General features: G+C 64.7%; 42 protein-coding genes and 1 tRNA gene. 18 read left to right on the top strand and 25 right to left on the bottom strand.

The genetic code is table 11. The annotated features are described in order from the left end of the window. Positions 1-387 precede the first annotated feature (387 nt). The 5 genes from RFM68_RS13700 to RFM68_RS13680 all read left to right on the top strand — a co-directional run bounded on the left by RFM68_RS13700 (position 388) and on the right by RFM68_RS13680 (position 5,709). Positions 388-1,824, top strand: coding sequence for a pyridoxal-phosphate dependent enzyme (locus tag RFM68_RS13700; RefSeq protein WP_320233504.1), 1,437 nt, complete (start codon positions 388-390; stop codon positions 1,822-1,824). After that, positions 1,821-2,990 carry a trans-sulfuration enzyme family protein gene (locus tag RFM68_RS13695; protein ID WP_320233503.1) on the top strand — a complete coding sequence of 390 codons (1,170 nt, stop codon included), beginning with the start codon at positions 1,821-1,823 and terminating at the stop codon, positions 2,988-2,990. The genes RFM68_RS13700 and RFM68_RS13695 overlap by 4 nt, the downstream gene beginning before the upstream one ends. A 291-nt stretch (positions 2,991-3,281) precedes the next feature. After that, a complete protein-coding gene (locus RFM68_RS13690) occupies positions 3,282-4,523 on the top strand; it encodes a D-amino acid dehydrogenase (RefSeq protein WP_320233502.1) in 1,242 nt (413 codons plus the stop codon). A 55-nt stretch (positions 4,524-4,578) separates the two neighbouring features. Continuing rightward, positions 4,579-5,400, top strand: coding sequence for a maleate cis-trans isomerase family protein (locus RFM68_RS13685; protein WP_320233501.1), 822 nt, complete (start codon positions 4,579-4,581; stop codon positions 5,398-5,400). 138 nt (positions 5,401-5,538) lie between these two features. Continuing rightward, on the top strand, positions 5,539-5,709 hold the full coding sequence (locus RFM68_RS13680) for a hypothetical protein (RefSeq protein WP_320233500.1): 171 nt from the start codon (positions 5,539-5,541) through the stop codon (positions 5,707-5,709). 170 nt (positions 5,710-5,879) lie between these two features. Here RFM68_RS13680 and RFM68_RS13675 read toward each other — a convergent pair whose 3' ends face one another. The 11 genes from RFM68_RS13675 to RFM68_RS13625 form a co-directional block, all read right to left on the bottom strand. Continuing rightward, entirely contained in the window at positions 5,880-6,185 is a 306-nt protein-coding gene (locus tag RFM68_RS13675; RefSeq protein ID WP_320233499.1) for a UBP-type zinc finger domain-containing protein, read from the bottom strand. Beyond that, positions 6,185-7,870 (bottom strand): FAD-dependent oxidoreductase, encoded by a 1,686-nt coding sequence (locus RFM68_RS13670; protein ID WP_320233498.1) that lies wholly within the window; start codon positions 7,868-7,870, stop codon positions 6,185-6,187. Before RFM68_RS13670 ends, RFM68_RS13675 begins: the two co-directional genes overlap by 1 nt. A 408-nt stretch (positions 7,871-8,278) precedes the next feature. After that, positions 8,279-8,363 (bottom strand) — tRNA-Leu (locus RFM68_RS13665). Positions 8,364-8,690: 327 nt separating this feature from the next. Next, positions 8,691-9,311 carry a 2,3-bisphosphoglycerate-dependent phosphoglycerate mutase gene (locus RFM68_RS13660; protein ID WP_320233497.1) on the bottom strand — a complete coding sequence of 207 codons (621 nt, stop codon included), beginning with the start codon at positions 9,309-9,311 and terminating at the stop codon, positions 8,691-8,693. A 46-nt stretch (positions 9,312-9,357) separates the two neighbouring features. Beyond that, positions 9,358-10,179, bottom strand: a complete 822-nt coding sequence (gene dapB / locus RFM68_RS13655; protein WP_320233496.1) for a 4-hydroxy-tetrahydrodipicolinate reductase — start codon at positions 10,177-10,179, stop codon at positions 9,358-9,360. Continuing rightward, positions 10,176-12,047 (bottom strand): ABC transporter ATP-binding protein, encoded by a 1,872-nt coding sequence (locus RFM68_RS13650; RefSeq protein ID WP_320233495.1) that lies wholly within the window; start codon positions 12,045-12,047, stop codon positions 10,176-10,178. The genes dapB and RFM68_RS13650 overlap by 4 nt, the downstream gene beginning before the upstream one ends. Positions 12,048-12,455: 408 nt before the next feature. Continuing rightward, positions 12,456-13,475, bottom strand: a complete 1,020-nt coding sequence (locus RFM68_RS13645) for a glucokinase (protein WP_320233494.1) — start codon at positions 13,473-13,475, stop codon at positions 12,456-12,458. Positions 13,476-14,061: 586 nt separating this feature from the next. Further along, positions 14,062-15,138 (bottom strand): penicillin-insensitive murein endopeptidase, encoded by a 1,077-nt coding sequence (gene mepA, locus RFM68_RS13640; RefSeq protein ID WP_320233493.1) that lies wholly within the window; start codon positions 15,136-15,138, stop codon positions 14,062-14,064. Between the two features lie 74 nt (positions 15,139-15,212). Further along, positions 15,213-16,097: an SDR family oxidoreductase gene (locus RFM68_RS13635; RefSeq protein ID WP_320233492.1), complete on the bottom strand. Its 885-nt coding sequence runs from the start codon at positions 16,095-16,097 to the stop codon at positions 15,213-15,215. A gap of 239 nt (positions 16,098-16,336) precedes the next feature. Next, positions 16,337-17,473 carry a tRNA epoxyqueuosine(34) reductase QueG gene (gene queG, locus RFM68_RS13630; protein ID WP_320233491.1) on the bottom strand — a complete coding sequence of 379 codons (1,137 nt, stop codon included), beginning with the start codon at positions 17,471-17,473 and terminating at the stop codon, positions 16,337-16,339. Further along, on the bottom strand, positions 17,454-18,146 hold the full coding sequence (locus tag RFM68_RS13625; RefSeq protein ID WP_320233490.1) for a glutathione S-transferase family protein: 693 nt from the start codon (positions 18,144-18,146) through the stop codon (positions 17,454-17,456). Before RFM68_RS13625 ends, queG begins: the two co-directional genes overlap by 20 nt. 213 nt (positions 18,147-18,359) lie before the next feature. Between RFM68_RS13625 and RFM68_RS13620 the strand changes: the two genes are divergently transcribed. Beyond that, a complete protein-coding gene (locus tag RFM68_RS13620; protein ID WP_320233489.1) occupies positions 18,360-19,166 on the top strand; it encodes an undecaprenyl-diphosphate phosphatase in 807 nt (268 codons plus the stop codon). Between the two features lie 144 nt (positions 19,167-19,310). Here RFM68_RS13620 and RFM68_RS13615 read toward each other — a convergent pair whose 3' ends face one another. Next, a complete protein-coding gene (locus RFM68_RS13615; protein ID WP_430694854.1) occupies positions 19,311-19,691 on the bottom strand; it encodes a YraN family protein in 381 nt (126 codons plus the stop codon). Then, entirely contained in the window at positions 19,681-20,577 is an 897-nt protein-coding gene (rsmI, locus tag RFM68_RS13610; protein WP_320233488.1) for a 16S rRNA (cytidine(1402)-2'-O)-methyltransferase, read from the bottom strand. Before rsmI ends, RFM68_RS13615 begins: the two co-directional genes overlap by 11 nt. A gap of 157 nt (positions 20,578-20,734) precedes the next feature. Between rsmI and RFM68_RS13605 the strand changes: the two genes are divergently transcribed. Next, a complete protein-coding gene (locus RFM68_RS13605; protein ID WP_320233487.1) occupies positions 20,735-20,923 on the top strand; it encodes a hypothetical protein in 189 nt (62 codons plus the stop codon). Between the two features lie 295 nt (positions 20,924-21,218). On the opposite strand, the gene RFM68_RS13600 is transcribed toward RFM68_RS13605, so the two are convergent. The 6 genes from RFM68_RS13600 to rph form a co-directional block, all read right to left on the bottom strand. Next, complete coding sequence (locus RFM68_RS13600; RefSeq protein ID WP_320233486.1) at positions 21,219-21,542, bottom strand: low molecular weight protein tyrosine phosphatase family protein; 324 nt, start codon at positions 21,540-21,542, stop codon at positions 21,219-21,221. 36 nt (positions 21,543-21,578) lie between these two features. Further along, a complete protein-coding gene (locus RFM68_RS13595; protein ID WP_320233485.1) occupies positions 21,579-21,899 on the bottom strand; it encodes a hypothetical protein in 321 nt (106 codons plus the stop codon). A gap of 94 nt (positions 21,900-21,993) precedes the next feature. Then, positions 21,994-23,166: a radical SAM family heme chaperone HemW gene (hemW, locus tag RFM68_RS13590; RefSeq protein WP_320233484.1), complete on the bottom strand. Its 1,173-nt coding sequence runs from the start codon at positions 23,164-23,166 to the stop codon at positions 21,994-21,996. Continuing rightward, a complete protein-coding gene (gene rdgB, locus RFM68_RS13585) occupies positions 23,163-23,840 on the bottom strand; it encodes an RdgB/HAM1 family non-canonical purine NTP pyrophosphatase (protein ID WP_320233483.1) in 678 nt (225 codons plus the stop codon). Before rdgB ends, hemW begins: the two co-directional genes overlap by 4 nt. After that, complete coding sequence (locus RFM68_RS13580) at positions 23,840-24,250, bottom strand: VOC family protein (RefSeq protein WP_320233482.1); 411 nt, start codon at positions 24,248-24,250, stop codon at positions 23,840-23,842. The genes rdgB and RFM68_RS13580 overlap by 1 nt, the downstream gene beginning before the upstream one ends. Before the next feature lie 229 nt (positions 24,251-24,479). Beyond that, the gene (gene rph, locus RFM68_RS13575) at positions 24,480-25,196 is read right to left on the bottom strand and encodes a ribonuclease PH (protein ID WP_320233481.1); all 717 of its coding nucleotides are present in this window, start codon (positions 25,194-25,196) and stop codon (positions 24,480-24,482) included. Between the two features lie 177 nt (positions 25,197-25,373). On the opposite strand from rph, the gene hrcA reads away from it, so the two are divergent. The 6 genes from hrcA to RFM68_RS13545 all read left to right on the top strand — a co-directional run bounded on the left by hrcA (position 25,374) and on the right by RFM68_RS13545 (position 31,690). Beyond that, positions 25,374-26,456 carry a heat-inducible transcriptional repressor HrcA gene (hrcA, locus tag RFM68_RS13570; RefSeq protein WP_320233480.1) on the top strand — a complete coding sequence of 361 codons (1,083 nt, stop codon included), beginning with the start codon at positions 25,374-25,376 and terminating at the stop codon, positions 26,454-26,456. A gap of 79 nt (positions 26,457-26,535) precedes the next feature. Beyond that, positions 26,536-26,751, top strand: coding sequence for a hypothetical protein (locus RFM68_RS13565; RefSeq protein ID WP_320233479.1), 216 nt, complete (start codon positions 26,536-26,538; stop codon positions 26,749-26,751). A gap of 343 nt (positions 26,752-27,094) precedes the next feature. Then, positions 27,095-28,432, top strand: coding sequence for a PQQ-dependent sugar dehydrogenase (locus RFM68_RS13560; protein WP_320233514.1), 1,338 nt, complete (start codon positions 27,095-27,097; stop codon positions 28,430-28,432). 398 nt (positions 28,433-28,830) lie between these two features. After that, positions 28,831-29,448: a LysE family translocator gene (locus RFM68_RS13555; RefSeq protein ID WP_320233513.1), complete on the top strand. Its 618-nt coding sequence runs from the start codon at positions 28,831-28,833 to the stop codon at positions 29,446-29,448. A 187-nt stretch (positions 29,449-29,635) separates the two neighbouring features. Further along, positions 29,636-30,616 (top strand): cysteine synthase A, encoded by a 981-nt coding sequence (gene cysK / locus RFM68_RS13550; RefSeq protein WP_320233478.1) that lies wholly within the window; start codon positions 29,636-29,638, stop codon positions 30,614-30,616. 450 nt (positions 30,617-31,066) lie between these two features. Next, complete coding sequence (locus RFM68_RS13545; protein ID WP_320233477.1) at positions 31,067-31,690, top strand: glutathione S-transferase family protein; 624 nt, start codon at positions 31,067-31,069, stop codon at positions 31,688-31,690. A gap of 290 nt (positions 31,691-31,980) precedes the next feature. Here the strand turns inward: RFM68_RS13545 and RFM68_RS13540 are convergent, their stop codons facing one another. The 4 genes from RFM68_RS13540 to RFM68_RS13525 form a co-directional block, all read right to left on the bottom strand. Beyond that, positions 31,981-33,228, bottom strand: a complete 1,248-nt coding sequence (locus RFM68_RS13540) for an RNA polymerase sigma factor (RefSeq protein WP_320233476.1) — start codon at positions 33,226-33,228, stop codon at positions 31,981-31,983. A 12-nt stretch (positions 33,229-33,240) separates the two neighbouring features. After that, positions 33,241-33,606, bottom strand: a complete 366-nt coding sequence (locus tag RFM68_RS13535) for a YciI family protein (RefSeq protein ID WP_320233475.1) — start codon at positions 33,604-33,606, stop codon at positions 33,241-33,243. 311 nt (positions 33,607-33,917) lie between these two features. Beyond that, positions 33,918-34,364 (bottom strand): thiol-disulfide oxidoreductase DCC family protein, encoded by a 447-nt coding sequence (locus tag RFM68_RS13530; RefSeq protein WP_320233474.1) that lies wholly within the window; start codon positions 34,362-34,364, stop codon positions 33,918-33,920. A 179-nt stretch (positions 34,365-34,543) separates the two neighbouring features. Then, a complete protein-coding gene (locus RFM68_RS13525) occupies positions 34,544-34,690 on the bottom strand; it encodes a hypothetical protein (RefSeq protein ID WP_108702809.1) in 147 nt (48 codons plus the stop codon). A 354-nt stretch (positions 34,691-35,044) separates the two neighbouring features. Between RFM68_RS13525 and ku the strand changes: the two genes are divergently transcribed. Next, entirely contained in the window at positions 35,045-35,905 is an 861-nt protein-coding gene (gene ku / locus RFM68_RS13520) for a non-homologous end joining protein Ku (RefSeq protein ID WP_320233473.1), read from the top strand. 14 nt (positions 35,906-35,919) lie between these two features. Beyond that, positions 35,920-38,427: a DNA ligase D gene (gene ligD / locus RFM68_RS13515; protein ID WP_320233472.1), complete on the top strand. Its 2,508-nt coding sequence runs from the start codon at positions 35,920-35,922 to the stop codon at positions 38,425-38,427. Between the two features lie 67 nt (positions 38,428-38,494). Here ligD and RFM68_RS13510 read toward each other — a convergent pair whose 3' ends face one another. Further along, entirely contained in the window at positions 38,495-39,169 is a 675-nt protein-coding gene (locus RFM68_RS13510; protein ID WP_320233471.1) for an ArsR/SmtB family transcription factor, read from the bottom strand. A 170-nt stretch (positions 39,170-39,339) separates the two neighbouring features. Between RFM68_RS13510 and RFM68_RS13505 the strand changes: the two genes are divergently transcribed. Beyond that, positions 39,340-39,708 (top strand): NIPSNAP family protein, encoded by a 369-nt coding sequence (locus RFM68_RS13505; protein ID WP_320233470.1) that lies wholly within the window; start codon positions 39,340-39,342, stop codon positions 39,706-39,708. Further along, positions 39,705-40,049, top strand: coding sequence for an antibiotic biosynthesis monooxygenase family protein (locus tag RFM68_RS13500; RefSeq protein ID WP_320233469.1), 345 nt, complete (start codon positions 39,705-39,707; stop codon positions 40,047-40,049). The genes RFM68_RS13505 and RFM68_RS13500 overlap by 4 nt, the downstream gene beginning before the upstream one ends. A gap of 166 nt (positions 40,050-40,215) precedes the next feature. Here the strand turns inward: RFM68_RS13500 and mbfA are convergent, their stop codons facing one another. After that, a complete protein-coding gene (gene mbfA, locus RFM68_RS13495) occupies positions 40,216-41,199 on the bottom strand; it encodes an iron exporter MbfA (RefSeq protein WP_320233468.1) in 984 nt (327 codons plus the stop codon). A gap of 179 nt (positions 41,200-41,378) precedes the next feature. Between mbfA and RFM68_RS13490 the strand changes: the two genes are divergently transcribed. Next, positions 41,379-41,702, top strand: a complete 324-nt coding sequence (locus RFM68_RS13490) for a hypothetical protein (protein ID WP_320233467.1) — start codon at positions 41,379-41,381, stop codon at positions 41,700-41,702. Positions 41,703-41,781: the final 79 nt, after the last annotated feature.

Here is a 41,781-nt window from a genome sequence, read left to right as displayed (position 1 = left end):
GGGATAGGTCGCAGCTTCACGCGACAGGACCCTGTCTGTCGCCTTTGACGACATCCCAGAGGCTGGCGCCACCATACCCACAAAGGGGGAGATGTCCGGCAGGACAGAGGGGGGCGCTGTCCCGCCGGCCTTCAACAATTGAGAGGCGGTGCAGCGCCCTCCGTGAAATTCCATTCCTCTACTCGCCGCCGGATTGGCACGATCTATCTTCTTTCAAGCAGCGAAGGGCTGGAAAAGACGGTACGCTGATCGCCTGTTAGAGCAATTCCAGGAAAAGTGTGTAACGGTTTTCCGTCCGGAATTGCGTAAAAACAAAGAGATAGAGCGTTTCACCGTTTCCGTGAAACGCTCTTAGGGTGGTCGGCCATGGTTCGTGGAGCAACTGACATGAGCGTACACGCAAAAGCAGCGCCGGAGGGCGCAGAGGGCGCCTTGTCCCGGCTGCGCCCGCCTTACGCCTCGGTGCTCGATCTGATCGGCCAGACGCCGATCGTCGAGCTGACCAAATTCGACACCGGCAAATGCCGGCTGTTCATCAAGCTCGAAAGCCAGAACCCCGGCGGCTCGATCAAGGACCGCATCGCGCTGTCGATGATCGCGGCGGCCGAGAAATCGGGCGCGCTGAAGCGCGGCGGCACCATCGTCGAGGCCACCGCCGGCAACACCGGTCTCGGCCTCGCCCAGGTCGGCATCCCGAAAGGCTACCGCATCATCCTCGTCGTGCCCGACAAGATGTCGCGCGAAAAAATCCAGCATCTGCGCGCCTTGGGCGCCGAGGTGCGCATGACCCGCTCCGACGTCGGCAAGGGCCATCCCGAATATTACCAGGACATGGCCGAGAAGATCGCCGCCGAGCTGCCCGGCACCTTCTATGCCAACCAGTTCGCCAATCCCGCCAACCCGCTGGCGCATGAGACGACGACCGGCCCGGAAATCTTTTCCCAGCTTGATGGTGATGTCGACGCGGTGGTGGTCGGCGTCGGCTCCGGCGGCACGCTGACCGGTCTCGGCCGCTATTTCGCGAAGCATTCGCCCAAGACCGAGATGGTGCTCGCCGATCCGGTCGGCTCGGTGCTGGCGCCGCTGATCAAGACCGGCAAGATGCAAGAGGCCGGCAGCTGGACCGTCGAAGGCATCGGCGAGGATTTCGTGCCGCCCAATGCCGACCTCTCGCTGGTCAGGAAGGCCTATTCCATTCCAGACAAACAGAGCATGCTGGCGGTGCGCGATCTCCTGTCGCGCGAAGGCATCCTCGCCGGCTCGTCCTCCGGCACGCTGCTGTCGGCAGCACTCCGCTATTGCCGCGAGCAGACGACGCCAAAACGCGTCGTCACCTTCGTCTGCGACAGCGGCAACAAGTATCTGTCGAAGGTCTTCGACGACATCTGGCTGGCCGAGCAGGGGCTTGACGACCACGAACAGCATGGCGATTTGCGCGACCTGGTGATGCGCTCGCCCCGCACCGGCGACATCGTCTATATCGGCCCGGACGAAAGCCTGCTCAACGCCTATGGCCGCATGCGCCGCTCCGACGTCTCGCAATTGCCGGTGCTGGACGAGGGCAGGCTGGTCGGCATCGTCGACGAGAGCGATATCCTGGCCAAGGTCGACGGACCCTATGACGGCCGCTGGGACCGCTTCAACGGTCCGGTGCGCTCGGCCATGACCTCGAACCTGCACACGCTGCAGGCCAGCCAGACGCTCGATGCACTGCTGCCTGTCTTCGACCGCAACGAGGTCGCCATCGTCTTCGATGGCGACGAATTCATCGGCCTGATAACCCGTATCGACCTGATCAACCATCTGAGGCGCCGCGCAAAATGACGTCCACCGGCAAGAACCGCCTGGCCTTTTCCACCCGCACCATCCATGGTGGCCAGAACCATGACCCGCTGACCGGCGCGGTGATGGTGCCGATCTACGCCACATCCACCTACGGCCAGCAGTCGCCCGGCGTGCACAAGGGCTTTGAGTACGCCCGCAGCCAGAACCCGACGCGTTTCGCCTTCGAGCGTGCCGTGGCCGACCTCGAAAGCGGAAGTGCCGCCTTCGCCTTCGCCTCCGGCCTGGCGGCGATCGGCACGGTGCTCGAGCTGTTCGATGCCGGCGCCCATATCGTCGCCACCGACGACATCTATGGCGGCTCCTTTCGGCTGATGGAGCGCGTGCGCAAGCGCTCCGCCGGCCTGCAGGTCAGCTTCGCGGACTTCACCGACCTTGCCGCGGTCGAGGCCGCCATCCGTCCGGACACGAAACTGCTCTGGGTCGAGACGCCGACCAACCCGCTGCTGCGCGTCGTCGACCTCGAAGGCATCGCGGCGCTGGCCAGGCGCAAGGGGCTGATCACCGTCGCCGACAACACCTTCTGCAGCCCCTACATCCAGCGGCCGCTGGAACTCGGCATCGACATCGTCGTTCACTCGACGACGAAGTACCTGAACGGCCATTCCGATATGGTCGGCGGCGTCGCGGTGGTCGGCGACAACAACGATCTCGCCGCTCAGTTGAAATTCCTGCAGAACGCCATCGGTGCCATCTCCGGCCCGTTCGACAGTTTTCTGGCGCTGCGCGGCATCAAGACCCTGGCGCTCAGAATGGAGCGCCACTCGGCCAACGGCCTCAAGATCGCGCAATGGCTGGAGGCGCGAAAAGATGTGCGCCGGGTCATCTATCCCGGCCTCGCCAGCCACCCGCAGCACGCCATCGCCGTCCAGCAGATGCACGCCTTCGGCGGCATGATCTCGGTCGACCTCGACCGCGACCTCGCCGGCACGAAGCGCTTCCTCGAACGTACGCAACTGTTCACCCTGGCCGAAAGCCTCGGCGGCGTCGAAAGCCTGATCGAGCATCCGGCTTTGATGACGCACGGCTCGATCCCGGCGGAGAAGCGCGGCGCCATCGGTATTTCGGATTCGCTGGTGCGGCTGTCCTGCGGCATCGAGGACGGCGATGATTTGATTGCGGATCTGGAACAGGCGCTGGCGACCTGACCCCCTTGGGTGGATCAGAAATCTCGGTCCTTCTGGCGATCCTTCGCGTCCCCCTCTGTCCTGCCGGACATCTCCCCCACGAGGGGGGAGATTGGCAGTTCCGGCGCCTTGCTCGTTCTGCAACGTTGGCGATTGGCGAAAGCCGGCGCGACATCTGATCTCCCCCCTTGAGGGGGAGATGGCCGGCAGGCCAGAGGGGGCGCTGTCCCGCCGGCATCTCCACATGCGCGCACTTGCAGACCGCAGCTTACACTCTACAGTGTCCCCCGGCTTGCGATCTCCGGAGGCGCCATGCGCGTGATCGTGTTGGGGGGCGGCGTTGTCGGCGTCACCACCGCCTATCAGCTGCAGAAGGACGGGCACGAGGTGATCATCCTCGAGCGGCAGCAACAGGTCGCCGCCGAGACCAGCTGGGGCAATGCCGGCATGATCGCGCCGGGGCATTCCTTCGTCTGGTCGTCGCCCAAGGCGCCGATGATCCTGTTGAAATCGCTGGTGCTGAAGGACCAGGCGCTGCGCTTCAGGCTATCGGCCGATCCCAGGCTCTACAGCTGGTCGTGGCTGTTCCTGATGGAATGCACGGCCGACAAGGCCCGGCGCAACACGCTGCTCAAGCATCGCCTTGCCGTCTATTCGCAATCCGTCCTGCAGGAGGTCGTTGCCGACGAGCGAATAGAGTACGACCGCAACGACCGCGGCATCCTCTATTTCTATCGCAGCCAGCAGGCCCTCGACAAAGGCGTCGAGCACATGCGGCTGCTCGAATCCGATGGCCAGCTGATCAAGGTGCTCGACCGCGACGCCATCGTCGCGCTCGATCCGTCGCTGACCTCCGCGAGGGAAAAAATCGCCGGCGGCATCCATTGCCCGACCGACGAGACCGGCGATCCGGCGAAGTTCACCCGGGCGCTTGCGGCAAAGGTGGTCGAGCGCGGCGGCGAGATCCGCACCGGCACCACCATCACCGGCATCGAGACTTCCGGCGACGGCGTCGCCCAGGTGACGACCGACAAGGGCAGCGTCAAGGGCGACGCCTATGTGCTGGCGCTTGGCTCATACAGCCCGCTGATCGCGAGGACGGTCGGCATCAGCCTGCCGATCTACCCGATCAAGGGCTATTCGCTGACCATTCCCATCGGCAACAGGCCGCGCCCGCCGACCATCGCCGCGATCGACGAGCACAATCTGGTCGCCGTGTCGCGCTTCGGCGACCGGTTGCGCGTCACCGCGACGGCGGAGTTCGCCGGCTACGACACCAGCCACAAACCGGCCGACTTCGCCTTCATGAAGGGCGTGACCCAGGAGCTCTATCCCGAAGGCGCCGACTACGACCGCGCCGAAATGTGGGCCGGCTTGCGGCCGATGACGCCCAACAACCTGCCCGCGTTCGGGCAGCGGCGCTTGCGCAACCTCTATCTCAACACCGGGCACGGCCATATCGGCTGGACCATGTCGCATGGCTCGGCCCGCATCACCGCCGACCTGATCGCCGGCCGCAAGCCAGCTATTTCCATGGACGGTCTTTTGAACTGAGAGCAGGATCCTGTTGAGCGGGCCGGTTCCCCGCTCCGATACGAAAGGCAATGCCATGTCCGCCAATCTCGCCGCCGCGCCGCTTCCCGCTTCCGGACCAGTCGATCCCAAGCCAGTCGATCTGGGCGTGCTGCCATCTGAGATTGACGGCGGCCTCGCCTCGCGCGCGGCGATCGGGCTGGCGATCCTCGCCACCGACCAGACGCTGGAGCATGAATTCCGCGCGCTGGTGCGCATTCCGGGCGTCGCCTTCTACGAGGCGCGGCTGTTCAACGACAACGACATCACGACCGATACGCTGCGCGCCATCGGCCCGCGCATCGCGCCCACCGTCGATCTCATCCTGCCCAGCATCCCGCTCGACGTCGTCGGCTTCGGCTGCACCTCGGCGACCATGACGCTCGGCGAGGATGCCGTGTTCGCCGAGATCAGGAAGGCGCGCCCGGGCGTCGCCTGCACCACCCCGGTCACCGGCGCTTTAGCCGCCTTCAAGGCGCTCGGCGCCAAGGGCATCGGGCTGCTGACGCCCTACGCGCCCGAGATCAACCAGGGCCTGGTCCGCTACTTCACCGGACGCGGCCTCGACATCGCGGCCGTCGCCACCTTCGACCGGCGCGACGACCGCGAGGCCGCGCGCATCTCGCTGGATTCGATCGAGGCGGCAGCCGAGACGATGGCGGCCGTGCCCGGGGTGGAGGCGATCTTCATCTCCTGCACCAGCCTGCGCGTCGCCGAGGCCGTGGCGGACCTGGAGCGGCGCATCGGCATTCCCGTCACCTCCTCCAATCACGCCATGGCCTGGCACTGCCTGCGTCTCGCCGGCATCGACGACGTCGTGCCGGCCGGCGGCCGGCTGTTTGCACTGCCGGCCAGCTGATCGGTGGAGGCGGACTTTCAGGCGATAGGAAGCGCATCACGCGATTAAAGCCGATCATCCACCCGTTAACGGAATCGGAAGGAGATGTTTAACGCTTCGCCTCTATGTCCCGCCCCTGGGAGGCACCACAGAGCGAGCATGATGAACGACGAAAAGCGAAACGAATGGCGCGCCATCTTCTACGTGCAGACGCGCGTCGCCATCCTGTTTGTTCCGGTTGTCGTCAGCCTGCTGATCATCGACGCGCTTGCCGGCAACGACCGTAATCCCAATGCCGTCGACCGCACCGTCACGGGCTCGGTGCGTTAAAGGCCTGCCACGGCGATCGAAAGTCGGCTGGAGCGTTTCACCGTTTTCACAGAAACGGCGAACCGCTCTATCTCTTTGTTTTGACGCAATTCCGGGCGGAAGGCTACGGCGAAGTCGCCGAGCCTAAACCGCTCACACTTTTCCTGGAATTGCTCTGGCGGACTTTCCCCTCAAACAAATTTCGGGATCGGCCCGTTCTGCGGCGTCGTGTCGTCGCCCAGGTCGATGAACACCTCGTCGACATAGCACCAGGCCCAACCCTCCGGCGGGTCGTAGCCTTCGATGATTGGATGCTGCGTGGCGTGAAAATGCTTGGTGGCGTGGCGATTGGGCGAGTCGTCGCAGCAGCCGACATGGCCGCAGCTGCGGCAGAGCCTGAGATGCACCCACCAGGATCCGCTCTTCAAGCATTCCTCGCAGCCGAGCGCGCTTGGCGTCACGTCCTTGATGCCCTCCGTATGCCTGCATTCATCCATCACGATCTCCCGGTGCTGCTCTCGGCGGTGTGTCCGCCATCCTGCGCAAGATAGGCATGCAGCGCCGCCACCACCTGAGCGCCTTCGCCGACGGCGGCCGCGACCCGCTTGGTCGAGCCGCAGCGCACGTCGCCGATGGCGAACACGCCGCCGCGGCTGGTTTCCATCAGCCCTCGTTCCGGCGCGGCATCCGGCCCGGTGCGCACGAAACCCTTCGCGTCGAGCGCGACGTTGCAATTGGCCAGCCAGTCGGTGTTCGGATCGGCGCCGATGAACAGGAAGAGGTGGCGGATGGCGCGCGTCGTCTCCTCGCCGGTTGCCAGGTTGCGCCAGCGCACCTGTTCGAGATTGCCTTTGTGGCCTTCCAGCGCCTCGATCTCTGTTCCGGTCAACGCTTCGATGTTCGGCTGCGCCGCGATGCGCTCGACGAGATAGCGCGACATGGTGGCGTCGAGACCGCGGCGCGCCAGCAGCGTCACCTTGCGCACCTGGCTGGCCAGATAGACGGCCGCCTGCCCGGCCGAATTGCCGGCGCCGACCAGCGCCACTTCCTGGTCGCTGCAAAGCCGCGCCTCGATCGGCGAGGCCCAGTAATGCACCGACGTTCCCTCGAACTGCGCCAGGTTGGCGATATCGAGGCGGCGGTAGCGCGCGCCGCTGGCGATCACCACCGCGCGTGAGCGCACCGTTTCGCCATCGCCGATGGCAAGCTGGTAATGCGCACCGTCGCCGGCGGCGCCGAGCAGCTTCGCCTCGTCGGGGATGACCATCTCGACGCCGAATTTCTGCGCCTGGTTGTAGGCGCGTGCCATCAGCGCCATGCCGGTGATGCCGGTCGGGAAGCCGAGATAGTTTTCGATGCGCGCCGAGGCGCCCGCCTGTCCGCCGAAGGCGCGGCAGTCGAGCACGATCGTCGACAGCCCTTCCGAGGCGGCATAGACCGCGGCTGCCAGCCCCGCCGGCCCGGCGCCGACAATCGCCACGTCGTAGACCTTGTCGGCATCGACCGGCCGCAGCAGTCCGGTGCAGCGGGCGAGCTCGGTTTCGCCCGGATTGTGCATCAGCTTGCCGTTCGGGCAGAGCACGATCGGCAGGTGGTGCGGGTCGACATGGAAACGCTCGATCAGCGTCTTGGCGCAAGGGTCGGTGTCCGAATCGAGCGCCCGGTGCGGCAGGCCGCTGCGCCGCAGGAAGCCCTGCAGCCGCAGCACGTCGCCATTGCCGGGAGGGCCTATTATGACCGGTCCACTAACGCCGCTTTCGAGCAGGCCGACGCGGCGCAGGATCAGCGCCCGCATGACCCGCTCGCCGAGGTTCGCCTCCTGCACCATCAGGTCACGCAGCCGCTGCGAGGGAATGACGATCGCCTCGACCGGCTCGACGGCCTCGGCATTGACCAGCGACGGCCGGTTCGAAAGCTGCGCCAGCTCGCCAACGAAACTGCCGGCGCCGTAGGTGATGATCGCTTCGCGCCGGCCGAGCCCGCCGGCCTGGGTGATGTCGACCTTGCCCGACAGGATGAGGATCAGCCCGGGCGAAACCGTGCCGGCCGTCACGATGCGATCGCCGGCGGCATAGGCTCTGCGTACGCCGAAGCGGCGCATGCGCTCGATATCCGCATCGGTCAGGATCGGGAACATCTGGTCGCGTCGGGTGGCGATGGTCGGGCTGACGGAAGGGGCCATGGCGGGACCGTAGCGTCCGGGGCGGCGGGTTTGAAGCGGTTTGTTGGGGGACTGGCCGGAAGGGGAGGTTCGCAAAGGCGCCCATCCGTTCGTCACCCTCGGGCGGAGCAAGGGGCGTAGCGACGCGGCGCAGACCCGAGGATCCATGCCGCGACCTCAGCCGTATAGTGCAACGAAGCGAATTCTGGATCGCCGCGACGCTTCGACGTCACGGAATGGATCCCAGGGTCTCCGCGACGGAGCTTCGCTCCTGCTTCGCCCTGGGATGACGAAGCTCAGAGGCTACGGCTAATTGCGAACGTCGTAAATCTGGGAAGTGCTATCCCGTTGGCAGTCGGGATGAATAGGCCGCCCCTTCGCTCTCAAAACTTCGGATGGCCTGCCATCCGAAGCTCGAAGAGCGAAGGATGGTGCCCAGAAGAGGACTCGAACCTCCACTCCTTGCGGAACACGGACCTGAACCGTGCGCGTCTACCAATTCCGCCATCTGGGCTGGTGCGGGCTCATGTAAGCGGGCAAACGATATGTGTCAACGCGGTTTTTTGAGCCGGCACCGCGGCCAGCCCCGTTTACAGCGGGGCATACACATACCGGAGGCTTTTGCCCTGCGAATACCCCCACCCTTAATCCCTCCCCACAAGGGGGGGAAACTCCGCTGGCGCTGATCTCGGCAAATTATTGAGGTCTCGACCATGACCATCAAGAAGGATAGGGCGCGGCAGCGTTCCCTCCCCCTTGTGGGGAGGGTTAGGGTGGGGGTCCTTCTTCGCAAGAATCCGGGGGCGGCGCTGGCTTCGACATTGGCGACCGAAGCGCCCCCTCAGCCCTCCAGCACGTCCTTCGACGCCACGGTGGAATCGGCGTTGAGCTTGTAGATGACCGGCACGCCGGTGCCGAGCTCGAGCTTGACGATCTCCTCGCCGCTCTTGCCGTCCAGCGCCATGATCAGCGCGCGCAGCGAATTGCCGTGCGCGGCGACAAGCACGGTTTGCCCGCGCAGCACATGCGGCTGCACGTCGTGCAGGTAGTAAGGCCATACGCGCGCGCCGGTGTCCTTCAGGCTTTCGCCGCCGGGCGGCGCGATGTCGTAGGAACGGCGCCAGATATGCACCTGCTCCTCGCCCCATTTCTTGCGCGCGTCGTCCTTGTTGAGGCCGGAAAGGTCGCCATAATCGCGCTCGTTGAGCGCCTGGTCGCGGATCGTCTCCAGATCGCTCTGGCCGACGACATCGAGAATGTGCTGGCAGGTCTTCTGGGCCCTGATCAGCGCCGAGGTGTAGGCGATATCGAATTTCATGCCGCGCGCCTTGAGCTTCTGGCCGGCGGTAAGCGCCTCGGCGGTGCCCTGCTCGGTCAGGTCGACGTCGCGCCAGCCGGTGAACAGGTTCTTGAGGTTCCATTCGCTCTGGCCGTGGCGCACGAGCACGAGAGTTCCCGACATGTCTGCTCCTCTGGGAATTGCGTAAGACAAAACGACAGGGACCGCCTCAGCTCAGGCCGAGCACGTCCCGCATGGAATAAAGCCCGGGCTTTTTCGCGCGGGCCCAAAGCGCGGCTTTTACAGCGCCGCGCGCGAAGATCGCCCGGTCCTCGGCATGGTGGGACAGCGTGATGCGCTCGCCGGTGCCGGCAAGGATCACGCTGTGGTCGCCGACGACGGAGCCGCCGCGCAGGGCGGCGAAGCCGATCGAGCCGGCCTTGCGCACCCCGGTATGGCCGTCGCGCACCCGCACGCTGTTGTCCTTGAGGTCGATGCCGCGTCCTTTCGCCGCCGCTTCGCCGAGAAGCAGCGCCGTGCCGGACGGCGCGTCGACCTTGTGCCGGTGATGCATCTCCAGGATCTCGATGTCGAAATCGTCGGCATCGAGCGCCTTCGCGGCCTGCTCGACCAGCACCGCCAGCAGATTGACGCCGAGGCTCATATTGCCGGATTTGACGATCGTGGCATGGCGCGCGGCGGCGGCGATCCTGGCATTGTCGTCGGCCGAGCAGCCGGTAGTGCCGATGACATGGACGATGCGCGCCTGCGCGGCATAGCCGGCGAATTCGACGCTTGCCGCGGGTGCGGTGAAATCGAGCACGCCGTCGGCCTTGGCGAAGGCCGGCAGCGGATCGTCGACGATCGGCACATTGATGATGCCGATCCCGGCGAGCTCGCCTGCATCCTTGCCGAGATGGGCCGAGTCCGGCCGCTCGACCGCGGCGGCGACGCGCGCGCCGGGCATGGTGTGGATGGCGCGGATCAGCGTCTGGCCCATGCGGCCGGCGGCGCCCACCACCACAAGGCCCATATCGCCGGATTCACTCATGCGCTTCTCCTGACGGTCTTCTTGGCGCGGCCGCGCGGCGCCGGAGTTTGGGCCGAAGTTTGGCTTGCCTTGACGTCGTCGACAAGCCCCAGCCCCTTCTTGCCCTGTATCCGGTGGAAGCGGGCATAGATGCTGTGCGGGTCGGCCATCAGCGTCGCATGCGTGCCGTCCTCGACCAGCCGTCCTTCTTCCAGCACGATGATGCGGTCGGCATTGACCACGGTCGACAGCCGGTGCGCGATCACGATGGTGGTGCGGCCTTCCATGACATGGGTGAGCGCTTCCTGCACGCGCGCTTCCGCTTCATTGTCGAGTGCCGAGGTCGCCTCGTCGAGCAGCAGGATCGGCGCCTGGCGCACGATGGCGCGCGCGATCGAGACGCGCTGGCGCTGGCCACCCGACAGCGTCGAGCCGCCTTCGCCGACCGGCGTGTCGTAACCTTGCGGCTGCTGGCGGATGAACTCGTCGGCGGCGGCCTGGCGAGCCGCCTGCTCGATCTCCGCGTCGGTGGCCGAGAGCCGGCCGTAGCGGATGTTGTCGCGGATCGAGCCCTCGAACAGATAGGGCGCCTGCGAGACATACGCGATCGATTGGCGGAGCGACCGCTTGGTCACCTTCGAGATGTCCTGGCCATCGACTTCGATCGAGCCCTTGTCGACATCGTAGAAGCGCTGCAGCAGCGCCACCATCGTCGACTTGCCGGCGCCCGAAGCGCCGACGATCGCCGTTACCTTGCCGGCGGCGGCGGTAAAGCTCAGGTCCCGCAGCACCGGCATGTCGGCGCTGTAGCCGAACGTCACATTGTCGAACCGCACCGCGCCGGTGGCGACCCTGGCTTCGACGGCGTCGGGAGCATCGCTCTGTTTCGGCTCGAGGTCGAGCAGCTCGTAGATCATGCGCGCATTGACCAGCGCGCGTTCCATCGTCACCTGCATGCGCGCCAGCCGCCGTGCCGGATCGTAGGCGAGGATCAGCGCGGTGATGAAGGAAAACACCGCGCCCGGCGGCTGGCCCAGCACGAGCGCCCGGTAGCCGGAATAAGCGATGACAGCGGTGACCGCGAGGCCGGCCAGCATGTCGGAAATCGGCGACAGCCGCTCCGAAACGCGGGCGATCTTGTTGCTGCGCTGCTCGGCGGTGTCGGCCATGATGCCGATGCGGCGCGCCAGCTCGTCCTCCATGGTGAAGGCCTTGACGATGGCGATGCCTTGCGTGGCCTCCTGCACGGACCCGCTCAGCCGGGAGTTGATCAGCACGGATTCCCGGTTGATCTTGCGCACCCGGCGGGTGATGTAGATGACGGCCCAGATCAGCGGCGGCCCGATCAGCAGCGAACTGAGCGACAAAACCGGATCCTGATAGACCATGAGGGCGACGAGGCCGATCAGGGTCACCGCGTCGCGGGTGATCGAAATCAGTGTCAGCGACAAGAGATCGCGGATGCCGCCGACATTCTCGTCCATCTGCGCCGCCAGGCGGCCGGAACGCGTGTCGTTGAAGAAATCGACGCCGAGCTTCATCAGATGTTCGAAGATGCGCTTCTGGTAGCGGGCCACCAGATTGTTGCCGATCGTGGCCAAGGCTATCGCCTGGCCGTAGCCGGCGAAGCCACGCACGAGAAACGCGCCCATGAAGCCGGCGCAGATCCAGTAGATTGCGTCGCCGCGCCGTTCGTAGAAGATCTCGTTGACCATCGGCGCCATGACCCAGGCCGAGAAGGCGGTCGCGCCCGAAACCAAGAGCGAGCAGACGATGACGACCGCATAGGACCAGCGATGGTCGTAGCCGTTTTCAGCGACGATACGGCGCAGCACCGCCGTGACCTCGGCCGGCCGGGCTTTTGGCTTGTTTGGATTTTGAAGTGTCAAATCGGAAGCGCTTCGTGGGTTCTCGTAAACGTCAGGGTGCTTTTCCGCACCCTCTTAGCGCCCCGGCTGCGGCTTGCCTATGGCGAAACTTCGTCGCGGATGACTCACAGCTCGGGGTTTCTGCCCAAAAGCGCACAGGTTGGAGATTAGCTGGAAACGCCCGTCGCTTCGTCATCCACGGGCGGAGCAAGGAGCGTAGCGACGCGGCGCAGACCCGAGGATCCATGCCGGGGGGCACGAGCGCGGCTGCGGCGCGGAATTCTGCTCCGCTGCAGCCCTCGATCAAGGTCACGGCATGGATTCCAGGGTCTGCGCGACGAAGCTTCGCTCCTGCTTCGCCCTGGAATGACGAAGCACGTCGACGGACCAAACCGCAGATGTTGGCCCCGCCCAGGTCGCCTCCTGGCCTTAGGCCCGCCAGTGCCGCCCCGCCGTCTGCACGCCGAACAGCGACGGCGTCCTGGCATAGGCGGCAAGCCCAAGCAGCGCCGCCAGCGGATGGGTGATGACATAGACCGGCATTTCGCGCATTAGCGCGCTGTGCGGCGCCTTGTCCTCGAAGGCGGCGCGGAAATTGCCGGCCTTCAGCGCCGGCACGATCTTTTGCGCGATGCCGCCGGTCAGGAAGACGCCGCCGCGGCTCATGAACACCAGCGCCAGGTCGCCGGCGGTGCGGCCGAGACAGGTGACGAACAGCGCCAGCGCCTCTTGTGCCACCGCGTCGGATTTGGAGAGCGCTGCCGCCGTGACCTCGGCCGGCGTGGTGAAGGGCGCCGGCCTGGCGTCGGTCTTGGCCACGGCGCGATAGACGTTGACCAGCCCGCGTCCGCACAGGATCTGCTCGCCCGAGATGCGGCCTTCGAGCTTGTCGATATGCGGAAACACTTCGAAGTCGCGCGGCGTGCGCGGGCCGATATCCATATGCCCGCCCTCGCCCGGCACCGGGATCCAGTGGTTGAGCGCGTAGATCAGCCCGGCGACGCCGAGCCCGGTTCCGGGACCGAGCACGACGCGGCCCGCATTGGGCTCTGGCGTGCCGCCGCCGATCTTTTCCATATGCTCTTCGCCGAGCGCCACCACAGCCAGCGCCTGCGCCTCGAAATCGTTGAGCACCACGACTTCGCTCAGGCCCAGATTGGCAAACATCTGCTTCGGCCTCACCACCCAGGGGCAATTGGTCAGCGGGATCTCGTCGCCATCGACCGGTCCGGCGATCGCCAGCACCGCCGAATTCGGCTGGATCGACGAACGATCGAGCACCGCCGCCTGGATCGCCTCGTCGATGGTCTTGAAATTGGCCGTCTGGACGATTTGCGGTTCCGTCGCTTCCGAATTGGCGTCGAGCACGATCGAGAAGCGCGCATTGGTGCCGCCAATGTCGCCGATCAGGACCGGAAACCGCAGCCCCTTCTCGTCTTCGCCTGCCATGCTCTTGATCGTCCTCGTTGCGGCGCAGCGGCGCCGTTTCAATCGATTGACTAGCGCATGACCCCGCAAAGGGGAAGCCCGCTTGCGCCTTAGAGCAATTCCAGGAAGTGTGGGCGGTCAGGCTCGGCGCCTTCGCCGTAACCTTCCGTCTGGAATTGCATCAAAGCAAAGAGATAGGGCGTTTCGCCGTTTCCGTGAACGGTGAAACGCACTAGTTTCCCGACACAAGGTTGCCGTTTGTCTTGGTACAAGATTTTCCGTTCATTTCCGTGAAATCAGCGCAAACGCCGGGATTTGATCGAGGCCGCCCCAACCTCGTCATTCTATGGCGGAGCAAGGAGCGAGGCGACGCGGCGCAGACCATAGAATCCATGCCGTGACTTGGAAGCGCCGCCACGGTGCAGAATTCTGCTCCGTTGCACGCCTTGGCGAAGGTAACGGCATGGATTCTAGGGTCTACGCGGTGCGCTTCGCTTCCCGCTCCGCCCTAGAATGACGATCGCGATGGGCGTTTCGGCCAATCTCCAACGCATGCCGCCTGCCAACGCAAACAGAGCCGACCGGTCAAAATCCCTGTGCAGCGCCACTAGTTTCCCGGCCTCCGCTTTGGCAGCGGGATACCGATCTTGGGTGTCGGCGCGAACGCGCTCGCCGCCGCCGGCAGCGCCGCGTCGCCGCTGGAAATCGTTTGCGCCGGCTCGGTTGGCTGCGGTTCGGCGACCGCGGCAGCGCCGCCGCCAGGATAGGTCACCGCCTCCAGCGAGGGCGCGTCCGGCGCGTCGAGCACCGCCTGGCATTCCTTCGGCAGGTTGGCCATCGTCATCAGGTCGCGCGCCTTGGGCGCATCGGGGTTTTTGTTCGGCCGCCATGGCTCCTCGGTGAACCACCAGGCAAGCGGCTTGCCGCAGCCGTCGTCGTCCGGCGTCGCCTCTTGGCGCTTGCAGAAGGGCGAGCCGGGCTGGCAGCCGATGCGCATATGGAAGTGATAGTCATGGCCCCAGAACGGCCGGACCTTGCGCAGCCAGGAGCGATCGCCGGTGACGGTGTCGCAAAGCTTCTTCTTGATGCCGGGATTGACCAGGATGCGCTCGACCTCCGGATAGCTCGCCGCGCGTTTCAGCAGCCGCGTATGTGCCGGTGTCCACAGCGCGTCCTTCGCCAGATGCGTCTTTTCGTCGACCATCAGCGTCGCGCTCATGGTCTCGCGCTGCGCCGTGGTCAGCGGCTGCTTCGGCATCGGCGTCAGCCAGATGTCGGCGTCCAGCCCGATCTGGTGCGAGGCATGGCCGGTCATCATCGGCCCGCCGCGCGGCTGCGCGATATCGCCGATCAAAAGGCCCGGCCAGCCGTCGGCGACCGCGTCGCGCGACAGTTTTTCGATCAGCGCGATCATCGCCGGATGTCCCCAGCGGCGATTGCGCGAGGGGCGCATCACTTCCCAGGTCGGGCCGTCCATCGGCAGCGCCACGCCGCCGGTGAAGCAGCCCTTGGAGTAGAAGCCGAAGGATTGCGCGGGTGCCAAGGCCGGCAGCTTTCGCGCGCCGAACAGGTCCTTCGCGCGGGGCTCGGCCGAAATCGCGCCGGCCGCCAATGCGGCCAGGGTCACCAGCGCCAGCGCGGCGGTCAGGAACGGTTTGCGGTCAGGCAGGGATCGCAAATTCATCAGGCTGGGTCCCCTCTCCAGTCGTCCGTCGGCGTTGGGACGCGAATCATACCATGTCGCGCGCCGCGCTTCGATCACGCGCCTCTCATCGGGCTGCGCGGCTCTCCGTCCCGCCAGTTGCCGTCGGCCCACATCCGCTCCAGCGCCACCCGGTAATCCGGAAACTGGAAGCGATAGCCGGCCGCCTTGATCGCCGCATTGGCGACGCGCTTGTTCTCGCCATAGAAAGAACGCGCCATGGGCGAAAGTTGGGCGGTCTCGAAAGGAATTTCCGGAGGCGGCTCGACGCCCATCAGCCCGGCGGCATAAGTGACGACATCCTGCGGCGGCGCCGGCTCGTCGTCGGTGACATTGAAGATGCCGCCCAGGTTTTTGTCGGCCAGAAGCCAGAGCGCGCCGGCGATGTCGTCGCAATGGATGCGATTGAACACCTGGCCAGGCTTGACCAGCCGCCGCGCCGTTCCGTCCTCGATATTGGCCAGCGCATTGCGGCCGGGGCCATAGATCCCGGAGAGACGCAGAATCGCCACCGGTTTTCCGATCTCCTGGCCAAGCTTCAGCCATTCCTGTTCGGCCGCCACCCGCATCACCGAGCGCTTCGACACCGGCCGGCACGCGCTGGTCTCGTCCACCCAGGCGCCGCCATGGTCGCCATAGACGCCGACGGTGGAGAGATAGCCGATCCATTCCAGCGCCGGCATGTTTGCCTTGAGCGCATCGCCGGCGACGTTGAGCACCGGATCGCCGGCCTCGTCGGGCGCGACCGAGATGATGAGATGCGTCGTCTTTTCAAGCGCACCGCTCAGGTCCGGCGACAGCGAGCCGTCGAATTGCAGGGGCTCGATGCCGGCTTGGCGCAATGCTTCGAATTTTTCAGCCGCGCGTGTTGTGCCGAAGATCGCCGTCGCCCCGGCCTCAGGGCTATCGCAAATGAGTTTCTTGCGAAGGGGGACCCCCACCCTACCCCTCCCCACAAGGGGGAGGGAACGCTGCCGCGCGGCCTTTCCGATCCGATTCGGTAGCTCTGCCAAGGTTGGCGCTGACGCGAGTTCCCCTCCCCCCTGTGGGGAGGGGTTAGGGGTGGGGGTATTCGTAGAGCGCAGACCGTGCCAGCCGGTATTAGCCCGACCAAATGCCCTGCCGGAATAGCCGGCGCCAAAGATGAAGAAGCGTTTTTCGCTCATGGATCGACCTCATCTTATAGTGGCGCCAGCCATTCTTCGCGGACCGTTGCATCGTCCTCGGTCTTCAGCCCGCTGGCGGCGCGCTCGCTGAATTCCGCGTGTGGCACCAGCCGCGCCAGCGCCCAGATAGCCACGCCCCGCACCAATGGCGAGACATCGCCTAGCAAGGTCCGTACAGAGCTGGCAAGCGCGGCATCGCCCGAGTTCCCGGCGGCGATCAGGACGTTGCGTAAAAAGCGGTCGCGGCCGATGCGCTTGACCGGCGAGCCCGAGAAGAAAGCGCGGAACGCTGCATCGTCGAGCTTCAGCAGCTCCGACAGAGGCGGCTCGCGAAGATCGTCACGCGCGGCAAGCTTGGCTTCTGAAGCCGCGCTCGCGAACTTGTTCCACGGACAGGCGGCGAGGCAATCGTCGCAGCCATAGATGCGGTTGCCGATCTTTTCGCGGAATTCGCGCGGGATCGGCCCCTTGTTCTCGATGGTGAGGTAGGAGATGCAACGTCGCGCGTCGAGTCGGTAGGGCGCCGGGAAAGCATCGGTAGGGCAAACGTCGAGGCAGGCGCGGCAGGACCCGCAATGGTCGATCTCGGCGTGATCGGGCTCCAGCTCGGCCGTGGTGAAGATCGTGCCGAGGAACAGCCATGAGCCATGCGCGCGGCTGACCAGGTTGGTGTGCTTGCCCTGCCAGCCTATCCCCGCCGCTTCCGCCAGCGGCTTTTCCATCACCGGTGCGGTATCGACGAACACTTTTACATCGCCGCCGGCGCGCGCGACGATCTTGCCGGCGATTTCCTTCAGCCGGCCCTTCATCAAATCATGATAGTCGCGGTTTTGCGCATAGACCGAGATCGCGCCGCGATCATGCTTCTCCAGTATCTGACGCGGATCGTGGTCCGGGCCGTAGTTCATGGCCAATACGATGATCGAGCGCACCTCCGGCCACAGCGTCGAGGGTTCGGCCCGCCGCTGAACCGTCTCGGCGATCCAGTCCATCGAGCCGTGGAAACCATCGGACACGAATTCGGCGAGCCGCGCCGGCGCCAGCGGGATCGCGCCCGGGCTTGTCACGGCGACCGCCTCGAAGCCGGCGCGCTTCGCCTCCGCGTCGATGAGCGCGCGCAGGGTCCGCGTTTTAGAAATCGAGGTCCGCATAATGCGATACCGGCGACAGGCCGCGCACCCGGTCGGAGAGCAGCGGCCTGAACGACGGCCGCGATTTGACGCGGGTATACCATTCGCGCGCCGCGCTATGCTCGCGCCAGTCGATCTCTCCGAGATAATCGAGCACCGAAAGTGTGGCCGCCGCCGCGAGGTCGGCATAGGTCACCTTGCTGCCGGCCAGCCAATGGCGCGTGCCGGCGAGCCAGTTGGTGTATTTCATGTGCTGGCGGATGTTGGCGCGCGCGGCGCGGATCGCCGCCGAGTCCGGCGAGCCGCCGCCGGCGGTTTCCGGCATCACCGGCTTCAGCACGCGCTCGCGCACCAGATGGCGGGTCACTTCGCTCTCGGCCTTGCTCAGATACCAGTCTGTCAGCCGGCGGATTTCGGCCCGCTGCATCGGGTCTTCGGCGAACAGCCGCTTGTCGCGCTTCAAGACGCCGCGCGTCTCGTCGAGATACTCGGCGATCACCATGGCGCCGACGATCGGCACGTCGCCCTCGGCAAGCAGGATCGGCAGCGTGCCGGCCGGGTTCAGCGCCAGGAACTCCTTGCGCCTTGTCCACGGCTTTTCCTCGATCAGCGCCAGTTCCTCGCCATACTCACCGAAGGCGAGGCGGACGAACCGGCAGGTGGCGAACATCGGATGGTGGAAAAGCGTCAGCATGGTTCCGCGATGATAGGGCGCACTGGCAATTGGCCGGCCGCGCCGGTAAGTCTTGGCCGCCCGATTCCAGGGGCTGTCATGGGTGTTGCGACCTATAGGGGGACTTCCGCCCCATGACAAGCAAACCCGTCCTTTGGAGCATGATGTCGTCCGAAAACCGCTTCACACTTTTCGGCATCATGCTCCAGCCTTCATTCCAGATCAGAGGTTGCCATGGAAAGCCAGACCATCGTCGAAGCGCTGCTGCTCGGGCTTTTGGAGGGCCTGACCGAGTTTATCCCGGTGTCCTCGACCGGCCACATCCTGCTTGCCGGCCATTTCCTCGGCTTCCATTCCACCGGCAAGGCTTTCGAGATCCTGATCCAGCTCGGCGCGATCCTGGCGATACTCAGCGTCTATTTCAGCCGCCTCTGGCAGATGCTGATCAAGCTGCCCAGCGATCCGCAGACCCGGCATTTCGTCATCGGCATCCTCATTGCCTTCCTGCCGGCGGCGGTCATCGGCGCGCTGGCGCATGATTTCATCAAGACCATCCTGTTCGAATCGCCGCGGCTGATCTGCATCATGCTGATCATCGGCGGCGTGGTGCTGCTGGTCGTCGACCGCATCAACTTGAAACCGGTCCATCACGATGTCGAGCAATTCCCGACCAGCCTTTACCTGAAGATCGGCCTGTTCCAGTGCCTGTCGCTGATCCCCGGCACCTCGCGCTCCGGCTCGACCATCGTCGGCGCGCTGCTTATGGGCGTCGACAAGCGCGCGGCAGCCGAATTCTCCTTCTTCCTCGCCATGCCCACCATGGTCGGCGCCTTCGCCTTCGACCTCTACAAGAACCGCAATGTGCTGACTTCGGCCGACCTGCCGATCATCGCCATCGGCTTCGTCGCCGCCTTCGTCACCGCGCTGATCGTGGTCCGCTTCCTGCTCGATTACGTCTCGCGCAACGGCTATTCGCTGTTCGGCTGGTGGCGCTTGGCGGTGGGCATCGTCGGGCTGGTGGCGCTGATGGTCTGGGGGTGAGCGCCCACCCTCCCCCTTGTGGGGAGGGTCGATCCGCAAAGCGGATCGGGGTGGGGGCGGCGCCGTACCCCCGCCCGGTTCGCCACCGACGCTTCGCGTCGCTTGCTCACCGACCCTGCCCACAAGGGGGAGGGTAAAAGCGGCCTAGTTCCGCCCATAAAACGCGTTCTCGACATGCACCGGCCAGCGCCAGGGCAGCACCGCCACCATGTCGAAACGCATCGAAAGCCTGCCATAGTCCGGCTGGCGCGACAGCCAGATATCCGCGGCGCCCTCGATGCGCCGCTCCGATTCATGGCCGATTGCTTCCATCGCCTCGATCAGCGTTCGCCGCGCCTTGACCTCGACGAACAGCACGAGGTCGCCGCGTCTCGCGATCAAATCGATCTCGCCGAGCTTGGTGCGATGGCGGCGGGCAAGTATGCGATAGCCTTTCAGCATCAGCGCCAACGCCGCCAGCCATTCGCCGCGATGGCCGCGCCGATAGGCTTTTCGGCGACGGCCGGCCGAACGCTCAGCCACCATCGCCTTCTCTTAATTCCAGCAGCCGTCGGTAGAGCGCCTGCTTCTGGCCGCCGGTCATCTTTGCCGCTTCGGCAGCTGCCTTGGATGCCGGCATTTCGGCCGCGAGCGACAAAAGCAGCCGGTCGATGTCGGCTGGCTGGTCCTTGGTTGCGTCCGCCGGGCCGACGCAAATGACGATCTCGCCCTTCGGCGTGTCGGCCGCCGCATAGTGGCCGGCGAGCTCCGCGAGCGTGCCGGTGCGCATCTCTTCGAATGTCTTGGTCAGTTCGCGCCCGATTGCGGCCTGGCGGGTGCCACCCAGCGCCTCGACCATGGCGGCAAGCGTCTCCGCCAGCCGCCGCGGCGATTCGAAGAAGATCAGCGTCGCCGGCACCTGCCTGAAGGTCTCCAGCTTTGTCAGCCTTTGCCCAGCTTTAACAGGCAGAAACCCGGCGAACAAAAAGGCATCGGACGGCAGGCCGGACGCCGTCAACGCGGCGAGTGCCGCCGAGGGCCCCGGGATCGGCACGACACGGATGCCTTGCTCCAGCGCCTCGCCGACCAGCCGGTAGCCGGGATCGGAGACCAGCGGCGTGCCGGCATCCGAAATCAGCGCCACGCTTTGGCCGGCCGCGAGTGCGGCGATCAGCTTCGGCCCGGCCTCGCTCGCATTGTGCTCGTGATAGGCCGTGGTGCGGCGGCGGATGCCGTAGCGTTCGAGCAGCACGCGCGACACGCGCGTATCCTCGCAGGCGACGATGTCGGCGGCGGCCAGCGTCTCCAGCGCGCGCAGCGTGATGTCGCCCAGATTGCCGATCGGCGTCGCCACCAGATAGAGCGCCGGCTGAAGCGGCCTTGCCGCGATCGCGGTTTGTCCGATCACATAGCTGCGTTTGTCGCCGGTCAAGGATGGCCCTCCATCCATCCTGTTTGGCATGGCTCACGCCTCGTTGCAAAACGTGAGGTCGATGTAAGGAAATCGCCATGCCTTTGCCATAGTGAGGAACGAAACCGGCAACGGCGAATTTAACCCCTGATTCCCCGGGAGGAGGCAGGACCGAACGATGCCCAATCGCTTCGACATTTTTATCAGCCGACTTGAAAGCAAAACCGCCCGCGAGGGCATTCCCTCACATCCGATCGCCGCCCAGCAAGGCGGCGGCCGCGACAAGGCCGACCAGAAGCAGGTCCGCGATGGCGAGTCCCACGGCGAAAAGCATCGCGGCAAGCACCGCCAGAAGCACGACGCCTAAGCAGTTTGCGACCTTCGCGAGCGGCGAAGACCGCTTTCGTCTCGTCATCCTAGGGCGGAGCAGGCGCGAAGCAGCCTGCGTAGTTGGGGCCGTCCACCGCGACTTCGTCATCCTAGGGCGAAGCAAGGAGCGAAGCGACGCGCGCAGACCCTAGGATCCATGCCGTTACATCGAAGCTTTGCCAGCGGTGCAAAATTCTGCCCCGCCGCGTCCTTCGGCGAAGGCCACGGCATGGATCCTCGGGTCAAGCCCGAGGATGACGAAGGCGCGGTGCTCGGCCGCTCAACTACGCCATTCAGCCCAGATGTTTAGAGACCTTCGCCTCCAGCAGCCTCACCAGTTCCGGGTCCATGAAGTCGTAGTCGTCCGGTATATCCAGGCAGATCACCCTGGCGCTTTTCAGGCTCGCGCGGAACTTCTTCTGCAGCTTGGCGCGATGCGCCTTTTCCATGACGAAGATGATGTCGGCCCAGGCCACCAGCTCATGCGTCAATGGATTGTCGGCGTCGCGATTGGTGCCGGCCGATTCGACCTCGATGTCGAGCCGTTTGGAAAACACCTGCTCGGCGGTCGGGCTGCGCAATCGGTTATGGCTGCAGACGAAGAGGACGTTCTTCAAGGCTAACGGATATCCCTATGGATGGGCCAACCAGCGTTACTCGTCCATAATCTCGCGTATTGATTTCGTGAGCGGTATGTATTGATCCAGAGTAAGTCCGTTCAAGTCAAATTCTATCGAGTCGTCTTTTGCAATTGCTCTTAAATTTATCCCAACGTAGGTCATGAAGTTGCGCACGACGTCAAACTCGCTCAGGCCCGGCGTTTTGTGTTTCTTCGATTTCTGGTTTCTGATGAACACGGTCACTGCTTCATAGAGGTCGGGATCCTCACGAGATTTCGAAATCTCGGTCAATCCAAACTCAAAAACGTCGTCCGTGTTTAAAGTTCGCAGCGTCTCATGGATCAGGAACTTCATTGCAGGTCCCATCGGATACATGGAAAAGCTATTCGGCTAGACAAGCCAAATACTAACATCATCGAGCAGGCCGATAAATCAGGTGACCGCTGTTTTAGCGCGCCAAATCCGCCACCACCGCGTCGAGCACGATCATGCCGGTGCTCGTGGCGCGGAGGCGGGCATTGCCGACCGGCGCGACCAGCCCTTCCTCTTGCAGCACCGAAAGCCGCGCGCTCGAAAGACCGCGCCCCGCCAGCGCCTCGTAGCGTTGAAGGTCGATGCCTTCGGCGAGCCGCAGCCCCATCAGCAGGAATTCGTCGGCCTCTTCCGTGCGCGTCAGGATCTCCCCGCCGGTGATGCCATGGCCCTTGGCCTCGACCAGATTGGCCCAGGTCTCCGGCATCCGTTCCGCTATCGTCACGGTGCGGCGGCCGTTCTCGACGAAGCGGCCATGCGCGCCCGGCCCGACGCCGACATATTCGCCATAGCGCCAATAGGTCAGATTGTGCCGGCTTTCCGCGCCCGGCCGCGCGTGGTTGGAAATCTCATAGGCCGGCAGCCCATGCGCCGCCGTCACCTCCTGCGTCAGCGCGTAGAGGTCGGCGGCATGATCGTTGTCGGGAAGGGTAAACTTGCGCGCCGCGTAAAGCGCGTGGAAGGGCGTCCCCTCCTCGATGGTGAGCTGGTAGAGCGAAAGGTGGTCGGCGGCATGGCCGATCGCCTGCTCCAGCTCGGCCCGCCAGGCCTCCGGCGTCTGGCCTGGCCGCGCATAGATCAGGTCGAAGGACAGCCGCGGAAAGATCTCGCGCGCAAGACCGATGGCATGCAGCGCCTCCTCGACATTGTGCAGCCGGCCGAGGAAGCGCAGGTCCCTGTCGTTCAGCGCCTGCACGCCAAGCGACACGCGGTTGACGCCGGCGGCGCGATAGCCGCGGAACCGGTCGGCCTCGACCGAGGACGGGTTGGCCTCCAGCGTCACCTCGATGCCGGCCGGCACAGTCCAGTTTTTCGCCACGGCCTCCAGCACCGCGCCCACCGTTTCCGGCTTCATCAGCGATGGCGTGCCGCCGCCGAGGAAGATGCTGGTCACCTCGCGCGGCCCGGTGCGGTCACGCATGGTCGCCAGTTCGGTTTCGAAGGCGCGCGCGAAACGCTCGTGGTCGACCGGCTGGTGGCGGACGTGGCTGTTGAAGTCGCAATAAGGGCACTTGGCCGCGCAGAACGGCCAGTGGATATAGACGCCGAAGCCGGGGCTGCGGTCGAGCGGTATGGTCACCAAGCTCATGCGGGTCCCGATCGCGCCAGATCCAATCGGGCCAAATCCAGGCGTGCCTGCGCGAATTTCTGGAAGGCGCGGGCGCGGTGCGAAAGCGCCGTCGCCTGGCCGGGTTTCCAGCCATGCTTTTCTTCCGCGCTCATCTCGCCAAAAGTCTTGTCGAAGCCATTGGGCAAAAACACCGGATCGTAACCGAAGCCGAGCGTGCCGCGCGGCGGCCACACCAGCGTGCCTTCCGCCTCGCCGCGGTAATACTCGGCTTCGCCGTCCGGAAAGGCCAGGCAGATGACGGCGACGAAGCGGCCGGTGCGCTCCGAGGGGCCGGTCGCGCCGGCTTCCTGCAGCGCCGTTTCCGTTTTCCGCATGGCCATGCCGAAATCCCTGCTGCCGTCCGGCGTCTCGGCCCAGTTGGCCGTGTAGACACCCGGCGCGCCGTCGAGCGCGTCGACGCAGAGGCCTGAATCGTCCGACAGCGCCGGCAGGCCGGTGGCTTTGGCCGCGGCAAACGCCTTGATGTAAGCGTTCTCCTCGAAGGTGGTGCCGGTTTCGTCCGGTTCCGGCAGGCCGTATTCCTTGGCCGACTTCGCCTCGAAGCCGAACGGCGCCATCAGGTCGGCGAATTCGCGCAGCTTGCCTTGATTGTGGCTGGCGACGACGATCTTCTTTCCGTTGAGGGAATGCATCAAAAACCCCAGATCCTTGGCTCGGCGAACTCGATCGAATTGCCCGAAGGGTCGCGGATATAGATCGAATGGCCACCCTGCGGCCACTCGAAATCGCTTTCGATGGCGATGTTTTTTGCCGCCAGATGCCTGCGCCAGCCGGCGATTTCATCGGCGCTTGCCGCAAAGCACAGATGACCCTCGCCAGCCGTGCCGTGCGGCGGCACCTTCAGCCTGGCGTCGCGTGCCGGCGGGATTCTCGTCGCCTCGGCGTTGAAGAGAAGCAAGACCCCGTCGCCGCAGCGGAAGAAGACGTGGCGGCCTTCGACCTTGCCCAAGGCTTCGAGGCCAATGATGTCGCGGTAGAATTGTTCTGCAGCTTGCAAGTCGGTGACGTAAAGCGCCGATTCCAGGATCGCGGAGGGTATCACGAGGCGCCCCCCTCTGGCCTGCCCATCCTTCGCAGCAGCTGCGCTGCAGCTTCGGAGGGTAAACCGGCCATCTCCCCCGCAAGGGGGGAGATCAGCAGCTGCGCCGACGGCGTCTCAAAGTTGGTGGTTGGCGAAACCCGAGGTGACGTCCAATCTCCCCCCTTGCGGGGGAGATGGCCGGCAGGCCAGAGGGGGGTGTGAAGGATCGCTGACCTCATCGCACTAAACGTCAGGCCACCGCCATCTGCTGCAAGCTCACCAGCCGCGAGATGCCCTTCTTCGCCAATCCCATCAGCTCCGAAAACTGCCCTTCCGAAAACGGCTCGCCCTCGGCGGTGCCCTGGATTTCGACGATGCCGCCCTTGCCGGTCATGACGAAATTGGCGTCGGTGCCGGCCGATGAATCCTCAATGTAATCGAGGTCGATGACCGGATGGCCGTCATGGATGCCGCAGGAGATCGCCGCGACATGGTCCTTCAGCACCTTGGCGACGCTCACCATCTGGCGGGCTTCCATCCAGCGCAGGCAATCGTAAAGCGCTACCCAGCCGCCGGTGATCGAGGCGGTGCGGGTGCCGCCATCGGCCTGGATGACGTCGCAGTCGACGGTGATCTGCTGTTCGCCGAGCGCCTGCAGGTCGACCACGGCGCGCAAGCTCCGGCCGATCAGCCGCTGAATCTCCAGCGTGCGGCCGCCCTGCTTGCCGGCGGAGGCTTCGCGCCGCATGCGCTCGCCGGTCGAGCGCGGCAGCATTCCGTATTCGGCCGTCACCCAGCCCTTGCCGGAATTGCGCATCCAGGCCGGCACCTTTTCCTCCAGGCTCGCCGTGCACAAGACATGCGTGTCGCCGAACTTCACCAGGCACGAGCCTTCGGCATGCTTGGAGACGCCGCGCTCGAAGGAGATGGCGCGCATTTCGTCGGCTTGGCGTTTGGAGGGGCGCATTCGGCCTGCTTTCTTCTCGTTTTTCGGAATCGTGGCCGGCTTTTAGACGCATGCGACGCAAGTCGCAAAGGAAAAGGGGTCGCAAAGGAAAAGGCGGCACCGTGACCGCGAACGCGGCACCGGGTTGCGCCGGTGTGGCTTAAGTCTATATCTTTTGACAGGAGGTTTCTCGCCGGAATGAACAAACCAGTCGATCCGACATCGCAGTCGCCGGTGCTCCAGTCACTCGACATGCGCTCGCGCGATATTTTCCGGCGGATTGTCGATTCTTACCTGCGTGACGGCGAACCGGTCGGCTCGCGCAGCCTGTCGCGCATCCTGCCCTCTTCGCTGTCGCCGGCCACCATCCGCAACGTGATGAGCGACCTCGAGCATCTGGGCCTGATCTATGCCCCGCACATTTCCGCCGGACGCCTGCCGACCCAGACCGGCCTGCGCTTCTTCGTCGATGCCTTCATGGAGCTCGGCGACCTTTCCGATGACGAGCGCCGCATCATCGAGGCGCAGGTGCGCGCCTCAGGCTCGGGCGCGACGCTGGAACACATGCTGACCGAGGCCAGCCAGATGCTGTCCGGCATGTCGCGCGGCGCCGGGCTCGTGCTCGCCTCCAAGAACGAGGTGGCGCTGAAGCACATCGAATTCATCCAGCTCGAGCCGACCAAGGCACTCGCGGTGATGGTGTCGCAGAATGGCGATGTCGAGAACCGCGTCGTCGACCTGCCCGCCGGCACCACCGTGTCGCAGCTGCATGAGGCCTCGAATTTCCTCAACGCCCATATTCGCGGCCGCACGCTGGCCGAGGCGCGCATCGAGATCGCCCGCATCAAGGACGAGACCAGGGCGGCGCTCGACACATTGTCGCAGGATCTGGTCGAGAAGGGCCTCGCGGTCTGGGCCGGCGCCGAAAGCGGCCTGCCGGCGCGTCTCATCGTGCGCGGCCGCGCCAACCTTCTGGAAAACGTCACCGCCCAGGCGGACATCGAATTGCTTCGCCACCTGTTCGAGGACCTGGAAACGCAGGACGGGCTGCTGCAGCTGCTCGACCTCGCTGAGGAAGGGCCGGGCGTGCGCATCTTCATCGGTTCGGAGAACAAACTGTTTTCGCTCTCCGGTTCGTCGCTGGTCGTCGCGCCCTATCGCGACAAGGACGCCCGCGTCATCGGCGCGCTCGGCGTCATCGGCCCGACGCGCCTGAACTACGCCCGCATCGTGCCGATGGTCGACTATACCGCTCAGCTGATTTCGCGCATGCTCCGTTAGGTGTATCGATATTCAGGTAATGCCGGCCTGACCTGAATTTCGACACACCTAGTGACCCGGAGCTGCAGAGGAGAAAAAAATGGCGCTGGAAGCACTCAAGGCCCAGATCAGCCTGCTGCTCGAGGAAATGGTGAACCAGCCCGAGGACGAGCACGAGATCCAGGAACAGCTGCGCGAGAAGCTGAGGGAACTGCGCGCCATGGGCATGCCCTTGCCGGCCGACCTCGTTGAATTGGAAAAGCGTCTCGACGACGATCTGGATGCCGAGGAGGTGACTGATCAGGAGGCGCCATGAAATCCGATCACCCCTCTTTTCAGAACACCCGTCTATCCTAGTTTCCTAACACAGAAATCGACGGATCGGGCGGTGTCGTCTTGGCGGATTGCATGCCTTGGAGATTGGCTGAGACGCTTCTAGCTTCGTCATCCTATGGCGGAGCAAGGAGCGAAGCGACGCGGCGCAGACCATAGGATCCATGTCGTGACTTCCAAGCGTTGCCAGGTGCAGAATTCTGCTCGGCTGCGCTCTTCGATCAAGGTAACGGCATGGATTCCAGGGTCTCCGCGACGGAGCTTCGCTCCTGCTTCGCCTTGGAATGACGACGGCGAGCAGGCGCAAAACGACGGAGGACAGCTTGATGCGGATCGCCGGCCTTGCAGGCCTTGCGCTGGTTCTAGCCAGCGGTGCCTTTGCGCAGCAGGCCGATCAACCTTTGCTCAGTGGCGAAAAGGCCTTTGGCGACTGGAAGGCCGACCGTCCGGGCGTGCGCAGGCTGCTGAAGCCGCAAGATTTGCCGAAACCGGATATGGCAGAGTCCGCTTCGAACGGCGGCGGTGTCACCGATCGCCCCCAGGATGCCAAGCCGAAGCTTCCGCCCGGCTTCTCCGCCGAGCTTGTCGCATCGGGCATCGACAATCCTCGTGTCGTGCGCGTGGCGCCGAATGGCGACCTCTTCGTGGCCGACAGCCGGGCGAACCAGGTCCGCGTCTATCGCCTGGCCAAAGGCAGTGCGGAGCCCGCGCAAAAGTCAATCTTCGCCAAGGGCCTGACCCGGCCCTATGGCATCGCCTTCTATCCGCCGGGCGACAAGCCGCAATGGGTCTATGTCGCCAACAGCAACAGCGTCGTCCGCTTCCCCTATCGCGACGGCGACCTGCAGGCGTCCGGCAAGCCGCAGACCATCGTCGCCAAGATCCCGGCCAACCATCACTGGACGCGCGACATCGCCTTCTCGCCCGACGGCAAGACGCTCTATTTGTCGATCGGCTCCGGCTCCAACATCGCCGAGGACATGGGCGCCGGGCCGAAGGGCGGCCTCAAAGACTGGGCGAAAACGCAGCCGCTGGGCGCGGCCTGGGGTGCCGAACAGGGCCGCGCCGATGTGGTGGCCTTCGATCCCGACGGCAAGAACCGCAGGACTGTCGCCACCGGCCTGCGCAACTGTTCCGGCATGACCGTGCAGCCTGCGACGGGTGCACTCTGGTGTGTCGTCAACGAGCGCGACGAGCTTGGCGACGACGTCCCCTTCGAATACGCCACGGCCGTCAAGGATGGCGCCTTCTACGGTTGGCCCTGGTATTATATCGGCGACAATGAGGACCCTCGCCACAAGGGCGCGCGCCCCGACCTCTCCGGCAAGGTCACGATGCCCGACGTGCTGATGCAGGCGCATTCGGCGCCGCTCAACATCGCCTTCTATGACGGCGGCAATTTCCCTGCCGGTTACAAGGGCGACGCCTTCGTCACCCTGCACGGCTCCTGGAACCGCAATGTCCGCAGCGGCTACAAGGTGGTGCGGCTGAAGTTCAAGGACGGCAAGCCGACCGGCGAGTATGAGGACTTCGCCACCGGCTTCGTCATTTCCGACGACGCGGTCTGGGGCCGGCCGGTTGGCGTCGCCGTGGCCAGGGACGGCGCGCTGATCCTCACCGAGGACGGCAACGGCACCATCTGGCGTATTGTTTATGGCGGGTAGTTCCTCGGCAGGGGTTTTTAGAAGGCTGCAGTTCGCCAGATTTTCACCGTTCATTTCTGCCGTTTCAGACCGCTAATTGTGAAAGTCGGCGCTGCCCCTCATCGCCCTGCCGGGCACTTCTCCCCGTATATTGACGGGGAGAAGGGGCTGGCCGCAACGACGGCACCTTTCCTGCGACGCTGGCGATTGGCGAAAACCGGCGATGAGAGCGCCCCTCTCCCCCGTCACTATACGGGGAGAGGATGCCGGCAGGCAGGTGAGGGGCAGCGCCAGCGCTTGGAAAGGGTGACGGTCGAGTCGAGCTGGCGCAACAAATCCCGTCGTGAGGGAATTACCGTCGAACCGGCATCATGATAAAAGCCCGGCTCTACATCGGTTCCAACGGCCAGGCCCCAACCATGACGCTCACCGGATTTCTCGCCTATAGCGCCGCCCTCGGCGTCGCCGCCGCCATTCCGGGCCCCGGCGTAACGGCGCTTGTCGCCCGCGCGCTCGGCTCCGGCTTCCGCTCGTCGTTGGCCATGTCGTTCGGCCTGATGCTCGGCGACCTCACCTATCTTACCGCCGTCGTGCTCGGGCTCGCCTTTGTCGCGCAGACCTTCGGCATGGTCTTCCTGGCCATCAAATGGGCCGGCGTCGCCTATCTCGCTTTCCTCGCCTGGCGCTTCTGGACCGGCGGCATCACGCCCGAAAACATCGAGGCGCGGAAGGCCAGGGGCGGATTGGTATCGAGCTTCATCGCCGGGCTGACGGTCACGCTCGGCAATCCGAAGACGATGATCTTCTATCTCGCCATCACGCCGACCATTGTCGACCTGAAGACCATCACGCTTGCCGACTACGCCATCCTTGCGGTGCTTACGGTGGTGGTGCTGTTCGTGGTGCTGGTGCCTTATCTGGCGCTGGCGGCAAAGGCGCGCTGGTTCCTGAAATCGCCGCGCGCGCTGAAGGTGCTGAACCGCACTGCCGCCGGCTTCATGATGGGCGCGGCAGCCGCCATAGCGGCCCGTCAATAAATCTTGACCTCACTCGGCCTTCGGTTGAGCGAAACCATTCCGAAAAAGGCTTGATCCGGAAAATGCGTTTCCGGTCACGGGCAGTTTTGAGCAACCGCCCCACTCGGATATTTTCGAACCTCAGCCTATCTTGCGCGGTTGAAAGTCCTATTCTGTTTGCCTGTGCCATTGCCTTGGGAGCGAACCAATGAACAAGCCCGTCACCTCCGCGCGCGTGCCCGGCCGCGGCCGCGTCTTCAACTCGATCACGGAGACGATTGGCGACACGCCGCTGGTCAGGCTGGACAAGTTCGCCAGGGAGAAGGGCATCGTCGCCAATCTCATGGCCAAGCTCGAATTCTTCAACCCGATCGCTTCGGTCAAGGACCGCATCGGCGTCGCCATGATCGAGGCGCTGGAGGAGGCGGGCAAGATCTCGCCCGGCAAGACGACGCTGATCGAGCCGACCTCCGGCAACACCGGCATCGCACTTGCTTTCGCCGCCGCCGCCAAGGGCTACAAGCTGATCCTGACCATGCCGGAGACCATGTCGGTCGAGCGGCGCAAGATGCTGGCGCTGCTCGGCGCCGAGCTGGTGCTGACCGAAGGGCCGAAAGGCATGAAGGGCGCCATCGCCAAGGCCGACGAACTCGCCGCGACGCTGCCCAACGCCATCATCCCGCAGCAGTTCGAGAACCCGGCCAATCCCGAAATCCACCGCCGCACCACGGCCGAGGAGATCTGGAACGACACCAGCGGCGAGGTCGATATCTTCGTTGCCGGCATCGGCACCGGCGGCACCATCACCGGCGTCGGCCAGGTGCTGAAGAAGCGCAAGCCGTCGCTGCATGTCGTAGCGGTCGAGCCGGAGGCCTCGCCGGTGCTGTCCGGCGGCCAGCCCGGCCCGCACAAGATCCAGGGCATCGGCGCCGGCTTCGCGCCGAAAATCCTAGACACCTCGATCTATGACGAGGTCGTCAGGGTTTCGAACGAGGATTCGGTCGCCAATGCCCGCCTTGTCGCCCGCCTCGAAGGCGTGCCGGTCGGCATCTCGTCGGGCGCGGCGCTGCAGGCGGCGATCGTCGTCGGCTCGCGGCCCGAGAACAAGGGCAAGAACCTCGTCGTCGTCATCCCTTCTTTCGCCGAGCGCTATCTCTCGACTATCCTGTTCGACGGGCTGGGCGCCTAGGCGCGCATCCCTCCGAGAGTGGCTTCAGCGGCCCCTCGCGGTCGTCATTCCAGGGCGAAGCAGGAGCGAAGCTCCGCCGCGGAGACCCTGGAACCCATTCCGTGACCGTGGCCAGGGAATGCCACGACCCAGAACGGATGCCGTCTGTCACTGCATTTTGTCGAGATTAACAGAGCTGCTGTTCCTCGAAAGAAGACCTGCAACGCCGTGACGCGGAGACGTCACGGCGTGGATCCTCGGGTCTGCGCGCATCGCTTCGCTCCTGCTCCGCCCGTGGATGACGAAGGCGGGAACGCCTAGGCTAATCTCCAGAGTTAGCGGACAAGCAGTACTCTCGAAGTGGCTGGACTGTTCAAAAAGCGTCTGTGGCAAGCGGCGCCTGGCTTGAGCGGGCCCGGACTTCCGGCTGATATCGCCGCCGGCCCCAATCGGCCGGCGGGAGGATTTCTCATGTACAAGCTTTATACGCGTCCGGGCAGCGGCGGCTTCGTCGTCGAGGCGGCGCTGGCCATGGCCGGCGTGCCCTTCGAACAGATCGACGTGCCCAAGAGAGATCGGCCCGATCCGGCCTTTCTGGCCATCAGCCCGCTGAACCAGGTGCCGGTGCTGACGCTGCCGGACGGCCATTCGCTGACCGAATCGGCGGCAATCTGCATCCTGCTTGCAGAGCGCCACCCGCAAGCACGTCTCGCGCCGGAAGCGGGCTCGCCCGGCCGCGCCGATTTCCTGCGCTGGATCGTCTTCATGTCGTCGGTGCTTTATCCGGCGATCCTGAGGCTCTATTACGCGCACCGCTACACGACCGACGGCGAAGATCTGCAGCCGGTGAAGAAGGCGGCGGTCGCCGAGATGGATCGCGGCTTTGCCGTCGTCGACCAGGCACTGGCCGGCCGTGACTGGCTGGCCGGCGAGACGCTTTCGCTTGCCGACATCTACCTCGCCATGCTCGTAGCCTGGCATCCCGAGGTCGAGAAAGCGCGCAACGCGTGGCCGAACATCGAACGCCTGTGGGCGAGGCTGCGTGAGAATGAGCTGATGCGCAGGCTAAACGCATCGCACGAGATGTGGCCTTAAAACTGCGCGGCGGCTGGGCTTGGCGATGGCAGGCGACACGCCTTGGAGATTGGCTGAAGAGCCTGCCACTTCGTCATCCACGGGCGGAGCAAGGAGCGAAGCGACGCGCGCAGACCCGAGGATACATTCCGTGACTTCGATGCGCCGCAACGGTGCAGAATTCTGCGCCGTTTGTATCCTTCGGCCAAGGTAACGGCAGAATTCTAGGGTCTTCGCGACGGAGCTTCGCTCCCGCTCCGCCCTAGAATGACGAGGTTGGGGAGGCTTCAGCCAATCTCCCTGGCATTGCTCTAATTCCTGAGGAGCTTGGCCCTCTCACCTTGCAGGAAACGCCGCAGCGCGGGGTCGCGCTCGAGGCCGATCGCCTGGTCGTAGGACGAGGCCGCCTGCTTCGTGTTGCCGAGCCTGGCGAACAGGCCGGCGCGGGCGGCCCAATAAGGCTGGTAGTCCTGCAGCCGCTTGTCGTCGCCCAGCACATAAAGCGCCGCCAACCCGGCCGGAGCGCCTTCGGTTTCGGCAATCGCCACCGCGCGGTTGATCGCCACCACCGGTGAGCCGGCCACGGCCTGCAGCGCGTCGTAAAGCTGGCGGATGGCTAACCAGTCGGTGCCGCTACCGCGCCGGCGGGCCGTGTGGGCGGATTGCACGGCGGCTTCCAGCTGGTAGCGGCCGATGATTTCCCTTTGCGCGGCGCGCACGAGCAAGGTTTCCGCCTCGTCGATCAAGCCGTCGTCCCAGAGCGCGATATCCTGCTCGGCAAGCGGCACGAAGTCTCCTCCCGGGCCGCGCCTTGCCGAACGGCGCGCCTCGGCGAACAGCATCAGCGCCAGCAGCCCGAGCGCCTCCGGCTCGTCCGGCATCAGCGAGGCGACCAGCCGGCCGAGCCAGATGCCTTCGGTTGCGAGGTTGCGCCGCCTGGTATCGGTGCCGGTCGGATCCGACCAGCCTTCGGCGAAGGTGGCGTAGATCGCTTCCAGCACGGCACCCAGCCGGTCGCCGAGCTCCGCCTGTTCCGGCACGCGAAACGGGATCCCGGTTTCGCGGATGCGCGCCTTGGCCCGCACCAGCCGCTGGCCCATCGTCGCCGGTGAAACCAGGAAGGCCGAGGCGATTGTCGCGGCGTCGAAGCCGAGGATCGTCTGCAGCATCAGCGGCGCGCGCACGCCGGCCTCGATTGCCGGATGGGCGCAGGCAAACATCAGCCTCAACCTCTCGTCGGGAAGGTCCTCGCCGCTCATGCTTGGCTCCATTTCCTCGGCAATCAGCTGCAGATGATCGCGCGCTGCCTCGCCGGTCAGCCGCCGCCGCACCGCGTCCACGTCACGCCGGCGCGCCACCGCCAGCAGCCACGCTTCCGGCCGAGCCGGCACACCGGTTCGCGGCCAGCGTTCGAGCGCCGCCGCGAACGCATCGGCCAGCGCGTCCTCGGCACCGGCGACGTCGCGTGTGCGGGCCGCGAGCCAGGCGACCAGCTTGCCGTAGCTGCGCCGGGCGGCCGCTTCTGCCGCCGCCCGCGCAATCTCCGAACGATCATCCATCCCAGTTTCTCGCTAAGCGGATGCGTACTCGGCCATTTCCCAGATCGGCCGCAGCTCGACCGTGCCGGTGCCCGCCGCCGGGCAGCGCGCCGCCCATTCGATGGCCGTGTCGATGTCGGGCGCCTCGATCATGTAGAAGCCGGCGAGCTGCTCCTTGGTGTCGGCATAGGGGCCGTCGAGCACATTGGTCTTGCCGCCGGCCATCCGCACCGAGGTGGTCGCCTGGGTCGGCCGCAGCCGGTCGCCCGCCAGCCATGCGCCGGATTTGTGCAATGCTTCGGTATAGGCGCCGTAGGCCGCGAGGACCTGTTGGGTCTGCTCCTTTGGAGCATTCGCCATCGAGGCTTCGTCATTGTAGATCAAAAGCATGTATCGCATGGTCTTCTCCCGTTTTCCTGAAGGCCGCATCGTCGCGTGCCGACCTATGTCGTGTGGCGTCGACCGATTTCGACAGGCGCCCGAAAATTTTGTCACGTGCCGCAACACGCGCAAGGCAGGCTTGTCATTCCGCCCCATGTCACTCCGCCCATGTCACCCCGCCAAGACAGGTTGCGGAATTTCCTTGGGCGCCCGGCGCCGAAGGTGCCGTAGCCGCCGACGATCAAAAGCTCCATCCGGACCTCCAAGCCAGCAATTCCAGGAAAAGTGTGCAGCGGTTTTCCGTCCGGAATTGCGTGGAAACAAATAGTTTAGCCGACCAGCCGCTGCCGCAATTCGGCGGACGGGATGTCGCAGCTGTCCTTCCGGCCGAACAGCGCGTAGCGGTTCTTGGCGACGCGGTCGTAAAACCAGTCGCGCAGCGGCCGCGGCAGGATGAGCAGCGCCCTCGCCGCGCGCCACGGCCAGCCAAGCGCGGCCATGACCGCGATGAAGCTGTCGAGGCGGGTGAAGGCCGCGCCGTCGATGATGGCGAGGTTGGTGTCGTAGTCGTCGGTCGGCAGGCCGTGCTGGCGAAACAGCGCCTCGCCGAGCGGTGACTGCGCCGTGGCGAAACGGAAGCGTTTTTCCCGGTCGAGCTTTAGAATGAGCTGGACGAAGCCCGAGCAGAACACGCAGACGCCGTCGAAAACGATCAGCGGCTGGCGGGCGTCATAGGTCTGGCGCGGGAAGTTGGGACGTTCGGGCAGATCGGTCATGGCGGCCCCGGCTGCTTGTGCCTTCAGACACTAAGCCAGCCGGCGGCGGCGTCAAAGTCGCGGCGTTGTCGCACGCCAGTTGGCGGCAAGCACAAGGCGCTCAGCGCGATAGGTGGTAGTGCGCTGGTCGGCGGCCGGCCTGCAAATGCGGCTGTGGTGACCTCGTTCGCGGGTCATGATCAGTTCGCGCTCACGCCCAGGGAATTGCCGCGACGTGCGCAGGCCGGACCCGGGCCGCGCATGTAATAGCGCTCCGGCCGATAGGTCGGCGCGACGAATTCGCGAATGGCGGCGGCATAGCCGGCGATGTGATTCCAGAAGTTCATTTTAACTGTCCCTGTCCCGCTTTCGGCTGTCCCGTCCGAATTGTTCGAGAGCATAGCGTCGAGGCGTGAATAGTCGGTGAACGTGATGTTAATTTCTGGTCCGAAACCCGTTGCTTCGTGGCCGGAATGCGGCTGATTCGGGGTCTTTCCACGCCTTTTGACGCGATTTCGGCTCGTGTGACTTTTGCATCACATATGTTTCGTCTGAATGTCGCTTGGACGCGCTTCTGTTTCACGTTCGGGTGGCGCCAGGAAATTTCGTTGCTTGCCGCGTGGCGATACGATCCGCACTCTGGCGGAACCCGGGCAAGCCTCTACCCGTTGCGGTAAGGTCGGGTCACGCAGGAGTTCGCCATGGCACCACGCCCGGCCTGGAAGGGCTATCTCAAACTGTCGCTGGTCACATGCGCCATCGAGCTGACCAACGTCGTCACCCACGCCGAGAAGGTTTCTTTTCGCATCCTCAACCGCAAGACCGGCAACACCGTCAAACGCATCTATGTCGATGCCGGGACGGGCAAGCCGCTCGATGAGGGTGACGAGATCAAGGGCTATGAGGTGAGCGACGGCGATTTCGTCCATATCGAGGAGGATGAGATCGAGGCGGTGCAGATCGAGTCCTCTCACACGATGAGCCTCGACGGCTTCGTCGAGAAATCCTCGATCGAGCAGATCTACCTCGACACGCCCTATTATGTCTCTCCGGCGGACAAGGTCTCCGAGGAAGCCTTTGCCGTCATCCGCGACGCGATGGCGGCAAAGAAGATGGCCGGCCTCGCGCGTATCGTGCTCTATCAGCGCGAACGCCCCGTGGTGATCGAGCCGCTCGGCAAGGGCATGGTGCTGACCACCTTGCGCTATGACGATACCGTGCGCCGGCCGGCGACGGTGTTCGAGGACATCGCAGCGACCAGGACCGACAAGGAGATGATCGATTTGGCCCGGCACATCATCGACGGCAAGAAGGCGAAGTTCGACCCGTCGAAATTCGACGACCGCTACGAGGATGCGCTGCTCGAGCTGATCCGCGCCAGGAAAGCCGGCAAGAAGGCGCCGAAGGCCAAGGCGCCGCCCAAGCCGTCCAATGTGGTCAACCTGTTCGACGCGCTGAAGAAGAGCCTCAACGCGGAAGGCGGCGCCAAGGCCGGCAAAGCGAAGCCGACCGCGGGGCGACCCAAGGCCAGAACCACCGCGTCCAAACGCAAATCCGCATAGAGGAGTCCAGCGTTATGGCCGGCCTCGAACAGTATCACGCCAATCGCGATTTCAAGAAAACCGCCGAGCCGGCCGGCAAGGTCGGCAGACAAAAGCAAGGCGGCGGCATCTTCGTCGTCCAGAAGCATGCTGCGACGCGGCTTCATTATGATTTCCGGCTGGAGCATGACGGCGTGCTGTGGAGCTGGGCGGTGACGCGCGGCCCCAGCCTCGATCCGCATGAGAAGCGGCTGGCCGTCCATGTCGAGGATCATCCGATCGATTACGCGTCCTTCGAAGGCACCATCCCGAAGGGCGAATATGGCGGTGGCTCGGTCATCGTCTGGGACGAAGGCAAATGGAGTCCGGAAGCCGACCCGGCCCAGGCGATGAAGAAGGGCCATATCGACTTCGAGCTCGAAGGCCACAAGCTCAACGGCCGCTGGCATCTGGTCAGGCTGAGGCCTCGGCCCGGCGAAAAGCGCGACAACTGGCTGCTGATCAAATCCGACGATGCCGCCGCCCGTCCCGGCGAGGATGTTCTTAAGGAGGAACCGAAATCGGTGAAGTCGGGGCTGACCATCGAGGAAGTCGGCGAAGGCAAGGCCGCCAAGGGCGAGAAGCCGAAAGTCTGGCAATCGAACAAGCCGGCCGCCGGTAAGGCCAAAGCCGGGCATGGCAAGCGGCTCGATTTCATCGAGCCGCAATTGGCAACGTTGGAAAAAGAGGCGCCCGCCGGCGACGACTGGCTGCATGAAGTAAAGTTCGACGGCTACCGCATGCAGGCGCAGATCGCCGGCAGCGAGGTAAGGCTGCTCACCCGTGCCGGTCTCGACTGGACGGAAAAATTCGACGGTCCGGTCACAACGACGCTTGCCGGTCTCAAATGCCGCGACGCCATCATCGACGGCGAGATCGTGGTGCTTGCCGACAGCGGCGTGTCGTCCTTCCCGTTGCTGCAGGCGAATCTGTCGGCTCGTCGCGCCGACCGCTTTGTCTACTATGTGTTCGACCTGATGCGGCTCGACGGCGAAGACCTGCGCCGCGAGCCCCTGGTCGAGCGCAAGCAGGCTCTTGGCGAACTGCTCGGCGAGCAGCCCGAAAATTCGGCCCTGCGCTTCAGCGACCATTTCCATGAACCGGGCAAGGTCATGCTGCAGCATGTCTGCCGCATGGGCCTGGAAGGCGTGGTCTCGAAGCGCGCCGATGCGCCCTATCGCAGCGGGCGGGGGCTATCCTGGATCAAGTCGAAATGCACGCTGCGCCAGGAATTCGTCATTGGCGGCTTTCTGCCGTCGGACAAGACCGGACGCGGCCTGCGCTCGCTGCTGGTCGGCTATCATGAAGGTGGCAAGCTCAACTATGCCGGCCGCGTCGGCACCGGCTTTTCCGGCAAGGTGGCGACGGATCTCAAGAAGAAGCTCGACGGGCTCAAGGCCAAGGACTCGCCCTTTTCGACCGCCGTGCCGAAGGGCAAGGGCCTCACCTTCGTCAAGCCGCAACTTGTCGGCGAGGTGGAGTTCCGCAGCTGGACATCCGACCGTATAATCCGCCATGCCTCGTTCCAGGGATTGCGCGAGGACAAGCCGGCGGAGGAAGTCGTGCAGGAGCAGCCGAAGAAGACCAGGGCCGAAAGCGAAGCAAAGCCGGGCGCGAAGACCGCGCCAAAGACCTCTGCCGGAACGGCAAAAACCTCGATAAAGCTCTCGCACCCCGACAAACTGTTATGGCCCGACGAAAAGGTCTCCAAGCAGAACCTGCTCGATCACTACGCGCTGGTCTGGCCGCGCATGCAGCAATTCGTCGTCAACCGGCCGCTGAGCCTGGTGCGGGCGCCGGACGGCATCCATGGCCAGCGCTTCTTCCAGAAGCACGCCTCGCCCGGCATGAGCGACAAGATCGCCAGGATGAAGGATCCGAGCGACGGCGAGGAGATCCTGTTCATCAAGGATTTCGACGGGCTTGCGGCGCTGGTCCAGTACGGCGTGGTGGAGGTCCATATCTGGGGCTCGACCATCGACCAGCTGGAAAAGCCGGACCAGATTATCTTCGACCTCGACCCGGACGAAGGCGTCGACGTCAAGGCGGTGCGCGCCGCCGCGCTCGACGTTCATAAGCAGCTCGACGCGCTGTCGCTGCCGAACCTGGCCAAGACCTCCGGCGGCAAAGGCTATCACGTGCTGGTGCCGCTGAAGCCGTCGGCTGAGTGGGACGAAGTCAAGGACTTCGCCCATGATTTCGCCCGCGCGCTGGAGCAGGCCGCGCCCGATCGCTACACGGCGACGCTGTCGAAGAAGGCGCGCACGGGCAAAATCTTCGTCGACTATCTGCGCAACGGCAGGGGCTCGACCACGGTCGCGCCCTACTCCTCGCGCGCCAAGAAAGGCGCCACGGTATCGATGCCGGTGACCTGGCCGGAGCTTGAAAAGGGTTTGGCGCCGAATGCTTTCCCGCTCGGTGATGAGACCACGCTGAGCGAGTTGAAGAAGGCCGACCCGTGGAAGGATTTCTTCAAGGCGGGCAAGGTGCTGAAGCGGGGGTGATCGCGGGCAGGGCGCAAAGTCACCCAAGCCTCGCGCCGACATTGCGAGGTTATCGTTGCGCGCAGCCCTACGCCAGAAACATCCGCTCGAACTCCGCCTTGCCCTTCGGCGAGAACACCACGGCGCGGCTGTCCTTTTCGCGCCGCGCCCATTTGTCGGCGATGATCTTGTCGAGGATGGCCGCGCCCAGCGTGCCGGCCAGATGCGAGCGCCGCACGCTCCAGTCGAGGCAGGCGCGGCACACCGGCCGTCTGGCGTTCGCGTCGATCTCGATGCCGAGCGCGGAAAAATGCGAGGCGCCGGACGACGAGAGCCTGATCTGATTGTCGTCGCGCAGCAGCAGCTTCTTGTCGAACAGCCGGTCGAGCATCGCCACCGCCTGTTCGCCGGCAAGGTGATCGTAACAGACCCGCGCCATACGCATGGCGGTATCGCGCGGGCCGGGCCGCACCCGCTTCGGGCCGACCGCCTCGGCAACGCCGATGATCGCCTCGATCATGCCGGCCACCTGCGCGCTGGCGAGGCCGTAGTAGCGGTGGCGGCCCTGGCTGACCAAAGTCAGCAGCCCGCCATCCATGAGCTTCGACAAATGCGAGGAGGCAGTTGGCAGCGACACGCCGGCTTCGAGCGCCAGTTCCGACGCCGTCAGCGCCGTGCCGCCCATCAGCGCGGTGAGCATGTTGGCGCGCGCCGGATCGCCGACCAGGCTGGCGATGCGGGCGATGTCTGGTCCTTCACGCATGGTTCGATCTCCATCGAAGCATTCCTGTCAGGGAAGCACTATTCTGAGGTGAGCTCAAGCAGCCCAGGCAAACCCTCCTGACAGGAGAATGCCTAACATACCGGCGCAAGCGATGCTTCGACCGCGGTCGAAGCATCGCCGTCCAGAAGCCACCCGACGAGGACACCGACATGACCATCACCTGCTTTATCCGCTATGAGATCGACCCGTTCGGCAAGGCGGCCTTCGAGCAATATGCGCGTGCCTGGGGCCAGGCCATTCCGCGCTGCGGCGCCGACCTGATCGGCTACTACGCGCCGCATGAAGGCTCGGCCACCACCGCTTACGCCGCCTACGACATCGAGAGCCTCGCGGCCTACGAAGCCTACCGCGCGCGGCTTGCCGCCGACCCCACGGCCAAGGCAAACTACGAGTTCGCCCGGCGCGAGAAATTCATCCTCAAGGAAGATCGCGTCTTCCTGAAGCGGGTGTCGGGGCCGCACGGCCCTAGGCAGATGTTTCACACCGACGTGACGGTCAGGGAAGGGATAGGGGCATGATCGCGGTCATCTTCGAGGTCGAGCCGGCGGAGGGAAAGCGCGATGCCTATCTGAGCATCGCCGCGGAGCTCAGGCCCCTGCTCGACGGCATCGACGGCTTCATCTCGATCGAACGCTTCCAGAGCCTCGTCGATCCGAAGCGCGTGCTGTCGCTATCCTTCTGGCGCGACGAGGAAGCGGTGAAAGCCTGGCGCAACACCGAGGAGCACCGGCAGGCGCAGAGGGCCGGTCGCGGCGGAATCTTTGCCGGCTATCGTCTGCGCATCGCCTATGTCGTGCGCGACTACGGGCTGACCGAAAGGGCGGAGGCGCCGGAGGATAGTCGGTCGGTCAATGGATGAAGCACCGGTCACCTTCTCCCCATGGGGAGAAGGTGGATCGGCGCGATAGCGCCGAGACGGATGAGGGGTGTTCCAGCGGAGTGAGACGCCGGCATTCCCTGGAGCACCCCTCATCCGTCGCCTTCGGCGACACCTTCACCCACAAGGGGCGAAGGGGAAGTCGGCGCTACGCATTCCCGATCAGCACGCCGGCGCCGAACACCAGCGCGCCGCCCAGCACGACCTGGAAGGCGGCGCGCCAGAACGGCGTCTGCATGTAGCGGTTCTGGACGAAAGCGATCGCCCAGAGCTCGAAGAAGACGACCACGGCGGCAACCGCCGTGGCCGTCCAGAAATGCGGGATGAGATAGGGCAGCGCGTGGCCGAGCCCGCCAAACGTCGTCATCAGGCCGACCGTCAGCCCGCGCTTGATCGGCGAACCGCGGCCCGACAGCTTGCCGTCGTCGGAGGCGACTTCGGTAAAACCCATCGAAATGCCGGCGCCGATCGAGGCGGCGAGGCCGACCAGCAGCGTCTTCCATGTATCATGCGTGGCAAAGGCGGCGGCGAAGATCGGCGCCAGCGTCGACACCGAACCGTCCATCAATCCGGCCAGCCCCGGCTGCACATAGGTGAGGATGAACTGGCGCTGCTCGGCGCTCGCCTCCTCCACCTTGATCTCGCCGGGGACGTGCTCCTGCTCCAATTCATGCGCCGAGCTTTCGTGGCCCTGCTCGGCCACGGCGAGGTCGTCCAGCAGCTTGCGCGTCGAGGCGTCGGTGGTGCGCTTGGCCGCCTCGACATAGAAACGATAGGCCTGCTGCTCCATCGCTTCGGCCTGGCGGCGCACATGCTCGATGCCGAGCGGCTTCACCAGCCAGTCGGGCTTGCGCTCGAAATAACCTCTCACATGCTCGCGCCGGATCAGCGGGATGCGCTCGCCGAAGCGCTTGCGGTAAAGCTCGATAAGGGAATCGCGATGGCCATCTTCCTCCTCGGCCATAGCCTCGAACACCTTTGCCGATTGCGGAAAGTCCTGCGCCAGCCCGTCGGCATAGGCGCGGTAGATGCGCCCGTCATCCTCCTCGGAAGAGATCGCCAGCGCCAGGATCTCCTGCTCCGACAGTGAATCGAAGGAACGGCGGCCGAAGCCGAAAACACGGGAAAGCATGATGAAGCCACTCTAGTTTAGAATAATTCTAAACTAGGATTTTGGCCGCCTGACGTCAATCGCCGGCGACGGGAACGCGCTCGCAAAGGGTTGATCCAGCGCGTTCAGGCCGGCTCTTCATTATTACCGAATGTTTGCCTATATGGGCGGCAACAACCGAAATTAAGGAGACCAGCTGAATGACGGACAAAAAGCCTCCGCACGCATTCGACGCAAAGCCCGTTCTCGACCTCATCGCCAGCATCGAGGCCGATTTGCAGCGCCTGAGGGGTCTTGTCGAAGAACAGATTGAAAAATTCGATCCCGCCAATCCGCACAACAAGACGCCGGACGGCAAGCTGACCGAGGAAGGTGCGGAGTCCTGCTACCGCATGTTCGACGAAGGCAAGTCGCGCTACTCGGTTTCCCAGCAGATGAAGATATCGTTTGCCGCCGCCACCCACCGCTTCAACACCTGGCGCAAGCTCGGCGGCAGCAAACGAACGAAGACGCTGCTGGGTTAGGAACTGCCTGCCCTTCGTCGCGAATGGCGTTGGCGTCGAAGCGGCCAATCTCCCCCCGCAAGGGGGGAGATTACGCGCT

This window comes from Mesorhizobium montanum (assembly GCF_033977145.1).
Taxonomy (GTDB): Bacteria; Pseudomonadota; Alphaproteobacteria; order Rhizobiales; family Rhizobiaceae; genus Mesorhizobium; species Mesorhizobium montanum.
This window is presented reverse-complemented; position numbering and strand designations above follow the sequence as displayed.

What these genes read in the sequence shown, in the direction of transcription:
- RFM68_RS13700 (WP_320233504.1), top strand. Translation starts at nt 388, where the DNA reads ATGAGCGTACACGCAAAAGCAGCGCCGGAGGGCGCAGAGGGCGCCTTG.
- RFM68_RS13695 (WP_320233503.1), top strand. Translation starts at nt 1,821, where the DNA reads ATGACGTCCACCGGCAAGAACCGCCTGGCCTTTTCCACCCGCACCATC.
- RFM68_RS13690 (WP_320233502.1), top strand. Translation starts at nt 3,282, where the DNA reads ATGCGCGTGATCGTGTTGGGGGGCGGCGTTGTCGGCGTCACCACCGCC.
- RFM68_RS13685 (WP_320233501.1), top strand. Translation starts at nt 4,579, where the DNA reads ATGTCCGCCAATCTCGCCGCCGCGCCGCTTCCCGCTTCCGGACCAGTC.
- RFM68_RS13680 (WP_320233500.1), top strand. Translation starts at nt 5,539, where the DNA reads ATGATGAACGACGAAAAGCGAAACGAATGGCGCGCCATCTTCTACGTG.
- RFM68_RS13675 (WP_320233499.1), bottom strand. Translation starts at nt 6,185, where the DNA reads ATGGATGAATGCAGGCATACGGAGGGCATCAAGGACGTGACGCCAAGC.
- RFM68_RS13670 (WP_320233498.1), bottom strand. Translation starts at nt 7,870, where the DNA reads ATGGCCCCTTCCGTCAGCCCGACCATCGCCACCCGACGCGACCAGATG.
- RFM68_RS13660 (WP_320233497.1), bottom strand. Translation starts at nt 9,311, where the DNA reads ATGTCGGGAACTCTCGTGCTCGTGCGCCACGGCCAGAGCGAATGGAAC.
- dapB (WP_320233496.1), bottom strand. Translation starts at nt 10,179, where the DNA reads ATGAGTGAATCCGGCGATATGGGCCTTGTGGTGGTGGGCGCCGCCGGC.
- RFM68_RS13645 (WP_320233494.1), bottom strand. Translation starts at nt 13,475, where the DNA reads ATGGCAGGCGAAGACGAGAAGGGGCTGCGGTTTCCGGTCCTGATCGGC.
- mepA (WP_320233493.1), bottom strand. Translation starts at nt 15,138, where the DNA reads ATGAATTTGCGATCCCTGCCTGACCGCAAACCGTTCCTGACCGCCGCG.
- queG (WP_320233491.1), bottom strand. Translation starts at nt 17,473, where the DNA reads ATGCGGACCTCGATTTCTAAAACGCGGACCCTGCGCGCGCTCATCGAC.
- RFM68_RS13625 (WP_320233490.1), bottom strand. Translation starts at nt 18,146, where the DNA reads ATGCTGACGCTTTTCCACCATCCGATGTTCGCCACCTGCCGGTTCGTC.
- RFM68_RS13620 (WP_320233489.1), top strand. Translation starts at nt 18,360, where the DNA reads ATGGAAAGCCAGACCATCGTCGAAGCGCTGCTGCTCGGGCTTTTGGAG.
- RFM68_RS13615 (WP_430694854.1), bottom strand. Translation starts at nt 19,691, where the DNA reads ATGGTGGCTGAGCGTTCGGCCGGCCGTCGCCGAAAAGCCTATCGGCGC.
- RFM68_RS13605 (WP_320233487.1), top strand. Translation starts at nt 20,735, where the DNA reads ATGCCCAATCGCTTCGACATTTTTATCAGCCGACTTGAAAGCAAAACC.
- RFM68_RS13595 (WP_320233485.1), bottom strand. Translation starts at nt 21,899, where the DNA reads ATGAAGTTCCTGATCCATGAGACGCTGCGAACTTTAAACACGGACGAC.
- hemW (WP_320233484.1), bottom strand. Translation starts at nt 23,166, where the DNA reads ATGAGCTTGGTGACCATACCGCTCGACCGCAGCCCCGGCTTCGGCGTC.
- rdgB (WP_320233483.1), bottom strand. Translation starts at nt 23,840, where the DNA reads ATGCATTCCCTCAACGGAAAGAAGATCGTCGTCGCCAGCCACAATCAA.
- rph (WP_320233481.1), bottom strand. Translation starts at nt 25,196, where the DNA reads ATGCGCCCCTCCAAACGCCAAGCCGACGAAATGCGCGCCATCTCCTTC.
- hrcA (WP_320233480.1), top strand. Translation starts at nt 25,374, where the DNA reads ATGAACAAACCAGTCGATCCGACATCGCAGTCGCCGGTGCTCCAGTCA.
- RFM68_RS13565 (WP_320233479.1), top strand. Translation starts at nt 26,536, where the DNA reads ATGGCGCTGGAAGCACTCAAGGCCCAGATCAGCCTGCTGCTCGAGGAA.
- RFM68_RS13560 (WP_320233514.1), top strand. Translation starts at nt 27,095, where the DNA reads ATGCGGATCGCCGGCCTTGCAGGCCTTGCGCTGGTTCTAGCCAGCGGT.
- RFM68_RS13555 (WP_320233513.1), top strand. Translation starts at nt 28,831, where the DNA reads ATGACGCTCACCGGATTTCTCGCCTATAGCGCCGCCCTCGGCGTCGCC.
- cysK (WP_320233478.1), top strand. Translation starts at nt 29,636, where the DNA reads ATGAACAAGCCCGTCACCTCCGCGCGCGTGCCCGGCCGCGGCCGCGTC.
- RFM68_RS13545 (WP_320233477.1), top strand. Translation starts at nt 31,067, where the DNA reads ATGTACAAGCTTTATACGCGTCCGGGCAGCGGCGGCTTCGTCGTCGAG.
- RFM68_RS13540 (WP_320233476.1), bottom strand. Translation starts at nt 33,228, where the DNA reads ATGGATGATCGTTCGGAGATTGCGCGGGCGGCGGCAGAAGCGGCCGCC.
- RFM68_RS13535 (WP_320233475.1), bottom strand. Translation starts at nt 33,606, where the DNA reads ATGCGATACATGCTTTTGATCTACAATGACGAAGCCTCGATGGCGAAT.
- RFM68_RS13530 (WP_320233474.1), bottom strand. Translation starts at nt 34,364, where the DNA reads ATGACCGATCTGCCCGAACGTCCCAACTTCCCGCGCCAGACCTATGAC.
- RFM68_RS13525 (WP_108702809.1), bottom strand. Translation starts at nt 34,690, where the DNA reads ATGAACTTCTGGAATCACATCGCCGGCTATGCCGCCGCCATTCGCGAA.
- ku (WP_320233473.1), top strand. Translation starts at nt 35,045, where the DNA reads ATGGCACCACGCCCGGCCTGGAAGGGCTATCTCAAACTGTCGCTGGTC.
- ligD (WP_320233472.1), top strand. Translation starts at nt 35,920, where the DNA reads ATGGCCGGCCTCGAACAGTATCACGCCAATCGCGATTTCAAGAAAACC.
- RFM68_RS13510 (WP_320233471.1), bottom strand. Translation starts at nt 39,169, where the DNA reads ATGCGTGAAGGACCAGACATCGCCCGCATCGCCAGCCTGGTCGGCGAT.
- RFM68_RS13505 (WP_320233470.1), top strand. Translation starts at nt 39,340, where the DNA reads ATGACCATCACCTGCTTTATCCGCTATGAGATCGACCCGTTCGGCAAG.
- RFM68_RS13500 (WP_320233469.1), top strand. Translation starts at nt 39,705, where the DNA reads ATGATCGCGGTCATCTTCGAGGTCGAGCCGGCGGAGGGAAAGCGCGAT.
- mbfA (WP_320233468.1), bottom strand. Translation starts at nt 41,199, where the DNA reads ATGCTTTCCCGTGTTTTCGGCTTCGGCCGCCGTTCCTTCGATTCACTG.
- RFM68_RS13490 (WP_320233467.1), top strand. Translation starts at nt 41,379, where the DNA reads ATGACGGACAAAAAGCCTCCGCACGCATTCGACGCAAAGCCCGTTCTC.